Annotated in this window: 51 protein-coding genes and 1 tRNA gene (2 of these 52 running past the window's edge); 14 read left to right on the forward strand and 38 right to left on the reverse strand. The window is 62.7% G+C overall.

The window, feature by feature from the left end; translation table 11 throughout:
• Nucleotides 1-709, reverse strand: partial view of a DMT family transporter gene (locus ACSSV3_RS07360; protein ID WP_354323391.1) — the 5' portion only. The gene continues 218 nt to the left of window position 1, outside the view; only the first 709 of its 927 coding nucleotides appear in the window; the start codon lies at nucleotides 707-709; its stop codon lies off the left edge, out of view.
• Nucleotides 710-774: 65 nt separating this feature from the next.
• Between ACSSV3_RS07360 and ACSSV3_RS07365 the strand changes: the two genes are divergently transcribed.
• Complete coding sequence (locus tag ACSSV3_RS07365; protein ID WP_354323393.1) at nucleotides 775-1,017, forward strand: hypothetical protein; 243 nt, start codon at nucleotides 775-777, stop codon at nucleotides 1,015-1,017.
• Between the two features lie 171 nt (nucleotides 1,018-1,188).
• Here the strand turns inward: ACSSV3_RS07365 and ACSSV3_RS07370 are convergent, their stop codons facing one another.
• Entirely contained in the window at nucleotides 1,189-2,727 is a 1,539-nt protein-coding gene (locus ACSSV3_RS07370) for a CpaF family protein (RefSeq protein ID WP_354323395.1), read from the reverse strand.
• A 180-nt stretch (nucleotides 2,728-2,907) separates the two neighbouring features.
• On the opposite strand from ACSSV3_RS07370, the gene ACSSV3_RS07375 reads away from it, so the two are divergent.
• The 3 genes from ACSSV3_RS07375 (at nucleotide 2,908) to ACSSV3_RS07385 (ending at nucleotide 8,134) form a co-directional block, all read left to right on the forward strand.
• Entirely contained in the window at nucleotides 2,908-3,798 is an 891-nt protein-coding gene (locus ACSSV3_RS07375; RefSeq protein WP_354323397.1) for a DMT family transporter, read from the forward strand.
• A 69-nt stretch (nucleotides 3,799-3,867) separates the two neighbouring features.
• Entirely contained in the window at nucleotides 3,868-5,703 is a 1,836-nt protein-coding gene (gene glmS, locus ACSSV3_RS07380) for a glutamine--fructose-6-phosphate transaminase (isomerizing) (protein ID WP_354323399.1), read from the forward strand.
• 106 nt (nucleotides 5,704-5,809) lie between these two features.
• On the forward strand, nucleotides 5,810-8,134 hold the full coding sequence (locus ACSSV3_RS07385) for a putative bifunctional diguanylate cyclase/phosphodiesterase (RefSeq protein WP_354323596.1): 2,325 nt from the start codon (nucleotides 5,810-5,812) through the stop codon (nucleotides 8,132-8,134).
• A 13-nt stretch (nucleotides 8,135-8,147) separates the two neighbouring features.
• Here ACSSV3_RS07385 and purQ read toward each other — a convergent pair whose 3' ends face one another.
• Together purQ and purS are read right to left on the reverse strand one after the other, a co-directional pair.
• Nucleotides 8,148-8,837 (reverse strand): phosphoribosylformylglycinamidine synthase subunit PurQ, encoded by a 690-nt coding sequence (purQ, locus tag ACSSV3_RS07390; RefSeq protein WP_354323400.1) that lies wholly within the window; start codon nucleotides 8,835-8,837, stop codon nucleotides 8,148-8,150.
• Entirely contained in the window at nucleotides 8,837-9,088 is a 252-nt protein-coding gene (gene purS / locus ACSSV3_RS07395; protein WP_354323402.1) for a phosphoribosylformylglycinamidine synthase subunit PurS, read from the reverse strand. The genes purQ and purS overlap by 1 nt, the downstream gene beginning before the upstream one ends.
• A 306-nt stretch (nucleotides 9,089-9,394) precedes the next feature.
• On the opposite strand from purS, the gene ACSSV3_RS07400 reads away from it, so the two are divergent.
• Nucleotides 9,395-11,620, forward strand: a complete 2,226-nt coding sequence (locus ACSSV3_RS07400) for a TonB-dependent receptor (protein ID WP_354323403.1) — start codon at nucleotides 9,395-9,397, stop codon at nucleotides 11,618-11,620.
• Between the two features lie 75 nt (nucleotides 11,621-11,695).
• On the opposite strand, the gene ACSSV3_RS07405 is transcribed toward ACSSV3_RS07400, so the two are convergent.
• From ACSSV3_RS07405 to infA, 7 genes are all read right to left on the reverse strand, one after another.
• Nucleotides 11,696-14,569, reverse strand: a complete 2,874-nt coding sequence (locus tag ACSSV3_RS07405) for a M16 family metallopeptidase (RefSeq protein WP_354323405.1) — start codon at nucleotides 14,567-14,569, stop codon at nucleotides 11,696-11,698.
• Between the two features lie 84 nt (nucleotides 14,570-14,653).
• Nucleotides 14,654-15,457: a phosphoribosylaminoimidazolesuccinocarboxamide synthase gene (purC, locus tag ACSSV3_RS07410; RefSeq protein WP_354323407.1), complete on the reverse strand. Its 804-nt coding sequence runs from the start codon at nucleotides 15,455-15,457 to the stop codon at nucleotides 14,654-14,656.
• 39 nt (nucleotides 15,458-15,496) lie between these two features.
• A tRNA-Phe gene (locus ACSSV3_RS07415) sits at nucleotides 15,497-15,571 on the reverse strand.
• Between the two features lie 127 nt (nucleotides 15,572-15,698).
• On the reverse strand, nucleotides 15,699-15,923 hold the full coding sequence (locus ACSSV3_RS07420) for a DNA gyrase inhibitor YacG (protein WP_354323409.1): 225 nt from the start codon (nucleotides 15,921-15,923) through the stop codon (nucleotides 15,699-15,701).
• Nucleotides 15,920-16,897, reverse strand: a complete 978-nt coding sequence (locus ACSSV3_RS07425) for a ribonuclease E/G (protein ID WP_354323411.1) — start codon at nucleotides 16,895-16,897, stop codon at nucleotides 15,920-15,922. Before ACSSV3_RS07425 ends, ACSSV3_RS07420 begins: the two co-directional genes overlap by 4 nt.
• Nucleotides 16,890-17,462 carry a Maf family protein gene (locus tag ACSSV3_RS07430; protein WP_354323412.1) on the reverse strand — a complete coding sequence of 191 codons (573 nt, stop codon included), beginning with the start codon at nucleotides 17,460-17,462 and terminating at the stop codon, nucleotides 16,890-16,892. Before ACSSV3_RS07430 ends, ACSSV3_RS07425 begins: the two co-directional genes overlap by 8 nt.
• A gap of 15 nt (nucleotides 17,463-17,477) precedes the next feature.
• On the reverse strand, nucleotides 17,478-17,723 hold the full coding sequence (gene infA / locus ACSSV3_RS07435; RefSeq protein WP_007163491.1) for a translation initiation factor IF-1: 246 nt from the start codon (nucleotides 17,721-17,723) through the stop codon (nucleotides 17,478-17,480).
• Nucleotides 17,724-17,943: 220 nt separating this feature from the next.
• Between infA and ACSSV3_RS07440 the strand changes: the two genes are divergently transcribed.
• Nucleotides 17,944-20,868 carry a porin family protein gene (locus ACSSV3_RS07440; protein ID WP_354323414.1) on the forward strand — a complete coding sequence of 975 codons (2,925 nt, stop codon included), beginning with the start codon at nucleotides 17,944-17,946 and terminating at the stop codon, nucleotides 20,866-20,868.
• On the opposite strand, the gene ACSSV3_RS07445 is transcribed toward ACSSV3_RS07440, so the two are convergent.
• On the reverse strand, nucleotides 20,865-22,058 hold the full coding sequence (locus ACSSV3_RS07445) for a BaiN/RdsA family NAD(P)/FAD-dependent oxidoreductase (RefSeq protein ID WP_354323416.1): 1,194 nt from the start codon (nucleotides 22,056-22,058) through the stop codon (nucleotides 20,865-20,867). The two genes, ACSSV3_RS07440 and ACSSV3_RS07445, sit on opposite strands and share 4 nt — an antisense overlap.
• Before the next feature lie 65 nt (nucleotides 22,059-22,123).
• Here ACSSV3_RS07445 and uvrC point away from each other — a divergent pair, with 65 nt between their 5' ends.
• Entirely contained in the window at nucleotides 22,124-24,085 is a 1,962-nt protein-coding gene (uvrC, locus tag ACSSV3_RS07450) for an excinuclease ABC subunit UvrC (protein WP_354323417.1), read from the forward strand.
• Between the two features lie 38 nt (nucleotides 24,086-24,123).
• Here uvrC and ACSSV3_RS07455 read toward each other — a convergent pair whose 3' ends face one another.
• The 3 genes from ACSSV3_RS07455 to ACSSV3_RS07465 form a co-directional block, all read right to left on the reverse strand.
• The gene (locus tag ACSSV3_RS07455) at nucleotides 24,124-25,047 is read right to left on the reverse strand and encodes an OmpA family protein (protein WP_354323419.1); all 924 of its coding nucleotides are present in this window, start codon (nucleotides 25,045-25,047) and stop codon (nucleotides 24,124-24,126) included.
• 192 nt (nucleotides 25,048-25,239) lie between these two features.
• Nucleotides 25,240-27,060 carry a DUF885 domain-containing protein gene (locus ACSSV3_RS07460; protein ID WP_354323421.1) on the reverse strand — a complete coding sequence of 607 codons (1,821 nt, stop codon included), beginning with the start codon at nucleotides 27,058-27,060 and terminating at the stop codon, nucleotides 25,240-25,242.
• A 106-nt stretch (nucleotides 27,061-27,166) separates the two neighbouring features.
• Entirely contained in the window at nucleotides 27,167-28,702 is a 1,536-nt protein-coding gene (locus ACSSV3_RS07465; protein ID WP_354323423.1) for a carotenoid oxygenase family protein, read from the reverse strand.
• Nucleotides 28,703-28,848: 146 nt separating this feature from the next.
• Between ACSSV3_RS07465 and ACSSV3_RS07470 the strand changes: the two genes are divergently transcribed.
• Complete coding sequence (locus ACSSV3_RS07470) at nucleotides 28,849-29,658, forward strand: universal stress protein (protein WP_354323424.1); 810 nt, start codon at nucleotides 28,849-28,851, stop codon at nucleotides 29,656-29,658.
• A 139-nt stretch (nucleotides 29,659-29,797) separates the two neighbouring features.
• Here ACSSV3_RS07470 and ACSSV3_RS07475 read toward each other — a convergent pair whose 3' ends face one another.
• The 8 genes from ACSSV3_RS07475 to hisG form a co-directional block, all read right to left on the reverse strand.
• On the reverse strand, nucleotides 29,798-30,721 hold the full coding sequence (locus tag ACSSV3_RS07475; protein ID WP_354323426.1) for an acyl-CoA thioesterase: 924 nt from the start codon (nucleotides 30,719-30,721) through the stop codon (nucleotides 29,798-29,800).
• Nucleotides 30,722-30,743: 22 nt separating this feature from the next.
• The gene (locus ACSSV3_RS07480; RefSeq protein WP_354323427.1) at nucleotides 30,744-31,622 is read right to left on the reverse strand and encodes a cupin-like domain-containing protein; all 879 of its coding nucleotides are present in this window, start codon (nucleotides 31,620-31,622) and stop codon (nucleotides 30,744-30,746) included.
• Complete coding sequence (locus tag ACSSV3_RS07485; protein ID WP_354323428.1) at nucleotides 31,619-32,797, reverse strand: GNAT family N-acetyltransferase; 1,179 nt, start codon at nucleotides 32,795-32,797, stop codon at nucleotides 31,619-31,621. Before ACSSV3_RS07485 ends, ACSSV3_RS07480 begins: the two co-directional genes overlap by 4 nt.
• A 185-nt stretch (nucleotides 32,798-32,982) precedes the next feature.
• Complete coding sequence (locus ACSSV3_RS07490; RefSeq protein ID WP_354323430.1) at nucleotides 32,983-35,070, reverse strand: sodium-translocating pyrophosphatase; 2,088 nt, start codon at nucleotides 35,068-35,070, stop codon at nucleotides 32,983-32,985.
• 170 nt (nucleotides 35,071-35,240) lie between these two features.
• On the reverse strand, nucleotides 35,241-36,098 hold the full coding sequence (gene thiL / locus ACSSV3_RS07495) for a thiamine-phosphate kinase (protein WP_454184782.1): 858 nt from the start codon (nucleotides 36,096-36,098) through the stop codon (nucleotides 35,241-35,243).
• Between the two features lie 16 nt (nucleotides 36,099-36,114).
• Complete coding sequence (gene nusB / locus ACSSV3_RS07500; protein WP_354323434.1) at nucleotides 36,115-36,597, reverse strand: transcription antitermination factor NusB; 483 nt, start codon at nucleotides 36,595-36,597, stop codon at nucleotides 36,115-36,117.
• Nucleotides 36,594-37,889: a histidinol dehydrogenase gene (gene hisD, locus ACSSV3_RS07505; RefSeq protein ID WP_354323436.1), complete on the reverse strand. Its 1,296-nt coding sequence runs from the start codon at nucleotides 37,887-37,889 to the stop codon at nucleotides 36,594-36,596. The genes nusB and hisD overlap by 4 nt, the downstream gene beginning before the upstream one ends.
• Nucleotides 37,886-38,575: an ATP phosphoribosyltransferase gene (gene hisG, locus ACSSV3_RS07510; protein WP_354323438.1), complete on the reverse strand. Its 690-nt coding sequence runs from the start codon at nucleotides 38,573-38,575 to the stop codon at nucleotides 37,886-37,888. Before hisG ends, hisD begins: the two co-directional genes overlap by 4 nt.
• 39 nt (nucleotides 38,576-38,614) lie before the next feature.
• On the opposite strand from hisG, the gene ACSSV3_RS07515 reads away from it, so the two are divergent.
• The gene (locus ACSSV3_RS07515; protein WP_354323440.1) at nucleotides 38,615-39,721 is read left to right on the forward strand and encodes a DUF2332 domain-containing protein; all 1,107 of its coding nucleotides are present in this window, start codon (nucleotides 38,615-38,617) and stop codon (nucleotides 39,719-39,721) included.
• On the opposite strand, the gene ACSSV3_RS07520 is transcribed toward ACSSV3_RS07515, so the two are convergent.
• The 5 genes from ACSSV3_RS07520 to ACSSV3_RS07540 are packed head-to-tail and all read right to left on the reverse strand — an operon-like array spanning nucleotide 39,718 to nucleotide 43,041.
• Entirely contained in the window at nucleotides 39,718-40,611 is an 894-nt protein-coding gene (locus ACSSV3_RS07520) for an alpha/beta fold hydrolase (RefSeq protein WP_354323442.1), read from the reverse strand. The two genes, ACSSV3_RS07515 and ACSSV3_RS07520, sit on opposite strands and share 4 nt — an antisense overlap.
• Complete coding sequence (locus ACSSV3_RS07525) at nucleotides 40,611-41,420, reverse strand: SDR family NAD(P)-dependent oxidoreductase (RefSeq protein ID WP_354323444.1); 810 nt, start codon at nucleotides 41,418-41,420, stop codon at nucleotides 40,611-40,613. The genes ACSSV3_RS07520 and ACSSV3_RS07525 overlap by 1 nt, the downstream gene beginning before the upstream one ends.
• Before the next feature lie 24 nt (nucleotides 41,421-41,444).
• Nucleotides 41,445-42,323, reverse strand: a complete 879-nt coding sequence (locus ACSSV3_RS07530; protein WP_354323446.1) for a pirin family protein — start codon at nucleotides 42,321-42,323, stop codon at nucleotides 41,445-41,447.
• Nucleotides 42,320-42,772, reverse strand: coding sequence for an NUDIX hydrolase (locus ACSSV3_RS07535; RefSeq protein ID WP_354323448.1), 453 nt, complete (start codon nucleotides 42,770-42,772; stop codon nucleotides 42,320-42,322). Before ACSSV3_RS07535 ends, ACSSV3_RS07530 begins: the two co-directional genes overlap by 4 nt.
• Nucleotides 42,769-43,041 carry a BolA family protein gene (locus tag ACSSV3_RS07540; protein WP_354323449.1) on the reverse strand — a complete coding sequence of 91 codons (273 nt, stop codon included), beginning with the start codon at nucleotides 43,039-43,041 and terminating at the stop codon, nucleotides 42,769-42,771. The genes ACSSV3_RS07535 and ACSSV3_RS07540 overlap by 4 nt, the downstream gene beginning before the upstream one ends.
• Before the next feature lie 79 nt (nucleotides 43,042-43,120).
• Between ACSSV3_RS07540 and ACSSV3_RS07545 the strand changes: the two genes are divergently transcribed.
• Nucleotides 43,121-43,729, forward strand: a complete 609-nt coding sequence (locus tag ACSSV3_RS07545) for a DnaJ domain-containing protein (RefSeq protein ID WP_354323450.1) — start codon at nucleotides 43,121-43,123, stop codon at nucleotides 43,727-43,729.
• Here the strand turns inward: ACSSV3_RS07545 and ACSSV3_RS07550 are convergent.
• Nucleotides 43,726-44,580, reverse strand: a complete 855-nt coding sequence (locus ACSSV3_RS07550) for an oxygenase MpaB family protein (protein ID WP_354323452.1) — start codon at nucleotides 44,578-44,580, stop codon at nucleotides 43,726-43,728. The two genes, ACSSV3_RS07545 and ACSSV3_RS07550, sit on opposite strands and share 4 nt — an antisense overlap.
• Before the next feature lie 117 nt (nucleotides 44,581-44,697).
• On the opposite strand from ACSSV3_RS07550, the gene cobS reads away from it, so the two are divergent.
• Both cobS and ACSSV3_RS07560 read left to right on the forward strand, forming a co-directional pair.
• The gene (gene cobS / locus ACSSV3_RS07555; RefSeq protein WP_354323454.1) at nucleotides 44,698-45,687 is read left to right on the forward strand and encodes a cobaltochelatase subunit CobS; all 990 of its coding nucleotides are present in this window, start codon (nucleotides 44,698-44,700) and stop codon (nucleotides 45,685-45,687) included.
• 48 nt (nucleotides 45,688-45,735) lie between these two features.
• Complete coding sequence (locus tag ACSSV3_RS07560; protein WP_354323456.1) at nucleotides 45,736-47,916, forward strand: transglycosylase domain-containing protein; 2,181 nt, start codon at nucleotides 45,736-45,738, stop codon at nucleotides 47,914-47,916.
• Between the two features lie 112 nt (nucleotides 47,917-48,028).
• Here the strand turns inward: ACSSV3_RS07560 and ACSSV3_RS07565 are convergent, their stop codons facing one another.
• The 9 genes from ACSSV3_RS07565 to pyrE all read right to left on the reverse strand — a co-directional run bounded on the left by ACSSV3_RS07565 (nucleotide 48,029) and on the right by pyrE (nucleotide 53,535).
• A complete protein-coding gene (locus ACSSV3_RS07565) occupies nucleotides 48,029-48,433 on the reverse strand; it encodes a PaaI family thioesterase (RefSeq protein ID WP_354323458.1) in 405 nt (134 codons plus the stop codon).
• A complete protein-coding gene (locus ACSSV3_RS07570) occupies nucleotides 48,426-48,908 on the reverse strand; it encodes a PaaI family thioesterase (RefSeq protein ID WP_354323459.1) in 483 nt (160 codons plus the stop codon). The genes ACSSV3_RS07565 and ACSSV3_RS07570 overlap by 8 nt, the downstream gene beginning before the upstream one ends.
• Nucleotides 48,909-48,972: 64 nt before the next feature.
• A complete protein-coding gene (gene ruvX / locus ACSSV3_RS07575) occupies nucleotides 48,973-49,458 on the reverse strand; it encodes a Holliday junction resolvase RuvX (RefSeq protein ID WP_354323461.1) in 486 nt (161 codons plus the stop codon).
• Nucleotides 49,440-50,588: a DUF3089 domain-containing protein gene (locus ACSSV3_RS07580; protein ID WP_354323462.1), complete on the reverse strand. Its 1,149-nt coding sequence runs from the start codon at nucleotides 50,586-50,588 to the stop codon at nucleotides 49,440-49,442. Before ACSSV3_RS07580 ends, ruvX begins: the two co-directional genes overlap by 19 nt.
• A gap of 18 nt (nucleotides 50,589-50,606) precedes the next feature.
• On the reverse strand, nucleotides 50,607-51,506 hold the full coding sequence (gene lepB / locus ACSSV3_RS07585; RefSeq protein WP_354323463.1) for a signal peptidase I: 900 nt from the start codon (nucleotides 51,504-51,506) through the stop codon (nucleotides 50,607-50,609).
• A 14-nt stretch (nucleotides 51,507-51,520) separates the two neighbouring features.
• Nucleotides 51,521-51,922 carry a holo-ACP synthase gene (gene acpS, locus ACSSV3_RS07590; RefSeq protein WP_354323464.1) on the reverse strand — a complete coding sequence of 134 codons (402 nt, stop codon included), beginning with the start codon at nucleotides 51,920-51,922 and terminating at the stop codon, nucleotides 51,521-51,523.
• Nucleotides 51,919-52,218, reverse strand: coding sequence for a pyridoxal phosphate biosynthetic protein (locus ACSSV3_RS07595; RefSeq protein WP_354323466.1), 300 nt, complete (start codon nucleotides 52,216-52,218; stop codon nucleotides 51,919-51,921). Before ACSSV3_RS07595 ends, acpS begins: the two co-directional genes overlap by 4 nt.
• Complete coding sequence (locus ACSSV3_RS07600; protein ID WP_354323468.1) at nucleotides 52,205-52,957, reverse strand: pyridoxine 5'-phosphate synthase; 753 nt, start codon at nucleotides 52,955-52,957, stop codon at nucleotides 52,205-52,207. The genes ACSSV3_RS07595 and ACSSV3_RS07600 overlap by 14 nt, the downstream gene beginning before the upstream one ends.
• A complete protein-coding gene (pyrE, locus tag ACSSV3_RS07605) occupies nucleotides 52,954-53,535 on the reverse strand; it encodes an orotate phosphoribosyltransferase (RefSeq protein WP_354323469.1) in 582 nt (193 codons plus the stop codon). The genes ACSSV3_RS07600 and pyrE overlap by 4 nt, the downstream gene beginning before the upstream one ends.
• A 219-nt stretch (nucleotides 53,536-53,754) precedes the next feature.
• Between pyrE and coxB the strand changes: the two genes are divergently transcribed.
• Together coxB and ctaD are read left to right on the forward strand one after the other, a co-directional pair.
• The gene (gene coxB / locus ACSSV3_RS07610; protein ID WP_454184778.1) at nucleotides 53,755-54,783 is read left to right on the forward strand and encodes a cytochrome c oxidase subunit II; all 1,029 of its coding nucleotides are present in this window, start codon (nucleotides 53,755-53,757) and stop codon (nucleotides 54,781-54,783) included.
• Between the two features lie 35 nt (nucleotides 54,784-54,818).
• On the forward strand, nucleotides 54,819-56,404 hold the 5' portion of the coding sequence (gene ctaD / locus ACSSV3_RS07615) for a cytochrome c oxidase subunit I (RefSeq protein WP_354323472.1). The gene runs 121 nt beyond the window's last position; only the first 1,586 of its 1,707 coding nucleotides appear in the window; the start codon lies at nucleotides 54,819-54,821; the stop codon falls past the right edge of the window.

A 56,404-nucleotide genomic window follows, 5' to 3' on the forward strand; every position in this document is an offset into this window, starting at 1 on the left:
TGGTCAGCAGGATCTGCGCCAACACCCCCATCAACGCCATCGCCAGAATTATCCCCCAGGTTGCCGCATCGTGCGGGCCGATCACGAACGGCAGGCCAATTGCCGCGACCGGGATGCTGAGTGTGGCGAACCAGAATACGATGCTCCACGGGTTTTCGGTTTTGTTGAGATCCTGAATCTGGAAACTGATGAGTGACACCATCAATGGCGCCATCAGGCCAACGGCGATTCCGGCAAGCGTCACCCCCTCAGCCAATCCGCCGCCGCCCGGCTGCATCGCCACGATGACCCCGACAAACCCCATTGCCACCGCTGCCCAGCGGTAGCGGCCGATCTTTTCGCGGAACAATACCATCGCAATCAGCACGGCAAACACCGGCGCGGTAAAGCTGAGCGTGGTCGCCTCGGCCAGTGGCAGCAGCAGCACCGCGCCATAGGTAAAGATCATCCCGAACAATCCGGTGGCCGATCGCGCTGTGTGGGCGCGCAAACGGTCCGTCTTCAGTAGCGCCAGGCGGCCCGCCAGCGTCAGCCCTGCGCCCAGCAGCACTGCGGCGAGCACCTGCCGCCAGAATATCAGCTCGATCAGATGCACGCCGCGCTCTCCGGCGAGCTTCACCAGCATCGCCATCGTCGCCAGCGCAGCCGCTGCGAGCAGCCGGATTCCAAGCGCCAGCAGCGGGCGGGGGCGAGCGATCGAGCCATCCATCGCCTCCGCGCTTGGCCGAGCCGCAGGGATTGCGCAAGCGCGCCCGCGCCCCATATGCGTGAGCCATGAATATAATCGCCCAATTCGAGCTGCTGAGCGATGCTGGACAGCTCGCCATTATCGGCGGGTTGTTCTGGGTGTTTGCAGGCTTTGCTGCGGTGATGGAGCGGCGGCGGAGCAAGCGCCGTGATGTGGGGCGTCTGGAACAGGTCGGCTGGGTACCGTGGACGGGATTGTTCGTCGGAGCGGCGATGATCGGCGGCGGGTGCCTTGCGATGAGCCTGCCGGTGGTGATCGGGCGTCTTTGATTTTCGCACGCCCCTCCGGGCGCGCGATATCCTCGCTTATGCGACCTGAAGGTCGCAACGCTGCCGACGGCCGGTTGGGCTGCCCCGCCTGCCTTAAAGGCAGGCCTCCAAAACGAACCCGCAGGGTTCGCAAGGCCGAACGATCCGGGCCGGACGGCCCGGATCGGCGTGTCAGAGACACGCCTCCAAATAAGCCTGATCGAACCCGAATTGCCGCGCTTTTTCCAAGGTGTAGGGGCGCAGGCCGGACGCACGAAATTCGCCGAGGATCTTCCCGTCATCGGTCTCGTCAAGATATTCGAACTTGAACAATTCCTGCGTCACGATCACGTCGCCTTCCATCCCGATCACTTCGGTGATGTTGGTGGTGCGGCGCGAACCGTCGCGCAGACGCTTGACCTGCACGATCAGATCGACGGATTCGGCGATCTGGCGGCTGATCGCTTCCTTGGGGATCTTGATGTCGCCCATAAGGATCATGTTTTCCATACGGCCAAGGCATTCGCGCGGGCTATTGGCGTGGAGCGTACACATTGAACCGTCGTGACCGGTGTTCATCGCCGCGAGGAGATCGAAACACTCCGCGCCGCGGATTTCGCCGAGGATGATGCGGTCAGGGCGCATACGCAACGCGTTCTTAACAAGGTCGCCAATGGTGATCGCGCCTTGCCCTTCGAGGTTGGGCGGGCGGGTTTCCAGCGGTAGCCAGTGCGGCTGTTGCAGACGAAGTTCGGCCGCATCTTCGATCGTCAGCACGCGCTCGCCCGGATCGATCATCTTCGACAAGGCGTTAAGCATAGTGGTTTTACCCGAACCCGTGCCGCCCGAGATGACCACATTCATCCGGCACGCACCGGCAATTTTCAGCGCGGTGCACATCTTGTCCGACATCGAACCGAAATCGCGCAGCATATCCAGCGTGATCGGCTTTTCGGAAAACTTACGAATCGAGATCGCGGTTCCGCGCAGCGAAAGCGGCGGCACGATAACGTTGACGCGGCTGCCGTCTTTCAGGCGGGCGTCAGCGAGCGGGGTGGTCTGGTCGACGCGGCGGCCGACCTGGTTCACGATCCGCTGGGCGATCTGGAACAGGTGCTGTTCATCACGGAACCGGATCGGGGCGAGCACGAGCTTGCCCTTCTTTTCGATGTAGGTCTGATCCGGGCCGTTGACCATGATATCGGAAATATCCGGATCATTGAGCAATTCTTCGAGCGGGCCGAAACCGAGCAATTCGTCGATCAGCACCTTTTCCAACGCGAATTGTTCGCGCCGGTTCAGTGTGACCTTCAGTTCGGCCAGCACTTCCATGATGATCGGGCGGAATTCTTCGGAGAGTTCCTCCTTGGAAAGCGTCGCCGCTGCTTCCGGGTCGACGCGTTCGAGCAGGCGCGGCAGCACCTGTTCCTTGATCTTGTGGACGCTTGCTTCAAACCCGCCGACTTCGGAATTGCCGTCGTTGACCGAGGTCATGCGCTCGTTCAGGCGGTCCATCGCTTCGGCGGTGGTGGCCGGACGGCTTGGGTTGGGCGACTGGGCGGGCGCGGGGCTGGCACCGCCGCCTTCGCCCGGAATGGGAGGGAATTGCTCGCCGCCGCGCGGCGCCGCACTGGAGCCGCCAGAGCCCTTCATCGGGCGCGCCACACCAAAGGCAGGCCGTCCGCCGGGCGTTACTCCGCCCACATTGCCCTTTTTGCCGAATGCGCTCATTCTCAGCCCCCAAGGCTCGCTAATATTACGTGTCTCTCGCCTCGATCATGCGAAAGCGGCGTCTCGAAGCATGGTGAATAAAACGGAAAGGTTGTTTTTTCCCTAAGGATGCGCGCTTGAGTTTGAACGGTCACGGTGAGCGCTTGCCATTCCGCCGCCGCCGCCGCAAAGGCGCAGCCCATGAATGATAACCAACGCAGCGGGCTGATTTATGCCGTGGCCGGATTCGCGACCCTTTCGGTCGGCGATGCGGTGGTCAAATCGATGGCCGGAGCGTGGCCTGCCTTTGCAGTGGCGGCGCTGCGGTTTACCTTTGGCGCGGTGGGACTATCGCTGTTGCTGCTCCGCACTGAAGGGCCGCGCGCCTTCATCCCGACCCACCCGTGGTTGCAGGCGGCGCGCGGACTTTGCCTGTCGGTCGCCACGGTCAGCTTCTTTTCCGCAATCTATCTGATGCCGCTGGCCGAGGCGATGGCGATCAGCTTTCTCTCGCCGGTTCTGACCCAGCTTTTGGCGGGGGTGTTGCTGCGTGAAACAGTGCATCGCCGCGTGTGGTTTGCGTCACTGGCGGCGTTTGCGGGCGTGGTGATCGTGCTGCGCCCGAACCTGGCTGAACTGGGCGTGGCGGCGCTGTTGCCATTGAATTCGGCGCTGTTTTTCGCGCTTTTGATGATCGCCAATCGGGCCAGCGCAGGGCAGGGCAGTGCATTGTCGATGCAGGTGTTTGTGGCAGGCGTATGCGCGCCGATCCTGATAATCGGGGCGGCGGCGGCCAAGTTTTCGGGCGTTCCGGCGTTCGATTTTGGCTGGCCGACATGGGATATCGTGCTGCGCTGCGCGTTTGTTGCCGTCACGGCCAGCACCGCGCACTGGCTTGCCTATATCGGCGCATCAAGGGCGGGCGCAGCGGCGATTGCACCGGCGATCTATGTCCAGATTCTGGTGGCAATTACGCTTGGGTGGTGGTGGTTTGGCGACCGGCCCGACCTTGCGACACTGAGCGGGGCGGCGCTGATCGTCGGTTCGGGGTTATATTTGTGGCAAGCCGGAAAATCGCCTCGGGGCGCATGATCAGCGGACTTGCTGTTAAAGCACGAGCGGTTAGAGCGTAACGCAGCAAATATCGGGGACTTTCAGGCAATGTGCGGCATTATCGGGATCGTGGGAAAGGCAGCCGTTGCTGACCGGCTGGTTGATGGCCTCAAGCGGATGGAATATCGCGGCTATGACAGCGCGGGGATCTGCACGCTGCACGATGGCGCGCTGGTGCGCCGCCGTGCGGAAGGGCGGCTGGCCAATCTGGTCACGGTGCTGGCAGGCGATCCTGCGCCCGGCAATGTCGGCATTGCCCACACCCGCTGGGCTACCCACGGCGCGCCCAATGCCACCAACGCCCACCCGCACGCCACCGGCGAAGTCGCGATCGTCCACAATGGCATCATCGAAAATTTCAAGGAGCTGCGCGCCGAACTCGCGGCCAATGGCCGGGTGTTCGAAAGCGAGACCGATAGCGAGGTGGTCGCTCACCTAATTTCTGCCGAGATTGAGCGCGGGGCCGATCCGCAAGAGGCGGTGCGCGAAGTGTTGCCGCGCCTGCGCGGCGCGTTTGCGCTGGCGATTGCGTTCCGTTCGCATCCCGATCTGCTGATCGGCGCGCGGCTCGGTTCGCCGCTGGTGCTGGGCTATGGCCCCGAAGGCGCGGAAGCGGAGATGTATCTCGGCTCGGACGCGCTGGCGCTAGCCCCGCTAACCCAGCGCATCACCTATCTTGAAGAAGGCGACTGGGTGGTGCTGCGGCGTGAGGCTGCGCAAATCTACGATCTGGAGAACAATCCCGTCACCCGCGAAATCCGCGCATCGGGCGCATCGGCGGCGGCGGTGGAGAAGGGCAATTACCGCCACTTCATGCAGAAAGAGATTTACGAGCAGCCCACGGTGGTGGCGCAAACGCTCGCTTCCTATCTGCGCCGTTCGGACAATTCAGTGGCGCTGCCGCAGATCGATTTCGACCTGTCGAGCATCCGCCGCCTCACCATCGTTGCTTGCGGCACATCGTTTTACGCCGGGATGGTGGCGAAATACTGGTTCGAACAATTCGCCCGCGTGCCGGTCGATATCGATGTGGCGAGCGAGTTCCGCTATCGCCAGCCGGTGTTGGAGGAAGGCGGCCTCGCGCTGTTTATCTCGCAGAGCGGGGAAACCGCCGACACGCTTGCCGCGCTGCGTCATTGCAAGGCTGCCGGGCAGACCATCGCGGTGGTGGTCAACGTGCCGACCAGCACCATGGCGCGCGAGGCTGATCTGCTGTTGCCGACCCATGCCGGGCCGGAAATCGGGGTGGCTTCGACCAAGGCGTTTACCTGTCAGCTTGCCGTGCTGGCCGCGCTGGCGGCGCATATGGCGGTGAGGAAGGGGCGCTTGTCCCGCGACGAAGAAGCCGAGATCGTTCGCCACCTGCTTGAAGCCCCCGCTGCGCTCAACGCCGCGCTCGATCATGATGATGACATTGCATCAATGGCGCACCTGATCGCTCCGGCGCGGGACGTGCTCTATCTGGGGCGCGGGCAGGATTATCCACTGGCGCTGGAAGGCGCGCTGAAATTGAAGGAAATCAGCTATATCCACGCTGAAGGTTATGCCGCAGGCGAGATGAAGCATGGGCCGATCGCGCTGATCGACGATGCCGTGCCGGTGGTGGTGATCGCGCCATCGGGCCCGCTGTTCGAAAAGACCGTGTCGAACATGGAAGAAGTGCGCGCGCGCGGCGGGCAGGTGGTGCTGATTTCCGACGCGCAAGGCCTTGAAGCGGCGGGTGAGGGCTGCATCGCGACCATCGAAATGCCGGTGGTCCACCCGCTGATCGCGCCGCTGGTCTATGCCATTCCGGTGCAATTGCTGGCTTATCACGTCGCCGTGGTCAAAGGCACCGATGTCGATCAGCCGCGCAACCTCGCCAAATCGGTGACGGTCGAGTAAACGTCGCCCTCACCTTAATCATTAAGTTCCATCAGGCTTTACCGCACTCTAACCTTTGATGGTTATGGGCGGGGCTGTGATCGAACCTTCCCCATCTTCTGCCCCGATGCATCCGGCGCAAATGCCGATTTCGACCGTGCTCGGCCTGTCGGACAAGGGCGATGTGGATTGGGCGCGTCTGCGCGGTCTGCAATATTCGGCGCTGGCAAAGCTGGCCTTCTACCGGATCATTGCCCAAGGGGTGCTCGCCCTGTTCGTGTTCCAGATTTATGGGCGATCGGTTGGTGCGCTGAGCCTGTGCATCTGGATGATGATGCTCGCGGCGGTTCATTTCCGTGGATACAAGATCGATCTGACACTGGTCGACACCCAAAAGCGGCGGATTACCCGCTCCGAATTGTCGCGTCAGGCGACCACGCCGATCATGTCGGGTTTGCTCTGGGCGGTCGCTATGGTGGTCTTTCCGTTCTTCGGTTCCGAAGGCGACCGGATGGCGATGCTGATGGTGATCGCATTGATGATGGCGGTATCGGTGTTTTTCTACACCGCCGCGCCGATTGGTATCGTTGGCTTTATCGCGATTGTCGGCTTGGGGGCGGTGCTCCACCTCGGGATGGCCGGATACTGGCTGGCGATGGTGGCGGTGCTGTTGTTCACGGTGGCGGCAATCCTTGGCACCGTAGAGGTGGGCCGGACCTACCTTACCGCGCGCGTGGCCGAGGCGATGGTGGCTGAAAAGGAAGAAGTCGTTTCGCTGCTGCTGCGCGAGTTCGAAGAGAACGAGGCTGACTGGCTGTGGGAAATCGACCCCGCCAGGCGTCTGCGCTCGGTCAGTCCGCGCTTCGCCTTTGCCTTGGGTCGGCCGCAGGCTGATATCGAAGGGCGACCGTTGCTGGAAATGATCGCGGGCAACAAGTGGCAAAGCGGCCAGTTTCCTGCCAGCCTGCACGATCTTGCCGAACACCTGAAGAATCGCCAATATTTCTCGAATCTTATCGTTCAGGTTTCGATTATGGGCGAAGAGCGGTGGTGGGAACTTTCCGGCACGCCGATGCGTAACGAACATGGCCACTTCACCGGCTTTCGCGGGGTTGGCTCTGATGTGACCGAGCAGCGCAATTCGTCCGAGAAGATCGCCTATCTTGCGCGCTATGACACGCTGACGCAGCTCCCTAACCGCTTGCAACTGACCGAGGCGTTGGCCGAGGCACTGCGTTATTCCGATCAGTGGCGTTCGCGCTGCGCGCTACTGATGATCGACCTTGACCGGTTCAAGGCAGTCAATGATTCACTTGGCCACCTCATTGGCGACAAACTGCTGGCTCAGGTGTCCGCGCGGCTGCAATCGCTGATGAGCGAAAACGAGATGTGCGGGCGGCTGGGCGGTGATGAATTCGCAGTGGTGGTGCGCGATATCGCGGCTTCCGGCAATGCGCGCGACCTTGCCCGCCGTGTGATCGACAGGCTTAGCGAACCCTACCAGGTTGACCATCACACGCTTTATATTGGCGCCAGCATCGGTTCGGCTGAAGGGCCGCGCGATGGCCGCAGCGTCGAAGACCTGATGCGTAATGCTGACCTTGCGCTTTATCGTGCAAAGGACGTGGGTGGCGGTGAGCATTGCGGCTTCGAACCGATATTCCATGCGTCTGCGGAGGAACGCCGCCAATTGGAGGCTTCGCTGCGCGGCGCACTGGGCGGCAACGAACTGGAACTGCATTATCAACCCGTCGTCGACGCCCGCAGCGAAGGCATTGTGAGTTTCGAGGCGTTGGTGCGTTGGAACAGCGCCGATCACGGATTTGTCAGCCCAGGAAAATTTATCCCGCTGGCCGAAGACACCCGCCTGATCCTGCCGATCGGCAAATGGGTGATGCGCAAGGCCTGCGAAGAGGCGCGCAGCTGGCCCGATCATATCAAGGTCAATGTCAACGTTTCGCCTGAGCAGTTGCTGGAGCCCGGTTTCCACGCCGAGGTGGTCGAGGCGCTGGCGGCGAGCGGTCTCAGGCCCGAGCGGCTCGAGGTTGAAGTGACCGAGAGCATTTTCCTGCGCGATGCCAGCGTTGCGCGTAATGCGCTTGAACAGGTGATGGCGCTGGGCTGTTCGGTGGCGCTCGACGATTTCGGGACTGGCTATTCCTCGCTCGGCTACCTGCGCAAGTTGCGGTTTTCGACGATCAAGGTTGACCGGACATTTGTTCAAGGTGCAGCGCAGGGAAGCGCCGAAAGTCTGGCGATCATCAACGCCGTGGTGGCCATGGCGCGGAGCCTTGACATGACGACCACTGCCGAAGGGGTGGAGACTGCCGAAGAAGCGGAATTGATCCGCAACCTTGGTTGCGACAAGATTCAGGGATATTACTTCGGACGTCCCATGGCAGCCAATGACGCGCGCAAGTTGTTCGACCTCGCCCGCGCCGAACGCGCCTGAAACCGGCCCGCTATCAGGCGCTGGCTAGCGCTGCAAAAACACTTTCGAACAGCCGCCGACCATCTGATCCACCCAGCGCCGAAACCGCCGCTGGCTCAATCGCGCGTTCGGGATGCGGCATCATTCCCAGCACCCGGCCATTGGCGCTCAGCACCCCGGCGATGTCGCGCGCTGATCCGTTGCACGGTTCGGCATAGCGAAACGCGACGCGGCCTTCGCCTTCCAGCCGGTCAAGCGTTTCGGCATCGGCGAAGTAATTGCCATCATGATGGGCAACCGGGATGCGGATTTGCTCGTCCCGAACATAGGCTGAAGTGAACAGCGAATCGGTGTTCTCGACCGTCAACGCCACGCTGCGGCAGATAAACCGCTGACCGGCGTTGCGCAGCAGTGCACCGGGCAGCAGCCGCGCCTCGGTCAAGACCTGAAAGCCGTTGCACACGCCCAGCACCGGCACCCCGCGTGATGCAGCGGCGATCACCGCGCGCATGATCGGGCTGGTCGCGGCCATCGCGCCCGATCGCAGGTAATCGCCATAGGAAAAGCCGCCGGGCAAGGCGATCAGATCAAGCCGTTCGGGCAGTTCGGCGTCGCCATGCCAGACGCGAATGGCCGGCGCGCCCGATATCTGTTCCAGCGCCACTGCCATATCACGATCGCAGTTGGAGCCGGGGAAGGTGATTACGGCAGACCGGAACGTCATCAGCGCGTCCCTTCGGGCTCGCCCAGGCCCTCGATCGTGAAGTCTTCGATCACGGTGTTGGCGAGCAGTTTTTCGCATATCGCGGTCAGCGCGGCGTGGTCGGTGCCGTCTGCCACATCGAGTTCGATCAACCGGCCGATCCGCACATCCTCGACCCCGGCGAAGCCCAGTCCTTCAAGGGCATGATGCACCGCGCGGCCCTGCGGATCGAGGACGCCGGGTTTCAATCGGACGAGAACGCGCACTTGCATGGATGCTTACTCCATCTTCACGGGCGATGAGCCGGGGGAACGAGATGCCGCCGCTATAACGCGCCAGCCTGCGCGTGCAATCGCGCTGATCAGACTTCTGCACCACAGGAATTGCGGTCGCGTTTGTCATAAAGCGGTCGAGAAATCTGCATAATTGTAACTTTGATGCAACAACTGGTGAAAGATTGCTTTCAGATTGCTAGTTCTGCGCGGCGTTCTTCTTGCCCGACCTCGCGCGAATCGCCCGAAACTGTCACCTCGTCCGGCGCACCCAATATCCACCCAATCAAACATAGGGGTTGTTTGATGTCTCACCGTTTTTCCGCTTTCCGTGCCGCATGGGCCGGTTCGACCATCCTTGCTGCTGCTGCGTTTGGCTTTGCTGCTCCCGCGACCGCGCAGGATGGTGAGGCCGCTTCGGACATTGATGGCCAGCTTGCCACCATCATCGTGACTGCCAACCGCCGCGAACAAAACATGCAGGACGTGCCGGTTTCAGCCGACATTCTGGATCAGGAACGCCTTGGCGCGATCTTCAGCGGGGCGGGGGACATTACCGCGCTGGCTGGCACCTCGCCGGGGCTTAACGTTGAAAGTTCGAATGGCCGGATCGCGCCGCGGTTCTATATTCGCGGGCTTGGCAACACCGATTTCGATCTTGCCGCATCGCAGCCGGTTTCGGTGCTGCTTGATGACGTTGTGCTCGAAAACGTGACGCTGAAAAGCTTTCCGGTATTCGATGTTGAGCGGGTTGAGGTGCTGCGCGGGCCGCAGGGCACGCTGTTTGGTCGCAATACCCCGGCGGGGATCGTGAAGATCGATTCGATCAAGCCATCGTTCGAAAATGATGTCCGCGCATCGGCAAGTTATGGCCGCTATGACACGGTCTCGTTCAATGCTGCGCTGGGCGGGCCGTTGGTGGAAGACGTGCTGGCGTTCCGCGTTGCATTGCAATCGCAAAGCCGCAACGACTGGATCGACAACGGCTTTACCGGAGAGAACAACGCGCTGGGCGGCTATCACGATTTCGCGGTGCGCGGGCAGTTGCTGTTCACGCCCACTGAACGTGCGAGCGTGCTGGCGTCGATCAATGTCCGCGATCTGGATGGTTCGTCAACCATCTTCCGCGCCAACGTGCTTGGCCCCGGCAATAATGATCTCAATGAAAACTTCATTCGGGACACCGTGTTTTTCGATGCTGGCGGCGGCAATGTTGCCGAATATGAACAATTCGGCGCGACGGTCACCGCATCCTATGAATTTGATGGCGCAACGCTGACCTCGATCACCAGCCATTGGACCAGCGAAGGTTCCAGCCGGGGCGATGTTGATGGCGGGTTTGGCGCATCGTTCCTACCTGTCATGGGGCCGGGTTTTATCCCGTTCCCGTCAGACACGCAGGATTCGCTCGATCTTGATCAGACCACCCAGGAAATCCGCCTGGCTTCGAACGGCGGCGGGCCGCTCGACTGGCAGTTTGGCGGGTTCTATTTCGATAGTGATTTCGATGTCACCACCATCGGGTTTGATTTCCCGCCGCCGGTCACCGTCAACCATACCAACGAAGCCTGGGCGCTGTTCGGCCAACTGTCTTATCAGCTAACCGAAAACCTGCGCGTTACCGGCGGCCTGCGCTATACCGACGATGAAAAGGATTTCTTCGTGCGTGCAGGCGCTCCGCCGCAGCCGGTCAGCGTGGGGGATGAACAGCTTGACTGGGATATCAGCCTGTTTGCCGACGTGTCTGACGATGCCAGCGTCTATGCCAAGGTCGCCAATTCATTCCGGGGGCCGACCATTCAGGGCCGCGACGTCGCCTTCTTCGCTGCACCTTCGGTGGCACAATCGGAAAATATCACGTCTTACGAAGTCGGCTTCAAAAGCGAGCTGGCTGATCGCCGGGTGCGCCTCAACGGGGCGGCGTTTTACTACACTGTCGATGACCCGCAGTTCACCGCCGTGGGCGGGGCGGGGAACCTCGTCCAGCTGCTCAATGCCAACAAGGGCGAAGCTTGGGGCTTTGAATTCGACAGTGCGGTTCAGATCACCCCCGAATTTCTGGTGACGCTGGGGCTGGCTTACAACAATACCGAGATCAAGGATGAAAACCTAGCGGTTGGCATTTGCGCGCAGTGCACCGTGACGAACCCGACCGTGGTGATCGGAGGTGCGACCCGCGCGCTGATTGATGGCAACCCGTTCCCCAACGCGCCCGAATGGAGCGGCGATTTCACCGCGCGTTACAGCCTGCCGGTTGGCAACAGCGGAGAGTTCTTCATCTTCACCGACTGGGTATACCTTGGCGATACCAACTTCCTGCTTTTCGAAAGCCTCGAATTCAACGCCAAGAGCCGGATCGAAGGCGGTCTCAGGATTGGCTATTCGCATGGCAACGGTTTGTGGGAAGTGGCCGCGTTCGCGCGCAACATTACCGACGAGAAAAACGTTCAGGGCGTGATCGACTTCAACAACAACACCGCTTTCGTCAATGATCCGCGCATTATAGGCGTGTCGTTGGGGGTGAAGTACTGATCGCGCCAGTCTGAAAGGCCCAATGAATGGAAGAAACCGGCAGGGGCGACCTGTCGGTTTTTTCGTATCTGCCGCTTATTCGGCGGGAGCCAGAGCAGGAACCACCAGCAACTCCACCGCACCTTCGGGGGTGAGCCATTGGCGCGCTGCCTGATGCAGATCTTCCGGCGTGATCGCCGCAACCACCTGCGGCACCGCAAGATAGCGATCCAGCCGATCCGGCTCACTCTGCGCGCGCGCGGCAAGGTTGAGCCAGCCGTTCAGATCTTTCAGAACGTTGTTATAATCTTCAAGGAATGGTTTGCGGGCGCGTTCCAATATGTCCGCATCGAGGGGGCGATCCCTGAGGTCGGCGATGAGCTGCCGGAGCGCCGCGCGGCTCGGTTCAACCTGATCAGCGGCGACAGAGGCGCTGATTCCGAAAGTGCCGAACCCGGGATAAAAATGGCTGGGATTGGACCCGGCTGAGGGCGAATAGGCCTGCCCCAGTTCCTCACGCAGCCGGTCGGTCAGTTCCAGCCCCACAACCCGCGACAGCAGATCAAGCCGCAGGGTTTCGGCAAGGTCGCTGTCGTCCGTCGTGGGCCAGATCCATTGCAGCACCGCCTGATCGGCCTCACCCCTGTGGGTCAGGATGCGTTGGCCGCGCTGCGCAGTAAAGCCGCGGGTGCGGGCATCGGTGCGCGGGTTGAACGCAGGCTCGCGCACCGGCAGCGCGCCGAGCGTGGCGGCAACCGCTGCGATTGCCTGATCCTCGTCAAAATCGCCGACCAGTGCCAGCTCGATCGCGCCGTTGGCCAGCCGGTCGCCGATTGCGGCCTTCAACTGCGCGTAATCGAGCGCGAAGAATGCGTCTTTGGATTGGAGCGTGAAGCGCGGGTCATTATCCGACAATATCCCGCCAATCGCCGTGGAAAGCGCGCGGCCGGGAGTGGAATCGATTGTCGCGAAATAGTTCTCGATGCTTTTGCGAAAGCGCTCCTCGCCCTCGCGGCGATAGCCGGGGTCGGTTAACCCGGCCGCCAGCAATTGCAGTTGCAGCAGCAAATCTCGCGGGGTGGTGCCGCCGGATGCGGCAAAGACATCGGTTTCGCTCGACAGGTTGAACGACACGCTGCGCCCGGCCAGCACGCTGTTCATTTCGTCCTGGCTAAGCTTACCAAGCCCCCCCGATGCCAGCGAACCGGTTAGATAGGTGCGCAGCGGCGCATCCCTGGTATTCATCAGATCACCGCCATCAACCGCCAGCGCAAAGCCGATCCGGTCTTTGCGCACATCAGTGTGTTTGAGCGTCAGCCGCACGTCATTGGCAAAGCGGATGAAACGCAGGCCAAGCCGGGGTTCCAGCGTATCGGCCACTACCGTCCCCGGCGAGCCGAAATCGCTGTAATCAAACGCCAGCGGGCCGTTATCCGCAGGTGGCGCAATCGGCAACGTCATGGCGTCATCAAACGCGGCGCGCAGCGCTTGTTCACCGCCATCGGGCGCGGTGCGGCCTTCAAACCGGATCAGCGGCTGTTCCAGCGCCGCTGCATCGTCCAGCACGGCCTGCCACACGGCCTGCGGCGTGATGTCAGGCAGCAATCGCTCAAACTCAGTCAATTGCCATGCGGGCGTGGTTGGCACCTGCTCGTCACTCACCAATGCCAGCGCAGCACCTGCAAACGCATTGTGCCCGCGTGTCGAAGCGGCCTTCACCGCATTTTCCATCGCGGCGCGGTAATTGGCGGTCTGTTCGTCAACCTCGGCCTGGCTAAAGCCATAGGTCAGCGCCTGATTGATCTCACGCACCGCTGCCAGCACGCCCTTGCTCCATTCGCCGTCGACGCTGGACACCCTGAGGTTGGTGGCCCGCGCGGCTTCGAAAATGTCGCCGGTGCCAAAGCTGGCGCCGCGAAAAGGTGCATCCTCGCCCCGCGCCAGCCGCGCGAGGCGGCGGTTGATGATCGCGTAACCGACCGCGCGCAGGCTCCGTTCGCGGCGGTTGGCGATCGTATCGGGTTGATCGCGCCACGGGCCAATACGACTGATGGTGACGCTTTCGGACAGGGCAGGGTCAAGGTGAATATCGGTGAGGCCCGCGCGGGCCGGGTCAACCGGGCCTGCGGCTGGGGCGGTGGGAGCAGGCGCTGGCTGCCAATCGGCAAAGCGTGCTCTGATCGCAGCCTCGACGTCGGCGACCGCATAATCGCCGACCACCACCACGACGGTATTGGCAGGCGTGTAGGTGCGTTGATACAGCGCGCGAAGCTGGTCAGCGGCGGCGTTTTCCAGAACTGCACCCGTGCCAATCGGCAGGCGTTCGGCATAGCGCGCGCCGGGGGCGATGAAGGCGGTGTAGTCTTCGTAATTGCGTTCTTGAAACCCCGCCCGGTCGCGGCGCTCGGCGAGGATTACCCCGCGCTCGCGCTCGACCGCACCGGCCGCGATGGTGAGTTCGCTCGCGGTTTCCCGCATCAGCATCAATGCAGTGTCCAGCAGCGCCGCATCATTGCGCGGCAGGTTGAGCATATAGGTAATTTCTTCAAACCCGGTCGAGGCATTGGTATCCGCGCCGAACGCCAGACCTTCGCGTTCCAGCAGCTTGACCATCTCGCCTTCGGCAATGTTGGTTGATCCGTTGAAGGCCATGTGTTCGAGAAAATGCGAAAGCCCGCGCTCGCTATCGGTCTCCTCCAGCGAGCCCGAGGCAATCCGCATCCGCACCAGCGCGGTGCCTTCGGGCGTGGCATTGCGCCGGATGACGTAGCGCATCCCGTTATCCAGCCGCCCGAATGTATAGTCGGGATCGACCGGCACATCGCTTTGCTCGAATGCCCAGGTGGAGGTGGGTGTGGGGGTCTTGACGGCGGCTTCGGCGGTAATGGCATCTTGCGCCGCTGGCGCCGTGGTGAAGGCAAACGGCGACAGCGCCAGCATCGCGCTGGCAGCAAGGGTGCGAATTCGCATCAATTTCAGGTGTCTCTCGCGTCGATCATAAGGGGTATCGAGAGACTAGGGCCTGAAACGCTTCTGTCAGCTTATTTCTGCGACCTATTTCTTCAGGGGCGGCGTGCCGCGCAACCGGCTGCGGGCGTGTGAGAGGTCGAACACCTCGCCCGGCCCGGCGTCTTCACCGTTCAGCAAGCCGAGCCGGCGCGCAACTTCGCGGTAGGCCTCTTCCTCGCCTCCCAGGTCGCGGCGGAAGCGATCCTTGTCGAGCTTTTCCCCGGTCGCCATGTCCCACAAGCGGCAACCATCGGGGCTGATTTCATCCGCCAGTATGACGCGGCTATAATCGCCATCATAAAGCCGTCCGAACTCGAGCTTGAAATCGACCAGACGAATGTCGATCGCGGCAAACATCCCGCACATGAAATCATTGACGCGGATTGCCATCGACGAAATGTCGTGCATTTCTTCAATGCTGGCCCAGTTGAAGCAGGCAATGTGTTCTTCGGCGATCAATGGGTCGCCAAGTGCATCGTCCTTGTAATAATACTCGATCAGCGTGTGCGGCAGCGGCTCGCCTTCTTCAATCCCGAGCCGTTTGCAGATCGATCCTGCGGCGACATTGCGCACCACCACTTCGATCGGGATGATGTCGACCTGCCGGATCAACTGTTCGCGCATGTTGAGGCGGCGGATGAAGTGGGTAGGAATGCCGATATGCGCCAGCCGCGTAAACACGTGTTCGCTGATGCGGTTGTTGATCACGCCCTTGCCGTTGATCGTGCCTTTTTTCTCGGCATTGAAGGCGGTCGCATCATCCTTGAAATACTGGATCAGCGTGCCAGGCTCTGGCCCTTCGTAAAGGATTTTGGCCTTGCCTTCGTAGATTTTGGTGCGGCGGGACATGATATTGTAACTCCCAGCTCGGCTCTTGCAGCCAGCGAATGGTGCCCGGGGGCGGATTTGAACCACCGACACGCGGATTTTCAATCCGCTGCTCTACCCCTGAGCTACCCGGGCATTCGCTGCAGCGACGGGTTTTGCAAGCATTGCTTACCCGGCGAGCAAATGAGAGCGGCCCTATGACGAAGGCTGGCTGGCTTGGCAAGAGGGATTTCTCCCCAGCCTGCGGGATTATCCCCTCGCATCAATCCTGTTCGCGCCAGTCGTTGGACGCAACCGCTTCAGGGTCGGCTGGCGGGCCAGCGACGGTATAGGAATCGGAGAACCAGCGCGCCAGATCGCGATCCTTGCAGCGCTGCGAGCAGAAGGGGTGGAATGGGTTTTCTTGTGCGCTACCGCTTCGCTGCTTGAGCGCGTGGTTGCGCGGCTTGCGACAGATCGGGCAGGGTTTGGATGCGGACGTGCTCATGCGTTCAGTAATTGGGCATGGGCGGCCTCGATGGCAAGCCCGGGATCGGTCGCGATCCGCACTTCGCGCCCGGTGCGCCGAGCCAGCTCGTCGAGCCATTCGTCTTTCAGCTTGGCCTTGAGCGCCGGGTGAACCGTCAGCAGCACCGCGCGCCCTGTGCCGCCTTCCGCCGCCAATTCTGCGTGGCGCAGCGCAATGCGCGCCGATGCGCCAAGACGCGCCGTGGCGAATCGGTGCAGCAGCGATGGCCCTTCGAGCCGGGCGACCAGTTGGACGAACCCGAACCCGTTCATCGCCGTGCGTTCATGCGGCCAATCGGCCAGCGCGGTTTCCAGCGCTTCGTCCACCAAGCGGCGTTCCGCCTTGGCGGCCAGCGTGGGAAAATCGATCCCGATATTGCCGCCAAGATCGAACCAGCGAAGCGCGCGGGCAATCGCTGGCACCGCCGCCAGCGCCACATCGCGCGCAGATCCGATGCCGTCCACGTCGATCACGGTCATCGCCGGGGTCACGCTGACGAGGATTTCGCCGCCCGGAAAATCGAGGCTGGCCGATGATGCGGCGTGCCACACATCCTCCCACAACCCGGCGGGAAAGCGGTGCACCACGCGGCCTTCGGTGTGCGACGCAGGCGCGGGCGGCATTTCTTCGGCCACCACGCGTGCCTGCGCGCGTTTCAACCGTCCACGCTCGGCCAAGGCGGCGCGGGTGATGATGACCTCCAGCGTTTGCCCTTCGGTCACGCGCGGGGGCAGGTGATCGACCAATGCCTCGCCGCCATTGCTCAGCAACGCCACCCCGCGCCGTGTTCCGGCAAGTTTGGTGATCAGTTTGGCAGTGGGGCGGTCGCCAGCGCGAAGTTCGCCCGGCCATTCCACCCGCGCCGCCAACACGCGCTCGCCTGCGATCAGCAGCGCGCGCCGTTCACCAATGCCGTCTTCGATCAGCCATTCTGGCGCTGTTCGTTCAGCCAATGGAAAATCCTGCCGCTTTCAGCAGCGCGCGCGTTTCATACAGCGGCAGGCCCATCACGCCCGAATGGCTGCCCCTGATCCATTCGATCAGTCCCTCGGCTGCGCCCTGAATGGCGTATCCGCCAGCCTTGCCGCGCCATTCGTCGCTGGCGAGATAGGCGGCGATTTCCTCGTGCGAGAGCCGCTTAAAATGCACCACGGTTTCCGAAAGCCTTGTCCGCAAGCTACCATCAGGCGCGCGCAGCACCACGCTGGAGAGCACCTGATGCCGCCGCCCGCTCATAAGCGCGAGACAGGCGCGCGCTTGCGCTTCGGTTTCGGTCTTGGGCAGGATCCGCCGCCCGACCGCGACCACGGTATCGCCCGCCAGCACATGGCCGGGCGCGTCCACAGCCAAAGCCTTTTCGCGCCCCATGCGCAAGGCATAGGCGCGCGGGAGTTCGCCGGGAAGCGGCGTTTCGTCGATGTCGGCAGGCGATACTGCGTCCGGCGTAAGGCCAAGCCGCCCGAGCAGCTCGCGCCGCCGGGGTGACGCGGACGCCAAGGTGAGATGAGGCGAGCCCATCCGGGCTGCCAGCCCTTACTGCGGGCCGGGGCCGCCGCGACCCGGCATGAAACGATAAGTGATGCGCGCCTTGGTAAGGTCATACGGCGTCAGCTCGCACAGCACTTCGTCACCCACCAGCACACGGATGCGGTTCTTGCGCATCTTGCCCGCCGTGTGGCCGAGCACCTCATGGCCGTTTTCAAGCTCCACCCGGAACATCGCATTGGGCAGCAATTCAACCACGCGCCCGCGCATTTCGAGGAGTTCTTCCTTGGCCATGTAATTCCTTCTTTGGTGTTGCGGCGCACAATACGCCCGTCGATGCGGTAGCGCGCTTTAGCGATGCAGAAGCCAAAAGGGAAGGCTCCTGCGTTAAGCGATCGCACAGGTTTGTTCAGGCAGGGCAACGCATCCACAAACCGGCGGGAATCGTAACAAAGCAGCATACCGAAGCCCGTCGTAGGGCAAATCGCAAAAACCATTGACGTAAAGGGACATAATGAACCTCTCCCGGCTTTCTCGTGCTCTGCTTCGCGCTGGCACGTGTGCTGCCAGTCTTGCTGTGGCGATGCCGCTGCTGGCGAACAGCACTACTGTTGCCCAGCCGCAGCCTGCCGCCGTTCCGCAGGCCGATGATGACGAGATCGAAAGCGCCAGCGGTAATGCTGTTTCAAGCGGAGAGATCATTGTCAGCGGACAGCGTTTGCGCGGGCAGCTGGTGGTCGATCAGGCGCCGCTGCTGCAATTGGATGAGCAGGCGATTGCGGCTGAAGGCGTGACGTCGATCACCGATCTTATCGCGCAGATTAGCGCGCAGACCGGGTCAGCACGCGGTCGCGGAGGCGGACAACCGGTTATTCTCGTCAACGGCATCCGCATCGGCTCTTTCCGCGAATTCGCCAATTACCCGCCCGAAGCGCTCGCGCGGGTTGAGGTGTTTCCCGAAGAAGTCGCCCAGCGGTTCGGCTTTCCGCCTGATCGCCGCGTGATCAACCTGATCCTCAAGGAAAATTATTCCAACCGTCGGGCCGATCTGGAGTTCGAGACACCCTCGCGCGGCGGCTATACCCGCAACGAACAGCAGTTCGGCGTGCTGAAGATTGCCGATGGCGGACGGATCAACGCCAATATCGAGGTGGAGGATACCTCGCTGCTGACCGAGGACGAGCGTGATATTCGCCAGACCGAAGGCTCGGTTTCCGATATTTCGGGCGATCCTGATCAGGCGCGGTTTCGCAGCCTGTTGGCGGATACTTTTGACCTTGAAGCCAACCTGTCGTGGGCCAAGGCTATCATTGATAGCGGCACATCGCTGAGCGCGAACGTCAATTACGAGCGCAATGAAAGCCGCAGTCTTGACGGGCTGAATACCGTGGTGCTGACCGATGATCCCAATCAGGCCGGGATCGTGCGCACGTTTGGGGCGGATACCCCTTTGACGCGGCGCTCATCGACTGACACGATTTCGGCTGCCGGTTCGGTGACCCGGCCAGTCAACAGGTTCCGCCTGACCAGCACTTTTGACGGCTCGCTAGCAGAGACCGAGACTGAAATTGACAAGCGGTTTGACACTCAACCGCTGCGCGATGCGGCGCTGGCGGGAACATTGGCGCTTGATGGGCCGTTGCCCACCAATGCTGCCGCCGGGTTCGACGTTGCCCGCAACCGCGTGATCAACGGCCAGTCGCTAACCACGCTCGAAGGCCCGCTGGGAGAGCTTCCCGCTGGTGAAGTGCTGGCAACCTTCGATGTCGGGCTGGACTGGCGGCGAATTGAAAGCGCGGATACCCGATCAGCTGTTGATGTTGGCCTGACCCGGCGGCAATTGTCGAGCGGGGCGAATGTGGTGATCCCGATCACCAACCGCCGCACCGGCGTTGCCGATGCGCTCGGCACCTTCACGCTCAACGTGCAGGTCGGGGTTGAGGACTTGAGCGATTTCGGCACGCTGGGTGATTGGAACGCGGGGCTGAACTGGGAGCCATTTGATGGGCTGGCGCTGTCGGCGACCTATATCTGGCGCGAGGTCGCGCCCAGCCTTGGTGCGCTGGGCAATCCCACCATCGTCAATTTCAACGTGCCGGTGTTTGATTTCACCCGCGGCGAATCGGTGCTCGCCGATGTCACCACCGGCGGCAACCCTGATCTTCCGGCGGAAACGCAGCGTGACTGGAAGTTTGCGGCCAACTGGCAATTGCCGTTCTGGGACAGCACCCGCCTGACGGTGGAATATATCCGCAACCGTTCGGACGATGTCGTCAGCGGTTTCCCGCAGATCACACCTGAGATCGAGGCGGCCTTCCCCGGACGGGTGACGCGCGACGTCGATGGGCGTCTGATCGCGGTTGACCGGCGTTCGGTCAGCTTTTCCGAAACGCGGGCTGATCGATTGCAGTTCACGTTTTCTACCAGTGGCAGCATCGGCGCGCCTGCGCGTGGAGAGGGAGGCCGAGGCGGCTTCGGCGGCGGCGGTCGCAGCGGCGGCGCGCCTGCGGGCGCAGCACAACCGGCACCGCCGCAATCGGGTGCAGGCGCGCCGCCTGCGGGTGCGGCACGTTTTGGCAGCGGCGCTGCGCCGTCGCCCGAACAGCGCGAACAGTTCATGGCATTCCGCGCGCGGTTGTGCGCTGAGGACGGGCTGGCCTTTCTGGAAAAGCTGGCCGCCGCGATTGATAGCGGCGCGGATATTTCGGCGGAGTTTCCGGGGATTGACCCGGCACGGCTTCAACCGATGCTGGCGCGGCTGCGCGGGGCGGATGGCGCGGTTGATCCGGCGCGATTGGCCGAATTCCGCACTCGTATTTGCAGCATTGACCCGGCGATGATGGGTGGCGGAGCGCCGGGCGGCGCTTCGGGCGGTGCTCCACAGCAGGCGGCGGCGGGCGGTGGTGCGCCTTCTGGCGGCGGGGCTCCGGCGTTCAATCCGCTGGCGGGGCGGAACTTCGCTGGCTGGCGGTATTTCTTCAACCTCAACCACACCCTCGAACTCGATAACGAAATCCTGATCGCGCCCGGCCTTGACCCGCTCAATCAGTTGGATGGTGAGGCGACCGGTGCCTTCGGCTTCCCGCGCCATTCCAGCCGGTTGGAAGCAGGCCTGTTCGGCAAGGGCTTGGGGTTCCGCCTCTCGGGGATTTACACCGGTAAAACCCGGCTGGACGGATCGGGCCTGCCGGGCAGCAATGATCTGTTCTTTGACGACATCGCCACTTTCAACCTACGGGTGTTTGCCAACATGGGCGAAATCACGGGCAAGAATGACGGGGTGTTCAAAGACTTCCGGGTATCGCTGGTCGCCGACAATGTTTTCGATACACAGCGCAAGGTGCGCGATGCCAATGGTGATACGCCGATCAATTATCAGCCCTTTGTGATCGATCCGCTGGGCCTGTATCTGGGGATTGATCTGCGGAAGTTGTTCTAACCACGTGCTTGGGTGAGCGCCTCGGCGCAGGCATAGGCGCTCGCCCAAGCCCATTGGAAGTTATACCCGCCAAGCCAGCCGGTGACGTCCACCGCTTCGCCAATGGCATAAAGGCCAGGGGCTTTGGCGGCCTCCATCGTGCGGCTGGAAAGTTCGGCGGTGGCGATGCCGCCTGCGGTGACTTCGGCCTTGGCGAGACCCTCGGTGCCGTTAGGGGCAAAGCGCCAGTCGGCCAGCTGCGCCTGCGCGCTGCGCAAGGTCTTGTCGGTGATGTTGCCCAATTCACCATCCAACCCCAGCCGGTCAGCCAGCGCATCGGCCAGCCGCGCGGGCAGGGCTTCGCGCAGGACGGTGCGCAGATGCGTGCGCGGGCGGTCACGCTTGGCCGCGATCAGCCAGTCGGCATCGGCATCGGGCAGGAAGGTGATCGCCACCTGCTCGCCATGCCGCCAATAGCTGGAGACTTGCAGGATCGCCGGGCCGGACAGGCCCTTGTGGGTGAACAGCGCGGCCTCGGCAAATTCGGCCTTTCCTGCGCGCGCCCGCACCGGGGCGGCGACGCCTGACAATTCGCGGAACAAGGCATCCTCTCCCCCCAGCGTCAGCGGAACGAGCGCAGGGCGCAGTTCCACCACCTTCAGCCCGAATTGCCGCGCCAATCGATAGGCAAAATCGCTCGCGCCCATTTTGGGGATCGAAGGCCCGCCGGTGGCGATCACCAGCGTGGGCGCTTGCCATACGCGACCATCGGCGGCGGTGACGGTGAAGGTGCCGTCATCCCCGCGCGCCACCGCCGCCACCTCCACGCCGCAGGTCAGCATCACGCGGTCATCCGGGCATTCGTCCAGCAGCATCGCCACGATCTGCTTGGCCGAACCATCACAGAACAATTGCCCCAGCGTCTTTTCATGCCACGCGATCCCGTGCCGATCGACCAGTGCGATGAAATCGGCGGGGGTGTAGCGGGCGAGGGCGCTCTTGGCGAAATGCGGGTTGGCCGAGAGGTAATTGGTTGGCCCTGCGCCCAGATTGGTGAAATTGCAGCGCCCGCCGCCCGAAATCAGGATCTTCTTGCCGGGAGCTTCGGCCTTTTCGAGCAGCGCGACGCGCAATCCCCGCTGCCCCGCCTGCGCTGCGCAGAACAGCCCGGCAGCGCCCGCGCCGAGGATGATGACATCATGTTGATCCATTGCGGCGCGGATAGGCGCGCTTGCGGGAATTGCCAATCGCCCCCAGCAGTCCCTATCTGCACAACATGGCCCATACACCCGCAGGCACCCCCCATGACCCACGCGGAGCGGAGCGTTTCAACGAGGAACGCGCCGCCTACACTGTCGCCAGCGCCCAGCCCGATCTGGAAGGCGGGGTGCAGGCGATCCGCGATATGGTGAAGGTGTTGAAGCCGGTGCCCGGCGTGTACCGGATGTGTGACGCGCGCGGCGATGTGCTGTATGTCGGCAAGGCGCGCAGTCTGAAGGCGCGGGTGGCGAATTACACCCAGATCGCGGGGCTATCCGGGCGGCTTCAGCGCATGGTCAGCCAGACGCGCGCCATGGAGATCATCACCACCAATTCCGAAGCCGAGGCGCTGCTTTTGGAAGCGCAGTTGATCAAGCGCTTCCGCCCGCCGTTCAACGTGCTGCTGCGCGATGACAAGAGCTTCCCCTTCATCCTGCTGCGCGCCGATCACGCCTTTCCGCGCATCCAGAAACATCGCGGTGCGCGGCGGGCGAAGGGCAATTATTACGGCCCGTTTGCCAGTGCGGGCAGCGTCAACGCCACGCTCAACGCGCTGCAAAAGCTGTTCCTGCTGCGAAGCTGCACAGACAGTTTCTTCAACAACCGTGACCGGCCCTGCCTGCTCTATCAGATCAAGCGGTGTTCTGCGCCCTGCGTCGGGCGGATCAATGAAACTGATTACGACGCGCTGGTGCGGCAGGCGAAGGATTTTCTTTCGGGCAAATCGGGCGCGGTGCAGGCTGATCTGGAACGGCAAATGGCCGAGGCAGCCGAGAACCTGCAATTCGAAACTGCGGCGATGCTGCGCGACCGTCTGCGCGCGGCGACCTTTATCCAAGGGTCGCAGGCGATCAACGCGGCTGGGCTAGGCGATGCCGATGTGTTTGCGCTCGCGGCCAAGGGTGGGGTGATGGGGGTGCAGGCCTTCTTCATTCGCGGCGGGCAGAACTGGGGCCACCGCGCCTTTTTTCCGCGCCACACCAATGATGTGGACGAAGCGCAGGTGCTCGCCAGCGTGATGCTGCAATTCTACGAGGAAGTGCCGCCGCCGCCGAACATCCTTGTCGATCGCGATCTGCCCGAACGCGAGCTGATCGAAGCGGCTTTGTCCGAAGTCGCAGACCGCAAAGTGCGCATCACCATTCCCGAACGCGGCGACCGGCGCAAGCTGATGGCGCAGGCGCAGCGCAATGCGGTCGAAGCGCTCGAACGGCGGCTGGCAGAGACGGGCACCAAGGCGAAGATCAACCGCGAGCTGGCCGAGTTTCTGGAACTTGACGCCCCACCGCAGCGGATCGAGGTTTACGACAACAGCCATATTCAGGGCGCAAAGGCGGTCGGCGCGATGGTGGTGGCCGGGCCAGAAGGCTTTGAGAAAGGCCAATACCGCAAGTTCAACATCCGCGAGGCGCAGACCAATGATGACTTTGCGATGATGCGCGAAGTGATGGCGCGGCGGTTCCGCAGCTTTGGTGAGGGCGAGGCGGAGGCGGGGCAAAAGCCGGGGGGGCACGAGGCGACTCTCCCCGACCTGATCCTGATCGATGGCGGCAAGGGGCAACTGTCCAGCGTGATGCGGGTGCTGGAGGAGATTGGTATCGCTGATGACATCGCGGTGATCGGCGTCGCCAAGGGGCCGCACCACGGGCGCGAGGGGCGCGAAGTGTTCCACTTCCCCGACGGGCGCGAGAAAATGCTTCCCGTGAATTCGCCGCTGCTATTCCATTTGCAGAACCTGCGCGATGAAGTGCACCGCTATGTCATCGGCGCGCACCGGGCCAAGCGGTCAAAGGCGATCACGGCGTCACCGCTCGACGAAATCGCCGGTATCGGCCCAGCGCGAAAGCGAGCGTTGCTGCTGCATTTCGGCACGGCGAGCAAGGTGCGCGCCGCCGCATTGGAAGACCTGCAACGCGCCCCCGGCGTCAGCGCGGCGGTGGCGCGCAAGGTCTATGATTTTTACCACGCGGGCGGGTAGGGCAGGCCCCGGAAGACCCGCCCCAGCCCTGTTTGTGCTTACTGCTCGTCGAGCGCCTTGCTCACCAGCACATTGACCGAAACGCGGCGGTTCTGCGCACGTCCGGCGGCGGTGGTGTTGTCCGCTGCCGGGTCTGCGGTCGCCATCCCGGTCGGGGTTAGCATCCGGTAAGGCTTCCACTTGCACACCTGTTGCAGGTGATTGACCACGGCGGAAGCGCGCTTTTCACTGAGCGTCTGATTGACCTCCTGCGAGCCGGTGGAATCGGTGTAGCCCAGCACCAGCATCAGCGAATTTTCGTTCGCGTTGGCCTCTTGCGCCGCGGCGCAAAGTTCGGCCCGCGCGCCGGGGGTCAGCGCTGATTTGCCGGTGTCGAAATAGACATTGGTGGTGCTTTTGAGGTTGTATTTGTCGATATCGCCGAGCCGCCCGCGCAGGGCCTCGGTCGCGGCGGCGTTTTGGGTGACCCCAGCGGTGTTCTGCTCGATCGCGGCACCGTGCTCTGCGAAACGTTGCGATGTGCCGCCACGGATCATCGCGGCGATCTGGCGATCATCGCTGTTGAAGCGCACTTCGCTCGCGACCAGACCATCGCCATATTGCGCGGTCTTCACGATCACGGGCAGCCCGTTGATCAGCGCGCTGTGGTCGAAGGTCTTGTTGCCGATCCCCAGGAACCCGCCGCGTGTGCGGATTTCGGTTTCGGGATGGAGTGTCACGATGGTGTTGCTGCCATCATCGGCTGTAACCTGCAGGCGCTGGCCTTGGCGCGCGGAAATGATCCCGGTGATCCGGGGGCCTTCGTTCATTGCGGCCATGGGCGGCAGATTGCCGTAAACCGTGGTCAGCACTTCGCTGCCGTCAGCCGGTTGCGTGGATTGAGCGGAAAGACTGGTTGCGGCGGTGGCGCCAAGCAGGGCGATGATCGCAAAGGTGCGCGGGGCACGGAATTTGGTTGTCACGGCGGGGTTGCTCCTGTGGTTTGGGCTGGCGATCCCTATGGGTCAGCCCTTATGGTGAATATGCGCCCGCGCTCCGTGTTCAGCAATACCTTGCTGCCAGATGAACAGCTTTACCCCGGTTGCCACAGGAGCGGGCAACCGGGGCAAGTTACGCGATGAGTTGAGAGTCAGAGCCGCAATGGCTTGGGCGAATTACCGGCTCGCTTCGCCTTCGATCCACCGGTCAATCTTGGTTTCAAGCACCGCCAGCGGCAGGCCGCCGGTGTTCAGAACCTGTTCGTGAAACGCCTTGATATCGAACCGCGCGCCCAGCCGGGTTTCGGCCCGTTTGCGCAGTTCCTGGATCTTGAGCGCGCCGATCTTGTAGGCCAGCGCCTGACTGGGGATGGCGATATAGCGTTCGACTTCGGCCACCACTTCGGTGTTGGTCATGCCCGAATTCTGCATCATGAAATCAATCGCCTGTTCACGGCTCCAACCCTTGGCGTGGATGCCGGTATCGACCACCAACCGCATTGCGCGCAGTTGTTCGTCCTGCAGCGTGCCATAGCGGTTCCACGGATCTTCGTAGAAACCCATCTCGTAACCGAGCGTTTCGGCATAGAGCGCCCAACCTTCGACATAGGCGGTGGTGCCGCCAAAGCGCATGAAGGCGGGCAGGTCTTCATTTTCCTGTGCAAGGCTGATCTGGAAGTGGTGCCCCGGTGCGCCTTCGTGCAGATACAGCGTGACATTGCCGGTCGTCAGGCGGCTGGGCAGGTCATAGGCGTTGAAATAGAACACCCCAGCGCGTTCCCCATCGGGCGAACCCGATTGGTAGGAACCGCCTGCCTGAAACTGCTCGATCGAAGGGTCGTAGGGTTCGATCTTCAATGCCGACTTGGGCAGCAGCGAGAAATAATCGCCGATCTTTTCGTCTACCGCGCGCCCGATGTCATAATAGGATTCGGTCAGCGCCTCACGGCTTTCTGGGTGGAAACGCGTATCGTTGCGGACATGATCGAAAAATTCGTTGAGCGTGCCGGTAAAGCCGACCTCGGCCTTGACCTTTTCAAGGTCAGCCTTGACCCGCGCAACTTCAGACAGCCCCAATTGGTGGATGGTTTCGGGATCAAGCGGCAGCGTGGTCGAATTTTCCACCAGCAATGCGTAAAGCTGCGCCCCGCCCTTCATCTGCGACAGGCCCACGCTGTCGCGCGCGGCGGGCAGGTATTCATCGCGCAGGAAATCGCGCAGGCGGGTGTTGGCGGCGTAGATTTCGCGGGTTTTGGCTTCGTATGCGGCAACAAGGCGCGCTTTGTCGGTGTCTGTGAACCCTTCCGGGAATGTCTTGGTCGGTGCCATGAAAGGCGAATCCGCCAGCGGGGTGTTGATCTGCGTATCAAGCTGGGTGACGGTGATGCCGATGGTCAATTTCGTCTCGAGCACGCCGCTTTCCATGCCTTCGCGGGACCGCTCGATCGCACGGTCGATGAAGGCGATGTAGTCATTGTGGCGCGACAGGTTGTCTTCGTAATTCGCCAACGTCTTGAACGGGGCGACCCCCTTGCCGCTGGCGAAGGTGGGGTAGAAAGTGTGGAGCCCGAAGAAGTGGTTGACCGGGCGCGCTTCGGTAAGGCTGCGCATTTCGTCACTCACACCGGCCAACGCCCGTTCCTGCGTATATTGGAACACGTCATAGGCAAGCGCATCGGTCTCAGACAATTGCGCGCGGTCAATCTGCGCCAGCAGCGCGAGGTTCAGTTTGATATCGGTGCGGCTGGCAAGAAAGCTGGAATCCGTCAGCAAGTCGCCCAGTCGGTCAACGCCTTCATCCTCTCCGCGAAACAGGCGATTGAGTGGATTGAGCGCCAGTTCGCGTGCGTCGGCATCCTCGAACAATGCGAACAGCTTGTCATGCTCGCTCTGCACGGCTGCGGTCGCTGCGGCAGGATCGGCAGCGGTTTCCGCAAGTGCCGGTGTGGCGGCCAGCAGCACTGCGGTGGAAGCGGCAAGAGCAAGGCGAAATTTCATAGAAGAAGCCCCCAAAAGGTCAAAGTTCAGTTGGGGCCCCGCTACGATGCGGCATCAATCGCGGCAAGCGCGCCTGCGACCAGCGACGCAGGCGCTTCGACCGGTGTCATGACGCGATAGTAAGACGCTCCGCATGAAACGCCGCATCGGCCCGCAATTGGTCATGTTCAACCCACACCGAATGCGTTCCCGAACAAATCTTGTGCGGCAGCGCCAGACGGCAGATCGGGCCTTTGGTGATGTCGCTCGCATCCATGATCGCACATTCGGAGGTGCCGGTGTTTTCGTCGATCAGGAAGGTGACCAGATAGCCATCCTCCTCACGTTCTTGTTGGCCTACCGCTTCGCTACTTGAGGCCGGGGTCGCCCCCTTTTTGGGGATCATCGGGCTTTCGCTAGCATAGACCCCTTCAGGCAGGCGATAGACCTGTTCTTGACCCGTTTCGGTATTGTGGCGGACATAGCCATTGAACAGGAACCAGCCGGGCCGCGTCGTGGTTGACCAGACATAGCGGCTTTTGTGCATGGCATAGCGCGGATTGATCATCCCGAATTCGACGATCCGGTCGGTCAGACGTTCTTCGCGTGTCTCGCCGGTTTTCAGGTTGAACCGCCAGCGGTGCAAGCGGCTTTGGAACGAATGTTCGTCGACATAGGCCATCATGTGGCTGTAACGGCCCATTTCCTCCAGCGGATCGGGCATGGGTTTGGCCTGATGATAGCCTTCGAGGATCACTTCATCGCCATCTTCATAGGCGTTGGTCCAGTGCAGCACATAGGTTGGCGCGGCTTCGAACCAGCGAATGTCTTCGGGCTGGCCGCGGCGCGGGATCAGCGCGAAGCGGGTGGGGATGCCTTCGTGCAGGCGCGCCGCGTGAATATCGCGGCGCAGCAGGTCTTCGTCCCAGAACAGCGGCATATCGTTGAGGATCGACCAGTTCGGGGTGATCGCCATATCATGCGGCAGGCGCGGGCCGGGCAGCGGGATCGGCACATAATGCACCAGCTGCCCGGTGCGGTCGACCACGCCGTAATGCATGAAGGGCGCGTATTTCGAATAGTTGAAGAACATCATCTCGCCGGTCGCCTCGTCCACCTTGGGATGGGCTGAAATCCCGTCGAGCGGCACCCACGGAGCCTTGCCCCGGTTGGCCAGCGTCACGGGATCGAGCATCCATGCCTCCCCGCATTGATATAGCGTGGCATAGGCGATCCCGGCGTGGACGATAATATCGGTGCTGCCAGTATCCTTCAGCCCGCCATGCGCGCCAAAACCGGGGCGTTTGGATGTGCCCGCCGGGTCCATCAACCCGCCCCACAGCGATTGGCCCGCGATCTGTTCTGCGTCAAAACAATGGGTGCGCACGAAGCGGTTGCGGTAACTTGCCTTTCCGCCGGAGATATTGACCTGATGGATCATCGAATCGCCATCAAACGGGTGATGGCGGCCCAGCGGTTGATGCACCTGATTTTCGGTGTTGCGCAGGTAAATCCCGTCAATATCCGGCGGAATCGCGCCCGAAATCACAGGCAGTTGCGCCACGTCGACCACTTCGTGCAGCGGTGTCCACGGCCCTGTCAGATAGGGGTGGTTCGACGGTTCCAGCGACGTTTTTACCGGCGGGTGGCGCGTGATCTGCATGGCAATTCTCCCTATGCCAAGACTAACGATGGGCGGTGCGCTGGCAAGCTGGTATGATACATTTTCATGCTGCCCCAAATTTGATTCCGATCAATGTCAGGAACGCGCATCGGGGCGATAGTGAACGCATCAGTGGGAGATACGCCATGAAATCGATTTTGCTGCACATCGATCACGACAGCGCGATGCAGGCGCGGTTGCAAGTGGCACTCGACATCGCGCGGGCGATCAACGCCCACATCACCTGTCTGCAAGCGGTCAGCTATGAAGTGTTCGCGCCCGGCGACTTTTACGGGTCAGCAATCGCGGCGGCGATGCCGGTGATCAGGGAAAACGCCGAAAAGCTGAGAAAGCAAATTGAGTCGGAGCTCGAAAATGAAGGCGTGGCGTGGGATTGGCGGTTCCTTTACGGCATTGCCCAGCACCGCTTGCTTGAACATTCGCCGCTGGCCGATCTGGTGATTGTCGGCCCGTCCGATGGGGGTGACCATGGCCCGTCGGCATTGATCGGAGACCTGGTGCTCAAGGCATCGTTACCAGTTCTGGTGGTTCCCGAAGGCACCAAAAACTTCGATGTAACCGCGCCCGTGCTGGTCGCGTGGAACGGTTCGTCCGAAGCCTGCCACGCGCTGCGTGCGGCGGTGCCGCTGCTTGCCTGTTCGTCCAAAGTAACGCTCGCCAGCGTTGCCGAACCTTCGGAAAAGACGCGGTTTGATTTCCCTTCGACTGAAGGCGCGAAATATCTCAGCCGCCACGGGATCGATTGCGAGATCGTGGAAATCCCGCGTGGGGACGCGAAGATTTCCGACACGCTGTTTTCGGCGGCGCAACTGCGCGAATGCGGGCTGATGGTGATGGGCGCCTATGGCCATTCGCGGCTGGCGGAAATGCTGCTGGGCGGGGTGACGCGGCGGATGATCAGCGAACCGCAGATGCCGATTTTGTTGGCGCATTAGGTTAGGGACGGCAACTTTTCGACAAACTCCGTTCGCCCTGAGCTTGTCGAAGGGCCGTCCTTCTCTTCGAATGCAGCGCGATCCTCGCAAAGAAAAAGCAGCCCTTCGACAAGCTCAGGGCGAACGGGTCGTTGTCAGGTCAGCCCTTCACTCTCCGCCGCATCATGCCTTCCTGCGCGACGCTGGCCACCAATTCCCCCGCGAGGTTGAATATCCGCCCGCGGTTGAACCCGCGCCCGCTGCCTGACCACGGCGCGTCGGTGGCGTAGAGCAGCCATTCGTCGGCGCGCGCATCGCGGTGAAACCAGATCGCATGGTCAAGGCTCGCGCCGACCAGCTCATCTCGCATCCAGCTTAACCCATGCGGCAGCGCGCTGGTGCCGAGCAGGGTGTAATCGCTGGCATAGGTGATGATCGCGCGGTGCAGTTCGGGCGTGTCATCGGCCCCGGTGATCGGCGCGGCGACCCGGAACCAGCTGTGGGCGCGGGGCGCGCGGGGTTCGCTGCTCATCCAGTGGAGGCGGTCAATCGTGCGCATTTCGATGGCACGCGGGCGCAGCATCAGGCGGCGCTGAACCTCGTTCAGATTGTCACCCCAACTTTCCGCGATTTCGCGGCGCATTTCGATGTCGGGGCGCAGATCATCGGGCAGGGCGACATCGGGCATCGGCGAATCGATGTGCTCCAACCCGTCTTCGGGCAGTTGAAAACTGGCGGTGAGGTTGAGGATCGGCGACGAGGTGCCGTCATCGTTCTGCTGCGATGCCACCACCCGGCGATTGGCAAAGCTGCGCCCGTCAAAATCGCGTTCGATCCGGTATTCGATTGCCGAACCCTCACGCCCGCCGCGCAGGAAATAGGCGTGCAACGAATGGGCAGCCTTGCCATCGGTGATGCTCGCTTGCGCCGCCTGCAACGCCTGTGCGAGCACCTGCCCGCCGAACACCCGGCCAATCCCGTCGGTCTGCGGCGGCCCGGTGTAGATATCGGCAGCGCGCTGTTCGACGGTAAGCAGGCGGATCAGGTCAGCGACAAGGTCGGCGTTGGTTGGCGTGTCAGTCATGACACGGGGCCATGCGTGGCGCTTACGTGCCGGTCAACCCCAGCTTGCGCATGATCCGGAACGTATAGGCGCGCGCATAGTTTTGCTGCGGCCAGCGACCCGGCGCTTGCGGGGCAAACCCGCGCGCGCGCAACATCGCGTTGAGGATGCGCGCGTCGCTTTCACGGTAACTCCATTCGCTGCGCCAGGTGATCGACAGCGAGACCGACGGGGCGGGGCCGTTCTTGACGAAATGCGGTGCCATCACCGGCACGAACAGCGCATCGCCGGGGCTAAGCGGGAATTCGCGCCCGTGGCCAAGAAAGCTGTCATCCCATTTCAATTCGCGCGGGCCGCCTGCGTGATAGGTTTCGTGCGCTTCATCCGGCACGAACCGCGTGTCACCCGCCGGGAACTGCGTCATCACCTTGCTGCCACGGATTTGCAGCAGGATGTTGTGTTCCGGATCAAAGTGATAGGGCGTGACCGAATTGGGGCTGGAAACAAAGATGAACCCCTGCGGGGTCAGCATCGCGCCGGTCGCAGCCTCGATTTCGGGACGGATTTCATCGAGCAGGCCGATCAGCAGGTCGCGGTAGGTGGGCACCTGTTCGATATTCTTGAGCACCGCCCAGCTTTCCGCCTCGGCCACCCGGCGGATGGTTTCGGCGATGGTGAGGCCGTTGGAACCCGGCTTGCCATCCACCCCGATCGGCAGATCGCCGCGATTATATTCAACCGATGCGATCGGCAGGCGCTCTGCCAGCTGCGCCAGCGCCTCGATTTCCAGCAGCGGGTGGGCGGTGAGCGCGTGGCGCAGGACATGCGGGGTTTCGGGATAATGCGCAGCGAACCGCTGGCGCGCGGCATCGTCAAACACCGGGGCAGTGGCTGCGTCGGTGAAGTGGGCAGGGGCGTTCATCGGGTGCTCGTCTGGTTGGCGGTTCGGGTGCGGGTTTCGTAGGCCATCAGCAGGCGGAACAGCGCGCGGCGCAGCGGCCCGCCGATGGCGATATTGCGGCTGACCATGCGGCGTTTATCGCGCCACAGGCGTTCGATCATCGGGTGGCCCTCCACCGCGCAGCTATCGGCCCAGTGAATATCGGGACGTTCGATCAGCGTGAGGTTTTCCAGTTGCACCAGCATTCCGGGCGAGAAGCGCGCGTAATCTTCATCGAACGCGGTCTTGAAGCTGTAGGCACCCGGCGGGGTGACGAGGTTCACCAGCATCGCAATCGCCCGCCCATCAAGCCTGAGCGCCAGTCGTTCAAGTCGGCCCGACGCAGCCGCGCCTTCCAATGCCTGCGTGAAGAAGTCGCGGGTTTCGGGTGCGCTGGCGAGGGCTGATCCGGCGGCGCCCTTCCACCCGGCGGCTTCGAGCGTCAGGAATTCTGCAATCCATTCGGCAAGGCCATCTGCATCCGCGCACCGATCAAACGTCAGCGCGCCTTCTTCAGCCAGCCGATTGTGCTGGCGGCGCAATTCCTTGCGTTTCTTCGCGCTCATGGCCTGCGCGAGATAGGCTTCGGCATTGGTGTCACCGCTCAGCAAGGCGCGGCTTTCCTCGGCGACGATGTAATGCGCGCGCCCGCTGGCAGATAAAACCCGATCAAGCGCGGCGTGGGCGGGGCCATCGGCAGGCAATTTGGGCAGATGCAGAAACAGCGTTCGGCGCGGCGAGCGGTCAAAATGCGTGAGCAAGGCGTGCCAGAATGCGTCTTCGTGGCCTGCTGCGATCAGCGGCGTTCCGCAAAAGGCGTTGGCGTGCAGCCAGCCAGCCGCATGAGGAGTTCGGTGGCTGTAATAATTCGCGCTACGCATGATCGGCAGCAACCCACGCAGCTCTCCATCGCGATACCACGCCTTGATCACGACCTGCCCCGCCGTTGCCCATTGCCGCAGCGAAGGCAGCAGGAACCACGGTTCAAAAAACGGGTTTGGTTCGCACGCCTGCGCCACCAATTGTTCCCACTCTGCGAGAAAGGCGGGCAGTGCGATGTCGTTGACGGTCAGCAGGCGCAATTCGCCATCGCGCGGGGGCGCGGAGATGCCGCTTGGCGAAGGGATACGAAAATCGCTCGCCAGTGCCATGTCCATTGCCGTTAACCCCGTATGCGCGCGCCGATCCGTGCTTTGGGCAGGGATATGTCACAAGGCGATTAACAAAGCCTCAGCGGCGCAGGGGGCTGTCCGATGCGGGGACAGGGGCGGGGCAAAAATAAACCCCGCCGGAATTGCTCCCGGCGGGGTATTAAGTTCTAATTTTAATCAGTGTGTGACGATCAGCCCGCCGCCAGCGCCGCGAGCAACAGCAGCGCTACGATGTTGGTGATCTTGATCATCGGGTTGACCGCCGGGCCAGCCGTGTCCTTGTAAGGATCGCCCACCGTATCGCCGGTCACCGCAGCCTTGTGGGCTTCGGAACCCTTTCCGCCGTGGTTGCCGTCTTCGATGTATTTCTTGGCATTGTCCCACGCGCCGCCGCCTGAGGTCATCGAGATGGCAACAAACAGCCCGCCCACGATCACGCCGAGAAGCAGTGCGCCCAACGCGGCAAAGCCATTGGCCTGTCCGGCCACCGCAGTGATCACGAAATAGACCACAATCGGTGCCGCCACAGGCAGCAACGACGGGATGATCATTTCCTTGATCGCCGCCTTGGTGACAAGATCGACCGTGCGGGCGTAGTCGGGTTTGGTTTCGAAGGTCATGATGCCGGGGTTCTTGGCGAACTGGTCGCGCACGTCCTTCACCACTTCGCCCGCCGCGCGGCCCACTGCCGTCATGCCCATTGCGCCGAACAGATATGGCAGCAACGCGCCGAGCAGCAGCCCGACGATGACGTAGGGGTTTTCGAGGCTGAAATCGACCGTCACACCTTCGAACAGCTCTCGCAGGTCGGCGGTGTAGGTGGCGAACAGCACAAGTGCGGCAAGTCCGGCCGAACCGATGGCATAGCCCTTGGTCACGGCCTTGGTGGTGTTGCCCACCGCGTCAAGCGCATCGGTCTTTTCGCGCACGCTATCGTCCAGCCCGGCCATTTCGGCGATCCCGCCGGCATTGTCGGTCACGGGGCCATAGGCGTCCAGCGCAACGACCATGCCCGCCAGCGCCAGCATCGATGTGGCAGCATAGGCGATCCCCATCAGGCCAGCGAGTTGATAGGCGATGACGATCCCTGCGCAGATAACCAGTGTCGGCAGCGCGGTCGATTCCATGCTGATCGCCAGACCCTGGATCACGTTGGTGCCGTGGCCCGTTTCCGAAGCCTTGGCGATGGATCGCACCGGGCGGTAATTGGTGCCGGTGTAATACTCGGTGATCCAGATGATCAGGCCGGTGATGACCAGACCCAGGAACCCGCAATAGAACAGCGTGCGGCCATTAAAGGCCTGCCCTGCAATCGCGCCTTCCATGTCGCCCAGCGAATAGCTGATCGCCCACCAGATTGCCGGAACCGACAAGACGGCAGTGACCAGAAAGCCCTTGTACATCGCGCCCATGATGTTCGTCCCGCCGCCAAGGCGGACGAAGTAGGTGCCGATGATCGAGGTGACGATGCACACGCCGCCAATCAGCAGCGGCAGCGCCATCAACGTGGCGAGGTTTTCTGCGCCGCTCATCAGCAGCGCCGTCAGCACCATGGTGGCGCCCACAGTCACCACGTAGGTTTCGAACAGGTCAGCCGCCATCCCGGCGCAGTCACCCACGTTGTCGCCCACGTTATCGGCGATCACGGCAGGGTTGCGTGGGTCATCTTCGGGGATGCCCGCTTCGACCTTGCCGACCAGATCGGCGCCGACGTCAGCTGCCTTGGTGAAGATGCCCCCGCCAAGCCGTGCGAAGATCGATACCAGCGATGCGCCCAGCGCCAATGCGGTGAGGCCGATCACGACCGGACGGCTATCGGCCGCCAGACCCGCCGGGCCGGTGAGATACCAGAAGAACACCGCAATCGCGAGCAGCGCCAAACCCGCCACCAGCATCCCGGTGATAGCGCCCGCGCGGAACGCCAGCGTCAGGCCCTGTTGCAGCCCGGTCATCGCCGCCGCAGCGGTGCGCACGTTGGAACGCACCGACACGTTCATACCGATGAAGCCCGCCACGCCCGACAACACCGCGCCGATGATAAAGCCGACCGCCGGGATCGTCCCCAGCGTAACAGCGACGATCACCGCCACGATCACGCCGACCACCGCAATCGCGGTATATTGGCGTTTCAGGTAAGCTTGCGCGCCTTCCTGAATGGCGGCGGCGATTTCCTGCATTTTGGCGTTGCCGGCATCTGCGCCGAGCACCTGACGGCTGGTGATGAAGCCATAGACAATGGCAAGCAGCCCCAGCCCAATTGAAATGAGCAATAAATTCACGAGTAATCCCCTCTCGTTTTATTATTTCCGCGCGGGAAACGTGCGCCGCGATTGATCCCGTGGGCGCAGCGCCGGTATTCATAGGCACTCAGCGATGGGTGGCAAGCCTCCACGCCGCCGGGTGCACGGTTTTACGCCGCTTTCAGCATAGTTGCGCGGCAGAACTGGCGCTAACCGTGCCAGTAACCAAGGTTATCGGCGGTGGGGAATGCGTTTTCTCCCAGCACCAAAGGCGCAAGACCAGCGGCAACCACGTTTCCGATGCGGCTCGCGGCGACCGGAATCGCGGCATCGGGCGCGGCGGTGAACAGCAGTTCGTAATCATCGCCCCAGCGCATACATTCATCACGGCGGGCGTAATCGGCCACCGGCACCGCGTCAGGATCAATCGCGAAGGTGACGCCATTAAGGCTCGCCATTCGCCAGCAATCGAGCAGCAGCCCGTCGGACACATCCATCATCGCACTGACCAGCGGGGCGAGCGCCAGACCCTCGGCAAGGCGCGGTTCTGGCCGGTCAAACGCAGCGCGGTGATAGGCCGCGCCTTCAAACCCCAGCATCGCGCGCCCGATGGTGCCAGTGACGTAGACGGCATCGCCCAGCTTTGCGCCGCGGCGCGCAGGCACAGGATGGTGGGTCGCACGGCCAATCGCGGTCATGGCAAAAGTGCTGGCCCCGGTCGCTGCCACCGTATCGCCGCCCAGCAGCGGCACGTTAAAAGCCTGCAATGCTTCCTTGAGGCCTTGCAGAAACCGCACATCATCGCGCCCAAGCGAGTGGCCGAGCAGCACGCCCACAGGCTCTGCGCCTTTGGCCGCGAGGTCGGAGAGGTTGGTGGCGACCAGTTTCCACGCGACATCGGCCATATCGGCATCGGGCCGGAAATGGGTGCCCTCGGCCATCATCTCGTGATTGATGACCAGCGTTTCATCGCCAATGGTGATCAACGCGCAATCATCTTCCAGATTGCGCGCGCCGGGGTGCAGCGGCAGCCTGCGCAAGGCGGCGATGAATTCGGGTTCGTTCATGGCCATGAACGGCGGATTAGCCTGCGCGCGCATCCTTGGCCACGGCATCGAGCACGCCGTTCACAAATTTCGCCTGCCCATCATCGAAGAACGCCTTGGCGACATCGACATATTCGCTGATTGCCACCGCAGTCGGCACATCCTGGCGGGCGAGCAGTTCATAGGTGCCTGCGCGCAGCACTTGCAGCATGGCCTTGTCGAGCCGCGTGAGGCTCCACCCGGCGGCGAGTTTGCCGCTCAGCACGGTGTCGATTTCGTCGCGCCGTGCGTCCACGCCGCGCACCACATCGTCGAAGAACGGCACTTCGGCATCGGCATATTCCGCATCGTCGAAGGCGTCATCGTCAATCGTGCGGCCCAGCCGGTGCTGGTGAAATTCATCGAGCAGCTTGGCGAGCGCGGTGCCTTCCATGTGCTGCTGATACAGCGCCTGCACGGCGGCGAGCCGCGCGGCGGAGCGGGCGCGAGAACGTTGGGGGTCTCGGGCGGGACTGTTCATTTGATCCTCAATTCCACCGACTTGGCATGGGCGGGCAACCCTTCGGCATGGGCAAGCGTGGCAGCGGCGGGGGCGATGGCGGCAAAGGAGGCATCATCCAGTCCGAGAAAGCTGGTGCGCTTCATGAAATCGAGCACCGAAAGCCCGCTGGAAAAACGCGCGCGCCGCCCGGTGGGCAATACGTGGTTCGGCCCGGCGACATAATCGCCGACCGCTTCGGGGGTCATCCGGCCAAGGAAGATGCTGCCCGCGTGGTGGATCTGGCGCATCAACGCCTCTGGATTATCAACCGCGAGTTCGACGTGTTCGGCGGCCAGCCGGTTGGCGAGCGCGGGGGCTTCGGCCAGCAGATCATTGACGACGATGATCACTCCATGCGCGTCCCAGCTGGCGCGCGCGGTTTTGCCGGTGGCGAGTCCAGCAATCTGCACGTCAATGCGGTCTTCGACCTGCCGCGCGTATCCGGCATCATCGGTGATCAGGATCGATTGCGAAGTCGGATCGTGTTCGGCCTGACTCAACAGGTCGGCCGCGATCCAGTCGGGATCGTTCTTGGCATCGGCAATGACGAGGATTTCCGACGGGCCAGCGACCATATCGATCCCGACCACGCCGAACAGTTGACGCTTTGCTTCGGCCACCCAGGCATTGCCGGGGCCGGTGATGACATCGACCGGGCGAATCCGGTCGGTGCCATAGGCCAGCGCGCCCACGCCTTGCGCCCCGCCGATACGCCAGATTTCGTCCACGCCTGCGATATGCGCCGCAGCAAGCACCAGAGGGTTGGCATTGCCTTTGGGCGTGGGCGTGACCACCACCAGCCGTTCCACCCCGGCAACGCGGGCGGGAATCGCATTCATCAGCAGCGACGAAGGATAGGCCGCGCGCCCGCCTGGAACATATAAGCCTGCCGCATCCACCGGCCGCCAGATCGCCCCCAGCCGGACACCGGCTGCGTCCACATAATCGCGGTCTTCCGGCAGCTGAGCCTCGTGATAGCTGCGGATGCGTGCCGCAGCGAGTTCGAGCGCATCGCGCAGATCAGGTGCCAGATCACTATAGGCCTGCTCGCACTGATCACGCGAAATCGACCAATCGGCATCCTCAGCCAGCGCATAGCCATCAAAGCGCTGGGTAAATTCAGCCACCGCCGCATCGCCGCGCTGCTTCACGGTGCGCAGGATGTCGGTGACTTGCCCCGCAACCGCACTATCGGATTCCCGCCGGGCATCGACGATACGGTCGAACCTCGCGGTGAAATCAGGCTGGAGGGAGGAAAGAAGCGCGGTCATGCTGCGGCCTTCGCACTGCGCTGTTCCGCGTCACGGCGAAACGCGGCGACCAGTTCGGCAACGCGCGGATCGGTTTTCAAGGCGGTGCGGTTGACGATCAGGCGGGCCGAAATTTCGATAATCACGTCGGTTTCCACCAACCCGTTTTCCTTCAGCGTCTTGCCGGTTGAGACAAGATCGACAATCTGCCGCGCCAGCCCGAGCGAAGGGGCCAGTTCCATCGCGCCGTTCAGCTTGACGCATTCAGCCTGCACGCCCGCAGCCTCAAAATGGCGGCGGGTAAGGTTGGGGTATTTGGTGGCGACGCGCAGGTGGCTGACGCTGCCCGGTTCATCCATGTCGCTGGCCAGCCGCGCCACCGACAGGCGGCACAGACCGATGCCAAGATCGACCGGCGCGTAAAGATCGGCGTAGTCGAATTCTTCGATCACGTCCGACCCGACAATCCCGACCTGCGCCGCGCCGTGCGCCACAAAGGTCGCGACATCGAACGCGCGCACCCGGATTAACCGCATATCCGCGCGGTTGGTGGCAAACGCCAGCGCACGGTTTTTGGGATCGTGGAAGTCCGCAGCAGGCTCCACCCCGGCGCGCGCCATCACGGGCAGCGCTTCATCAAGAATGCGGCCCTTGGGGACAGCGAAGGTGAGCTGTCCGGGATTGTCGTGGATGTCATTCGTGTTCATGATCGTGGGCGCACTTAAGGGCGAGGCGGCGAAAGGGCAATGGGAATGGGCAATTCGGCGGATCGTCCGGCGTATGAATTCGTCGATATGAACACCGCCGGGCCGGGCGCGGTGGCGACCGCGTTTTCGAATCAGGTCGCCTATTGCCAGCACGCGGGCGCGCCGATCACTGCGCGGGTGGTGGCGGGGATCGCAGCCGTTCTGGAAACTGACGCGGCAAGCGTGCTGTTGGCGCGCATCCGGGGTTGGCAGGGTGCGCCGCTGGCTGATGCGCTGTCATTGCGGGTAGCAGGGGGCATCCACGCGCTCCACCTGTCCGGCGCTGCACCCGAACTGGCCCCGATCTATCGCGGCGAAAATGCCGATGACGCGGCGATTATCGGCGCGGTTATACGGGCGCACGAAGCCGCGTTGCTTCCGTGGCTCGATGGCCCACCGCAGACCAATGAGGCCGGGCGATCAGCCAATTTTATCGCCGCGATGCTGTGGCTCGCCGATCAAGGCCTGCCGCCGCGCTTCCAATGCCTTGAAATCGGGTCGAGCGCCGGGATCAACCTGATGCTGGATCGCTATTCCTATGATCTGGGCGGGGTGATGGTGGGGCCGGATGATGCGGTGATCCACTTCGCCCCGCAATGGCATGGCTCGCCGCCGCCGCAACGCAACATCGCCATTGTCTCCACCAAAGGCTGCGATGTCGCTCCGGTCGATCTGACCGATCCCGCGCAGGCGCTGCGATTAAAGGCCTATATCTGGCCGGAACACACCATCCGGTTTGAACGGATGGATGCCGCGATCCAGGCCGCCCACCAGCGCAAGCCCGATCTGGTGCCAATGAATGCCGCCGATTTCGTCGAGGCCGAACTGGCCAAGCCGCAAGCCAGCGGCGAAACGCGGGTGCTGATGCATTCGATTGTCTGGCAATATGTCCCAGCCGATCAACAGGTGCGGGTAACGGCGGCGATGGCGGCAGCGGGTGCGCGCGCGACCAGCGAGCGCCCGCTGGCGTGGATCATGGTTGAGGCTGATCGCTCCGTTCACCGCCACAAGCTGACGGTGCAATATTGGCCCGGCGGGGGTGAGGAAACGCAGCTGACGTGGTCGCATCCACACGGCGCGGATGTGGAGTGGCTGGTGGGCGCTTAACCCGCCAGAAACGCCTCAATCGCCGCATTCACTGCCTCTGGCGCTTCCCAAGGAACGAAATGCCCGCAATCAGGAACCTGCACGATGGTCAGCGGGTCGATGATATCCTCCAACCCATCAAGGTTTTCCGGCGGCAGAGCGAGGTCATCGAGCGCCCAGATCACCAGAGTCGGGATTGTGAGTTTGGGCAAGGCGGGCGGGGTGTAGCCTGCGGGAACTTCAAACGGCGCATCCATCAGTGGCACGTCAATCGGGCTGGCACGGTAGTAATTGAGCATCCCGAAGGCGGCATCGCGGTTCTGCCAATCCAGCAACAAAGCTTCGCGTTCCTCTGGCTCCATGGCGGATGGGCGATCCCATTTGACCTCCTTCAGCAGCAATCCGGTGAGGCCGTGCTCCTCGACCAGCGCATCATTGGCGAGATCGCGAAACCCGCGGATATACTGGCTCGCCGCGCGCTGGCCGGGGTGGGTGTAGAGCAGGCGCTGAAAGATCGAGGGGTGCGGGGCGTTGGCGATCACCGCCTTGTTCACCCGCGCGTGCTGCCCGCCCAGCGCCACACCCCAGGCAATCGCACCGCCCCAATCGTGGCCAACGATGGTAAAGCTGCCGATCCCCAGCGCGTCCGCCAACAGGAACACATCGCCGATCAGCTTGTCCGGCGTATAGGCGGCCACATCCTGCGGCTTTGACGATCCGCGATAGCCGCGCTGATCGGGGGCGATGCAGCGGAACCGATCCTTGAAATGCGCGATCTGATGTCGCCAGGTGCGGTGGCTTTCGGGAAAGCCGTGGAGGAAGATCAGCACCGGTGCATCGACTGGGCCTTCGTCCACCACGTTAAGGTGAATGCCGTTGGGCAGGGCCACGCGCTTGAGATCAAAATGCATCAGCCTTGCTCCATCTTGTCCATGTAGCCAGCCGCGACCATCCCTGCGACAGAATCGAACAAAGTATCGGGCGTGCGGCGCAATTCGCCCATCGCCTGTTCCGCGCCCTCGGCGATGATGATTTCGCGCTGCCCAGCCGCGATCCCGTCGAGCATTTGGCGCGCGGCGACCTCAGCAGGGATGCCTTCGTCGATCGCCTTGTCGCTGCGCCCACGCGCCTCGCCCGCGCCAGTCAGCGCATTGCGCGAGACATTGGTGGCGACCGATCCGGGGTAGATCGTGTGAACGGAGACGCCCGACTGCGACAGTTCGGCCCGCAGCGCATCGGCATAGCCCGCAAGCCCGAACTTCGCCGCGCAATAGGCGGTGCGCATCGGCACACCGACCTTGCCCGCGATGGATGAGATGAACCCCAGCGCGCCAGAGCCGCGCTCTGCCATGTGGCCGATCAACCCTTGGGAAAAGGCAATCTGTGCGGTCAGATCAATCGCGATGATGTCACGATAAACCTGCATATCGGTGTTCAATGCGCGGCTGCGTTGGGAAACCCCGGCATTGGCAAAGGCGATGTCGACCCCGCCTTTCCACGCGATGGCTTTTGCGGTGGCATCTGCCAGCGCGGCATCGTCGCGCACATCGAAGGGCAGCAGCAGGCTTTCTCCGCAGTCCGCCGCAACCTCGGCCAGCCGTGCTTCATCGCGGCCTGACAGCACCACATGCGCGCCGCGCGCCGCCAATTCGCGCGCCAGCGCCGCGCCGATCCCCGATGATGCCCCGGTGATCCACGCCACCTTGCCCGAATAATCCATGCCAGCTCTCTCCCGAATATGCGTTCAGGGATAGCTGGCGGTGTTGGGCTTTTCGGGCAAGGGGATAAATTCGTCTTCGTCGCCCGGCACCTTTGGAAAACGGCCCGCGCGCCAATCGTCCTTGGCCTGATTGATCCGTTCGCGATCAGAGCTGACGAAGTTCCAGAAGACGTGACGCTTGGTAGCGAAAGCCTCACCGCCGAGCAGCATCACCCGCCCGCCGTTATCGCTGGCCAACCGCATCGCCGCGCTCGGTGCGAGCACGGCCAGCTGGTATCGTTCAAGCGCGACGCCATCGACACTGGCGTCGCCGCTCACCAACATCACCGCGCGTTCGTCGGCATCGGCATCCAGCGGGATCGATCCGCCGGGCTCCAGCACAATCTCGGCATAGATCGTCGCGGCGTGGGTAGTGGTGGGGGCACGCGCGCCCCACAATTTGCCCATGATGACCCATGCCTTGGCGCCGTTATCGGCAACCACGGGGAGATCGGTCACGGCCTCGAACGCCGGGTCGATCTCCTCGCGCCCGTCAGGCAGGGCGAGCCATGTCTGCATTCCGAACATCCCCGGATTGGTCGCCAATTCCGCCTTGGGGCTGCGTTCGGAATGCACGATCCCGCGCCCTGCGGTCATCAGGTTGACCTGTCCGGGGCGGATCGTGGCAAAACTGCCAAGGCTGTCACGGTGGTCAATCGCGCCGTCGAACAGCCATGTCACTGTGGCAAGGTTGATATGCGGATGCGGGCGGACATTCATGCCGTCGCCGGTCAGATTGGCCGGGCCGAACTGATCGACAAAGATGAACGGCCCCACCATCGATCGCGCGCGCGAAGGCAGCACGCGCCGCACCTCAAACGCGCCCAGATCATGGGTGACGGGGGTGATGGTCTGCGTGATCATGGGTGTTGTTCCTGCTCGATCATGGCGATGATATTGGCAGGAAACACCGCTTCGGGCCAGTGGGCAAGCTCTTCGCGGGTGAACCAGCGGTGCTGGGTCATCATCGCCTGTTCGGTGGCAGTGTGGCGGCTGGTGTCGATCCGCGCTTCGGCCACGCGGACGAGATAGAAGCGTTCGTCGGCCTGCACCGGTTCGCCCTGAACCGTGATGAATTGCGGTGTCATCTGCGCGATTTGCGGCCCCGGATCGGCAATGATGCCGGTTTCCTCGAACAATTCGCGCCGCGCTGCATCGTCGAACGTTTCATCCGCTTCGCATTCACCGCCTGCTGTCACCCAGAACGGCGGCCTGCCCGGCACGTCGTAACGGAACATTAGCGCGCGGCCTTGTGCGTCGAGCACGATCAGCCGCGCCGCGCGGCGCAGGCGCAATACCGGGCCCGCGCTCATTCGGCAGGCACGCCCGCCTTGATCGCCACCGCATGAACCCGCCCGCCGACGATATCGCCCAACGCCGCAATCACCGCGCGCTGGCGGGCAAGGCGGTTCATCGGGGCAAACGCCGCCGCTTCGATTTCGATGGTGAAATGCGATTCGCCCGACCCGTCATCGCCGCTATGGCCGTGATGCTTGGCGCTATCATTGATGATGGCAAGCCGTGTCGGGGCAAATGCCTCGGTCAGCAGGGAGTGCATTTCGGCGGCAACGGTTCCGGTCATCAAGGCTTTCCTTTTTCGCAGGCATGGCGGCGCGATTATGGCTTGGAACTTGGGGGCAGGATCGCCATTCTCAAGCCCTATGTCGTCACGCCCCAAACCTTCATCGCGGTTTCATGGCCGCGTCGAGCGCGCGCAGGAACAATGTGAAGCGCCGGGTTGCCACGAGGCGGGCGAATTTCGCGCACCCGGTCGCCGCCCCAATGGCTTTGACGGGCCGGGCGAATGGCGCTGGTTCTGCCTTGATCATGTGCGCGAATTCAATGCGGGATATGACTGGTTTGACGGCATGAGCGCCGAGGAAATCATCGCCGCCCAATCACCGATTGCCGGGTGGCGCACTGAATCGCGCACCTTTCGCCCCGATGCGGGGGTGGACGGTGTGCCGCGCTGGGCGGATTATGCCGATCCGCTGGACGCCATCGCGGCGCGCGCACGCGGCATCCGCAGCCGTGCTGAACGCGAGGGTCAGATGGCCGCGTCGGGCAGGTTTTCGCGTGAGGAAGCGCAGGCGCTGGAAACCATGGGGCTGGGTTCAGATACTGACCGCACCCGGCTCAGGCGGCGCTATTCCGAACTGGTGCGGCGCTATCACCCCGATCGCAACGGTGGCGACCGGCGGCACGAAGCGCGGCTGAACGCGGTGGTGGACGCCTATCAACTGCTCAGGAAAAGCGCGGCGTTGACTTAGGGCTGCGACGGCGCATTCTGCCGGAACGCCCAGCGCAATGTCCGGCCCATGCCCCATGTTGCGGCGCGTGCCGGAATTGCGGTCAGCAGCGGGCGTTGCAGCCGCAACATGGTGCGCGCCCAATCGGGCAGCATCGCCACAGCATCCGCAGTCATCACCGTCTGCACGGCGAGCGGCGTGCCTTTAGGGCGCTGGGTCAGGACAAGCTGCGCCACCTCGCGCGCGGCGGGTGAAGCGTTCAGATCATGGCGCAACTCACGGAAAATCGCCTCGGCCTCGGCGCGGGTTTCGGGCACCGGATCGGCCCCCAATGCGCGGGCGATCACCGCAAACTGACGGTAATATTCGTCCTGCTGCGCGCCCTGCATATCGGGGCGGACATGGCGCAGATAGCCGGCAAGGAAGCTCTGCGCCTCGGTCACGTGCACCCACGCCAGCGTGCGCGGGTTGGTCGCTTCATAAGGCGAGCCATCGGGAAGGGTGCCGCCGACCTTCGCATGAATACGGTTCACCCGGTCAATCGCCGCCATCGCATCATCACGGTGGCCGAAGGTCGTCACCGCAATAAACCGCGCGGTGCGTTGCAACCGCCCGTGCATATCTTCGCGAAAATTGGAATGATCCAGCACCCCTTGCAGCGCGTGCGGGTGGAGCATTTGCAACAGCAGCGCGCGCACTCCGCCGGTCATCATCCCGACGATATCGGCGTGCACCAGCCGGATCGGGGTATCGCGCGCGAACAGCGCATCGTCCGAAGGCGGGGTCGGCGTCTGCCCCTTGCTCACATCGTGGAACACCCCGCGCACTTGCGACACCAGTTTCAAACGCAGCGATTCGACCGGATCGAGCATGGCGTCCGCTATAGGCGTGAAGCGTTGCGGAGGGAAACGCGCTTGCCCAGATTGCCAGCCCTTATTGGCAAACCACCGCTTGCAGGCCGCGCCCATGCGTTCTAACCGGACGGCACGATGACTGCACATTCCAAGAACAATGTCACCGGCGATACCGCCCTTCCGGCTCAGCCCGATACCACCGTCAACGTCCGCGAGACGTTCGGTATCGATGTCGATTGGCAGGTGCCCGCCTTCTCGCATCTGAGCGAGCACGTGCCCGAGATTGACGATTCCTATGTGTTCGATCCGGACACCACGCTGGCGATTCTTGCGGGCTTTGCGCATAACCGGCGGGTGATGGTGCAGGGCTATCACGGCACCGGCAAATCGACCCATATCGAACAGGTCGCAGCCCGGCTCGGCTGGCCGAGCATCCGGGTGAACCTTGATGCGCATATCAGCCGCATCGACCTGATCGGGCGCGATGCGATCGTGTTGAAGGATGGGCTGCAAGTCACTGAATTCAAGGAAGGTATCCTGCCGTGGGCGTTGCAGCACCCGGTGGCGCTGACCTTTGACGAATATGACGCCGGGCGGCCCGATGTGATGTTCGTGATCCAGCGGATTCTGGAATTCGATGGCCGGTTGACGCTGCTCGATCAGAACCGCGTGATCACGCCCAACCCGTGGTTCCGGCTGTTCGCCACCACCAATACCGTGGGCCTTGGCGATACCAGCGGGCTGTATCACGGCACGCAGGCGATCAATCAGGCGCAGATGGACCGCTGGAACATCGTGGTGGCGTTGAATTACCTCGCGCCCGAGGTGGAACAGCAAATCGTCAAAACCAAAACGCCTGAGGCGGATGACAAGCTGATCGCCGACATGGTCAAGGTGGCCGAACTAACCCGCCAAGGCTTTATCAACGGCGACATTTCGACCGTCATGAGCCCGCGCACGGTCATCACCTGGGCGCAGAACGCAGAAATCTTCGGGTCGGTGGGTTTCTCGTTCCGGCTCAGCTTCCTCAACAAATGTGACGAGGCGGAACGCACGCTGGTGGCCGAATATTACCAGCGCGTGTTCGGCGAAGACCTGCCCGAAGGCGCGGCGAAGAAGCGTTAAGCAAGCCGCTTGCCCCGCAGTGTCATAGGCTGATAATACAGCGACAACATGGAGCTGTTCGACCGATTCTGGAAAGGCCCGCGGGCCAGGGCTGATCGCGGTCGGGACGATGCGCCTGCCGGGTTCTACCCGCTGTACGAATCGATGCGCCCGATTGATGATGATGACGACGATGCACCGCGCCCGCGCGTCTCGGCCAAGCCTGATTTCGATGCGTGGGATGCGCGGCTGGATCACATCGATGCGGCGGTTGAGGTTGAGGAGCGCCGCCGTCGGCGCTGGTGGCAGCGCGATTACTGGCGCGCGCGCTCCAAACTGTGGTGGACGGGGCGCGGCATTCTGGCCAGCCTCGCGCTGTTCGTGCTGCTGATCGGCTGGCTTGCCACCACCGCGCCGCTATCCAAAAGCCTTGAACCCATCGCCCCGCCGCAGGTTACGTTGCTCGCCAGCGATGGCACGCCGATTGCGCGTAGCGGCGCAGTGGTTGAAGCCCCGGTCAAGGTCGCCGACCTGCCGCCGCACGTCACACAGGCCTTCATCGCCATCGAAGACCGCCGGTTCTACACCCACTGGGGCATCGACCCGCGCAGTATCGCGCGGGCGGTGTGGACGGGATATGGCGGCGGATCGACCATCACCCAGCAGCTGGCGAAATTCACCTTCCTCACGCCTGAACAAAGCCTCAGCCGCAAGGCGCGCGAGGCGTTGATCGCGTTCTGGCTGGAAGGGTGGCTGACCAAGGACGAAATCCTCGAACGCTATCTGTCGAACGCCTATTTCGGTGACAATCAATATGGCCTGCGCGCCGCCTCCTTGCACTATTTCTACCGCCAGCCCGAAAAGCTGCGCCCCGAACAGGCGGCGATGCTGGCGGGATTGTTGCAGGCACCGTCGCGCTATGCCCCGACGCGGCATTACGACAAGGCGCGCGCGCGGATGGATCTGGTGGTCGGCGCGATGGTCGAGGAAGGCTATCTGACGGCGGCTGAGGCCAAGGCGCTACCCGATCCCCGCATCGATGTGCGCACCCGTGACGATAACCTGCCGACCGGCACCTATTTTGCCGATTGGGCGCTGCCGCTGGCGCGTGAGGGGATGGAGGCGAGCTATTCAAGGCAGGTGCTGACCACCACGCTCGATGCGCGGCTTCAGGCGCTTGCCAACCGCGTGGTAGCGCGTGCGCCGCTTGGCGGAGCGCAGGTTGGCTTGGTGGCGATGCGCCGCAATGGCGAAGTCGTGGCGATGGTGGGCGGGCGCGACTACGGCAAATCATCATTCAACCGGGTCACGCAGGCGCGCCGCCAGCCGGGATCAACCTTCAAGACCTTCGTCTATCTCGCCGCGCTCGAAGCCGGGTGGGAGCCTGATGACACCATCCCCAACACCGAAATCACCCAAGGCAGCTACCGCCCCAAAAACGCTGCCGGGCGCTATTCCGATCAGATCACGCTTGAAGATGCCTTTGCACGGTCGAGCAATGTCGCAGCGTTCCGGCTGTTTCAGGCGGTGGGCAGCGACAAGGTGATCGCCCAGGCCCGCGCGCTCGGCATCACCGCGCCGATGGCAGAGGGAGATCCCAGCCTCGCGCTCGGCACTTCGGTGATGACGCTGATGGAGCTGACTGCCGCCTATGCCGGGATCGCCGCGAATGAATTTCCGGTCGAACCCCACGCCTTCCCGCGCGGGACACGCACGTGGTGGGAATGGCTGACCACGCGCAAGGACAGCCTTTCATCGCGCACCCACAAAGACCTTGAGACGATGCTGCGCGCGGCGATCAATCGCGGGACGGGGCGCAATGCCGTGCTGCCGATTGCCAACTACGGCAAGACCGGCACCTCGCAGGATTACCGCGATGCGTTGTTCGTGGGCTATGCGGGCGATCTGGTGGTCGGCGTGTGGATCGGCAATGATGACAACACCCCGATGAAGGGCGTAACCGGCGGCAGCACCCCCGCGCGGATCTGGCGCGATTTCATGCGCGGTGCCTTGAAAATCGAAGCCGCGCCGCAGCCCGAACCATCCGAATCGCCCGATCCCGAAGGCCCAATCCAGCAGTTTGATATTGAGGGCGGCGAAATTCCATTGGGCGAGAACGGCACCACGCTGCGAATTGATGGCGGAGGGGTGGTGATTGCGAAGGACGGCGTGCCGGTCGAAGTGCGGGTGGGCGAGGGCGGGGTGGTGGTGCAACCCGCGCCAACGCCTGCCGCGCCGCCGCCGCCCTAGCGCAGCAATGCGTATCCCTTTTCCGTTCGCCCTGAGCTTGTCGAAGGGTCGCATTTCCCTTTTGTGCCGGGCGAAGAAAGGACAGTCCTTCGACAAGCTCAGGACGAACCGGTTACACCATCAATATATTCATAACGGCTGTCGCAATCGGGCGGGAGCGGTCATCCTGCCATGCTTCCACCGTGACATTGGCATTGCGCCGCCCCAACCGGGTGATGCGGCCGATTGCGAAGCTCGGCTTGCTCTTGCCAGCGGCGAGATATTGCACGGTGATGTTGATCGGCTTCAACTGCGGATCGCGCCCGGTTGCCAGCAAGGCGGTGCGTAGCGCGGCATAGCCTGCCGTTTCCAGCAATCCGGCGGTCGCGCCGCCGTGGAAGTGGGCTGGGCGGCCTTCGACCATCGGGCCGAAATCGACTGTCAGTACCGGCATTCCGGCATCCTCGCTGTGCACCGTGATGCCGAGCGAGCGGGCATAGGCGGGAAGCTCCCCCAAACCTTCTCGCCCCTCAGTCATTTGCTTCGCCTCCACCAAGTGCCGGATTCGCCTCACGCGGATCGGCCCCGATGGTCATGAACACACCTGCAACATGAGCGACCGGATCGTCAGGGTCGCCATCATGGGCGATACCGCGCACGAAGGCTGCCGAACGCGTGCGGCGATAGCATTCCACCCGCCCGCGCACACTGGCCCGTTCGCGCGCCGGGCGCTGGTAATCGACGCGCAAATCGAGCGTCGCCACTGGCTTGAACGTTCCGCTCGCCTGCCAGATCGCCATGCCGCTGGCCATGTCCATCAGGCTGATGATCGGGCCGGAGGCGAGCACCGGGCGGCTGCGATCCCCCAGCAAATCTTCGCGCCACGGCAGTTCCAGTTCAACCCAGTTGTCGCCCTGATCGGCAAACCGCAATCCCAGCCAGCCGGTATGGCCGTGCTGGAAAAACCATTTGGATGCTTCGCGCGCATCGAACCGGGCGGGGGGCGTCGTCATGGCAGGCGCAATAGGGGCGCGGATGCACCGGGTGCAAGTCTTGTTAAAGCTACCAGTCGCGGGTTCACAAAACGCCCCCCGCCAGCCGATCAATCGCGCCTTGCAGGATGACGGCTGCGGCATGGCTATCAATCGCGGCGGCGCGCTTGGCGCGGCTCATGTCCTGCCCGATCATCGCGGCTTCGGCGGCCTGGGTTGACCAGCGTTCGTCCCACAGCAGGATCGGGAGCGCAAAGGCTTCGGCGCAGTTGCGGGCATAGGCGCGGCTGGCCTGTGCGCGCGGGCCTTCACTGCCGTCCATGTTGCGCGGCAGGCCGAGCACGATGCCGCGCACGCCGCGCATCTGGATCAGCGCGGCCAAGGTTTCGCGGTCGCGCCCCCACTTGCCGCGCGCGATGGTGGCGTTGTTGGTGGCAAAGCGCCAACCCGCATCGCAGGTCGCGGTGCCAATCGTTTTGGTGCCGAGATCGAGGCCGAGCAACACGCCGGCTTCTCCCAGCGCGTCGGCAAAGCCGTGCGCGTCTTCGAAGATCAACCCGCCTTCTGCCATGCCTCAGCCCGCCGGATCACGTCCGCCTTGGTGTTCGCCCAGAACAGCGGCAGATCATAGACGTGGTAATTGTTGCCCGGCAGCACGTAAGATCCCATTGCGGGCGGCGGGCCGATTAGTAGCAATCCGCGCGCATCGCACCGCGCCGGGACAAGGCCGGGGACAATTTCGCCCTTTTCCATGCTGTCTTCGGGCACCAGCGTGCCGAAGTTGGCGCTGGCTGGGGCGTTGCCGCCATAAACGCCGGTCAGCGGATTGGTGCACAGGATTGGGCTGTCGCCCGCCAGTTCACCATCCATCGCCTTGGAGGTGGAATAGATCTTGAGGACACTCGCCGGGTCAGCCGGTTCGGCAAAGCTTGACCAGCTCATGATGCAGCCTGACTGTTCAGCAGTGGCGCAGGCGGGAAAGCCCATTGCGGGCAGATCATGCTGCACCGAAATCGGCCAGCCGATGATATAGGCCGCTACCAGCCGCGTCGCCGTGGGCGATCCGCGCACTTCCTCGGCCAGCAGGCGCTTCAGATGCAGCGCGCCTTGGCTGTGCCCGGCGAGCACAATCGGGGTGTCGGGCGCGACCGAGGACAGGAAATAGCGGTAAGCCTCCAGCACATCGGCATAGGCGGCTTCGATCGCCTGCCCGGCTTCGGGTGCGTCGGTCAGGAAAGCGCCCATCGTCGCCTGCCGGTAACGCGGCGCCCAGATTTCGCTCGCCGCGTTAAACGGGCTGGCCATGCCGCGCAGGTAAATGCGGGCGATGCGTTCGGCGTCGGCATCGCCGCCATTGTCGAGCGGGGCGTTCCAGCTTGAACGGTTGAGGTAGCTGGTGGGATGGACGAAGAAGACGGCGAACGGCGCCGCTTTGGGTTCGGCTGGGGCTGGCAGCAGGCCGCGGTCGCTGGCGTAGGCGGGCTGCCAGCGTGCCGGATCGTTTACCCCGATGCCCGGGCGCGAATACCACAGGGCGGGGTCTTCGTAAGCGTTCGCTTCCAGCGGAGCGACAGGGGCAAACTCTGCCGATGGCACCAGCGCAATGGCCGTCAACTTGTCCGCAAATAGCGAAAGCAGGATCCCTGCGCTGATTACCAGAACAATGCAGAATGCGATGAAATAGAGAAACTTGCGGGCCATGTTTCAGTATGCCTCGAACTACTCGGCGGCGGGCGCTTGGACGACGCCCTCGGCCAGCGGCGGGCGCAGTGTCGTCCATGCGCGGTCGCCGCGCAGGCTGGTGAACCAGCTCATCGGGTTCCAGGTGGTCGACCCGTCGAGGCTGAAGGTGATAAACTCCGCCCGTCCGCCGATATTCGCCAGCGGCACCCCGTCGCCAAGCCCGTTTTCTTCCGCTGCTGCGCGGCTATCGGCGGATTGATCGCGGTTGTCGCCCATAACGAACACGTGGTCGGCAGGCACGGTATAAGGGCCGTAATCATCGAGCGGCTGATCGCGGTAATCGATGGTGAGATAGGTCGCGCCGTTGGGCAGAGTTTCGCGCCATGTGGGCGGGGCGAAGTATTCGCGCCCGTCCGGCCCAGTTTCCCGAAACTGCTCAAACCCGACAAGGCACGGCCCGTCCTTGCACATCAGCGCAGGTTCAAACGGGATTCGCACGGCTGGCACCACTTCGCGTTTGATCGGGGTGCCGTTAAGGATGATCTGCCCGCCGCGCACTTCGATGGTATCGCCGGGCAGGGCGACCACGCGTTTGATGTAATCCTCGTCCCGCAAAGGGTGCACGGGGATGACGATATCGCCATATTCGGGCGTTGCCGCCCACACCCGCCAATCAGAGCGCGGCAGCAGGTGAAAGCTGGCTGAGGCCCACGACCAGCCATAGGGATATTTGCTCACCACCAGCCGATCACCGACCCACAGGCTCGGCATCATCGAGGTTGATGGGATGTAGAACGGCTTGGCCACCAGGCTGTGGAACGCCAGCACCGCCAGCAGCATCAGCGCAAGGCCGCGGATTTCCGCCAGCCAGTTGACCTTCTCAGAGGCTTCATGCGCAGTTTTGTCAGTCACTTGCGGGCTTTCAGTGGTTGCCATGGGCGATGGGCCGATCACAGAGGGATAGCTTCGATGATCACAAAGGCCTGCGCCCAGGGGTGATCATCGGTGAGGGTCAGATGAATGCGCGCCTCATGGCCTGCCGGGATCATTTCTTCAAGCCGCAAAGCCGCGCCGCCAGTCAGCGCCAGCGTCGGCGCGCCTGACGGTGCGTTGACCACGCCGATGTCCTTCATGAACACCCCGCGCTTGAACCCGGTGCCGACCGCCTTGGAAAACGCCTCCTTCGCGGCGAAGCGTTTGGCGTAGGTGCCCGCGATGGTGAAGGGACGGCGGCGGGCCTTGGCGATTTCCACTTCGGTGAACACGCGGTTTTCGAACCGCTCACCAAAACGGGCGAGCGAATTGCCGATCCGCTCGATATTGCAGAGGTCTGATCCGAGGCCGATGATCATTTGAACGCTCGCAGAAATACGGCAACCAGCAACGCCAACGCGATCACGTGGAGCATGACCTGCGATTTGAACAATGGGTGCGCGAAATCGCCCTTGGCCACCCGCAGCGCGCCGACATAGCCGAAAATCTGCAAGGCCACCCAACCAGCCGCGAATACCACCATCACCTGCGCGTTGAGCGCAAAGCCGAGGAAGCCGATGGCGATCAGGAACAGCGCAGCAGCGGCAAAGGCCCAGCGTTTCTGCGCAGCGGCAAGCGGGGGGAGATCGGCGTCCGACACCTTATCGCGCCTCATCCATCAATTCACGCATCCGCCGGATCGCGTTTTCGAGGCCGACAAACACCGCCTCACCGATCAGGTAATGGCCGATGTTGAGTTCGGCGATCTGCGGAATCGCGGCGATGGGTTGCACATTCTCAAAGGTCAGCCCGTGGCCCGCGTGCGGTTCAATCCCGTTCTTGGCGGCGAGCGCGGCCATGTCGGTGATGCGGCGCAATTCGCGTTCCACCTGCGCGCGGTCGCCATCGGCAAAGGCGTGGGCGTATTGGCCGGTGTGAAATTCCACCACCGGCGCGCCCAGCCGCAGTGCGGTGTCGAGCTGGCGTTCTTCGGCCTCGATAAACAGCGAAACGCGGATGCCCGCGGCGCGCAGTTCCTCAACAATCGGCACCAACGTGTTGTGCAGCCCCGCCGCGTCCAGCCCGCCTTCGGTGGTGCGTTCCTCGCGCTTTTCGGGGACGATGCAGGCGGCGTGGGGCTTGTGACGCAGCGCGATGGCGAGCATTTCGCGCGTCGCCGCCATTTCGAGGTTGAGCGGAAGGTTGGTCGCCGCCTGAATCCGCGCCAAGTCTTCGTCGCGGATATGGCGGCGATCTTCGCGCAGGTGTGCGGTAATCCCGTCGCCGCCGACCGCTGCGACAATCTCCGCCGCGCGCACTGGATCGGGATGATCGCCGCCGCGCGCGTTGCGGATCGTCGCGACGTGATCGATATTCACGCCGAGACGCAGAGGGGGGTGGAGGGCCGCGTTCATGCTTTTCTGCTTCCGGGCTTGGTCACGTCGATGCGCGCCAGGCTTTCGGGGATGTCGCCTTCATCATAGGTCGGAAAATCAATGGCGAGCAGCGGGTAGAACGGCACGCCGAGATCGACAGAACCGCAAGACCGGTCGATGATCGCGCATTCGGCGATCACCTCGCCCCCCTCGCGCGCGACGGCGGCGATGGCTTCGCGGCTGGAAAGTCCGGTGGTGACGACATCTTCGACCATCAGCACCTTTGCGCCCTTCTCCAGCGCAAAGCCGCGCCGCAGGTTGAATACCCCGTCGGGCCGTTCGAGGAACAGCGCATCCTTGCCCAGCGCCCGGCCCACTTCATGCCCGATGATGATCCCGCCCATCGCGGGGGAGACCACCACGTCGATCCGTTCGCGCACATCTGCCGGGACGCCAGCCACCACCGCTGCGGCCAGTCGCGCGGCGCGGGCGGGGTTCATCAGCACGCGGGCGCATTGCAGATAATGCCCGCTATGCTTGCCCGAAGACAGCTTGAAATGCCCTTCGAGCAAAGCGCCCGATGCGCGAAACTCTGCCAATACGTCGTCTTCGGTCATGATTGTGCTCTGAAAAACTGTTGGGAAGCGCCGACTTGCGCGGCAATCATGGAGGCTTGCATAATTTTCTCCCTAGAAGCGCTTGAGGCCCTCGGCAAGCGCGGCTAAGGGCGAGGATGAGGCTGGCATATCTGCTGGCGGAACGCTGTTTTTCAACGCTTGCTGACGCAATGCGCCGATTTGCAGTATGGGGTCATAACTTAGATATTGTTTGGGCACATGATGATGGGTCAGATGCATACCCGTATGAAGTTGGCTACTCTCGCGGCGCTGGCCGCTGGCATGGCGCTGTTCGCGCCGGTTGGTGCAGGCGCGCAAGACGCGGCGATTGGTGCTCCGGCATTGCAGGCAACTGCGCCGGATGCTGGCCTGATCGAATCGGTCACGGAGGCTTCGACCGTGACGGCGGGCGATTACACCCCGATGGCCCCGACCAAGGGCAAGGGCATGCCAACGTCCTATCAGGACGACCCGATCAAAAGCCTGACGTTTCAGGATCAGTACTCCGACAATGGCGATTACGCGCTGTGGATGCACGATGCGATTCTGATGCCGGTGATCACGATCATCAGCCTGTTGGTGCTTGGCCTGCTGCTGTATGTGGTGGTGCGGTTCAACCGCAAGGCGAACCCGGTGGCGTCCAAGACGACGCACAACACCATGATCGAAGTGGTGTGGACGATTGTTCCGGTGATCATTCTGGTGGTAATCGCGGTGCCTTCGATCACGCTGCTGGCGCGCCAATATGAAACGCCGCCCGCTGACGCGGTGACGATCAAGGCGACGGGCTATCAGTGGTACTGGGGCTACACCTATCCCGATCACGGCGAAATCGAAGTGATTTCCAATATGTTGCCCGATGACGAAGCGTTGAAGCGCGGCGAACCGGCGCAATTGGCGGTGGATAACCGCATGGTGGTGCCTGCTGGAGTGCCGCTGCGCATCCAGACCACCGCAAGCGACGTGATCCACGCCTTTGCCGTGCCGTCGCTGTGGTTCAAGATGGACGCGGTGCCGGGGCGGCTGAATGAAAAGCTGCTGACCATCAAGGAACCGGGCGTTTATTACGGCCAGTGTTCCGAACTGTGCGGTTCACGCCACGCCTATATGCCGATCGCGGTTGAGGCGCTGGCGCCTGAACAATTCGCGGCATGGGTAAAGGCGCAAGGCGGCACAATGCCGGGTGATGAGGCGGGCGAAGACGCCGCTGCCGCGCCTGAAAAGGTTGCCGCGCTGACCGCGCGCTAAGACATAAACGAATATCATCGGAAGAGTATCTGACAATGGCTACCACCGCAGAAGGTTTTGACATCCACGGCGATGATCACGCGCATGATCACGCGGACCACAAGCCGGGCTTTTTCGCCCGCTGGTTCATGTCGACCAACCACAAGGACATCGGCACGATGTACCTCGTCTTTGCGATCATCGCAGGGATCGTGGGCGGGGCCATGTCGGGGATCATGCGGGTTGAGCTGGCTGAACCCGGCATTCAATACCTGACCTGGTGGGCGCAGTTCATGGGCGGCGCCAATGATATGAACACCGCGCTGCATATGTGGAACGTGTTCATCACCGCGCATGGTCTCATCATGGTGTTCTTCATGGTGATGCCGGCGATGATCGGCGGCTTTGGCAACTGGTTCGTGCCGCTGATGATCGGCGCGCCGGATATGGCCTTCCCGCGGATGAACAACATTTCGTTCTGGCTGACGGTGGCGGGCTTCCTCAGTCTGGTGTTCTCGCTGTTCGTTCCCGGCGGTTCCGGCCCCGGCGCGGGCACGGGCTGGACGGTCTATGCGCCGCTGTCGACCAGCGGTTCGGTTGGTCCTGCTGTCGATTTCGCGATCTTCTCGCTCCACCTGGCGGGTGCGGGTTCGATTCTGGGGGCGACCAACTTCATCACCACCATCTTCAACATGCGCGCGCCGGGGATGACCCTGCACAAGATGCCGCTGTTCGTGTGGTCGGTGCTGGTGACTGCCTTCCTGCTGCTGCTGGCGCTGCCGGTGCTGGCTGCGGCGATTACCATGCTGTTGACCGATCGCAATTTCGGCACGACCTTCTTCGATTCGGCGGGCGGCGGCGATCCGGTGTTGTATCAGCACCTGTTCTGGTTCTTCGGCCACCCGGAGGTTTACATCATGATCCTGCCGGGCTTCGGCATGATCAGCCAAATCGTGGCGACATTCTCGAAGAAGCCGGTGTTCGGTTATCTCGGCATGGCCTACGCGATGGTTGCCATCGGCGTGGTCGGCTTCATCGTCTGGGCGCACCACATGTACACCGTGGGTCTCGACGTGAACACCAAGATGTATTTCACCGCCGCCACCATGGTGATCGCGGTGCCAACCGGCGTGAAGATCTTCAGCTGGATCGCCACCATGTGGGGCGGCAGCATCAGCTTCAAATCGCCGATGGTGTGGTCGATGGGCTTCATTTTCCTGTTCACTGTCGGCGGTGTGACCGGGGTGGTGCTGGCCAATGGCGGGATCGATGATAACCTGCACGATACCTATTATGTGGTCGCGCATTTCCACTACGTGCTGTCGATGGGCGCAGTGTTCTCGCTGTTCGCGGGCTTCTACTACTGGTTCCCGAAGATGAGCGGTCGGATGCATTCCGAACTGCTCAGCCACCTGCACTTCTGGACGTTCTTCATCGGCGTGAACGTGATCTTCTTCCCGCAGCATTTCCTCGGGATGCAGGGGATGCCGCGCCGTTATCCCGATTACCCTGAGGCCTTCACCTTCTGGCACGAAGTCAGCACCTACGGCTATTACATCATGGCCGGGTCGATGATCTTCTTCTTCGTCAACATCGGCTATGCGCTGCTGGCAGGCCGCAAGGCGGGGGCCAATCCGTGGGG

The sequence above is a fragment of the Porphyrobacter sp. MBR-49 genome (assembly GCF_053628655.1).

Bases quoted from the DNA above. Each gene is read 5' to 3' on its own strand.
- ACSSV3_RS07365 (WP_354323393.1), top strand. From the start codon at position 775: ATGAATATAATCGCCCAATTCGAGCTGCTGAGCGATGCTGGACAGCTC.
- ACSSV3_RS07420 (WP_354323409.1), bottom strand. From the start codon at position 15,923: ATGAGCACGTCCGCATCCAAACCCTGCCCGATCTGTCGCAAGCCGCGC.
- ACSSV3_RS07520 (WP_354323442.1), bottom strand. From the start codon at position 40,611: ATGCATTTTGATCTCAAGCGCGTGGCCCTGCCCAACGGCATTCACCTT.
- ACSSV3_RS07440 (WP_354323414.1), top strand. From the start codon at position 17,944: ATGAACCTCTCCCGGCTTTCTCGTGCTCTGCTTCGCGCTGGCACGTGT.
- ACSSV3_RS07460 (WP_354323421.1), bottom strand. From the start codon at position 27,060: ATGAAATTTCGCCTTGCTCTTGCCGCTTCCACCGCAGTGCTGCTGGCC.
- ACSSV3_RS07600 (WP_354323468.1), bottom strand. From the start codon at position 52,957: ATGAACGCGGCCCTCCACCCCCCTCTGCGTCTCGGCGTGAATATCGAT.
- ACSSV3_RS07540 (WP_354323449.1), bottom strand. From the start codon at position 43,041: ATGACCGGAACCGTTGCCGCCGAAATGCACTCCCTGCTGACCGAGGCA.
- ACSSV3_RS07370 (WP_354323395.1), bottom strand. From the start codon at position 2,727: ATGAGCGCATTCGGCAAAAAGGGCAATGTGGGCGGAGTAACGCCCGGC.
- purQ (WP_354323400.1), bottom strand. From the start codon at position 8,837: ATGACGTTCCGGTCTGCCGTAATCACCTTCCCCGGCTCCAACTGCGAT.
- ACSSV3_RS07385 (WP_354323596.1), top strand. From the start codon at position 5,810: ATGCATCCGGCGCAAATGCCGATTTCGACCGTGCTCGGCCTGTCGGAC.
- pyrE (WP_354323469.1), bottom strand. From the start codon at position 53,535: ATGACCGAAGACGACGTATTGGCAGAGTTTCGCGCATCGGGCGCTTTG.
- ACSSV3_RS07485 (WP_354323428.1), bottom strand. From the start codon at position 32,797: ATGGACATGGCACTGGCGAGCGATTTTCGTATCCCTTCGCCAAGCGGC.
- coxB (WP_454184778.1), top strand. From the start codon at position 53,755: ATGATGATGGGTCAGATGCATACCCGTATGAAGTTGGCTACTCTCGCG.
- hisG (WP_354323438.1), bottom strand. From the start codon at position 38,575: ATGAACACGAATGACATCCACGACAATCCCGGACAGCTCACCTTCGCT.
- purS (WP_354323402.1), bottom strand. From the start codon at position 9,088: ATGCAAGTGCGCGTTCTCGTCCGATTGAAACCCGGCGTCCTCGATCCG.
- ACSSV3_RS07480 (WP_354323427.1), bottom strand. From the start codon at position 31,622: ATGAACGCCCCTGCCCACTTCACCGACGCAGCCACTGCCCCGGTGTTT.
- ACSSV3_RS07580 (WP_354323462.1), bottom strand. From the start codon at position 50,588: ATGGCCCGCAAGTTTCTCTATTTCATCGCATTCTGCATTGTTCTGGTA.
- ACSSV3_RS07535 (WP_354323448.1), bottom strand. From the start codon at position 42,772: ATGAGCGCGGGCCCGGTATTGCGCCTGCGCCGCGCGGCGCGGCTGATC.
- ruvX (WP_354323461.1), bottom strand. From the start codon at position 49,458: ATGGCAGAAGGCGGGTTGATCTTCGAAGACGCGCACGGCTTTGCCGAC.
- thiL (WP_454184782.1), bottom strand. From the start codon at position 36,098: ATGAACGAACCCGAATTCATCGCCGCCTTGCGCAGGCTGCCGCTGCAC.
- glmS (WP_354323399.1), top strand. From the start codon at position 3,868: ATGTGCGGCATTATCGGGATCGTGGGAAAGGCAGCCGTTGCTGACCGG.
- ACSSV3_RS07595 (WP_354323466.1), bottom strand. From the start codon at position 52,218: ATGAGGCGCGATAAGGTGTCGGACGCCGATCTCCCCCCGCTTGCCGCT.
- ACSSV3_RS07475 (WP_354323426.1), bottom strand. From the start codon at position 30,721: ATGACTGACACGCCAACCAACGCCGACCTTGTCGCTGACCTGATCCGC.
- ACSSV3_RS07470 (WP_354323424.1), top strand. From the start codon at position 28,849: ATGAAATCGATTTTGCTGCACATCGATCACGACAGCGCGATGCAGGCG.
- uvrC (WP_354323417.1), top strand. From the start codon at position 22,124: ATGGCCCATACACCCGCAGGCACCCCCCATGACCCACGCGGAGCGGAG.
- ACSSV3_RS07550 (WP_354323452.1), bottom strand. From the start codon at position 44,580: ATGCTCGATCCGGTCGAATCGCTGCGTTTGAAACTGGTGTCGCAAGTG.
- cobS (WP_354323454.1), top strand. From the start codon at position 44,698: ATGACTGCACATTCCAAGAACAATGTCACCGGCGATACCGCCCTTCCG.
- acpS (WP_354323464.1), bottom strand. From the start codon at position 51,922: ATGATCATCGGCCTCGGATCAGACCTCTGCAATATCGAGCGGATCGGC.
- nusB (WP_354323434.1), bottom strand. From the start codon at position 36,597: ATGAACAGTCCCGCCCGAGACCCCCAACGTTCTCGCGCCCGCTCCGCC.
- ACSSV3_RS07565 (WP_354323458.1), bottom strand. From the start codon at position 48,433: ATGACTGAGGGGCGAGAAGGTTTGGGGGAGCTTCCCGCCTATGCCCGC.
- lepB (WP_354323463.1), bottom strand. From the start codon at position 51,506: ATGGCAACCACTGAAAGCCCGCAAGTGACTGACAAAACTGCGCATGAA.
- ACSSV3_RS07530 (WP_354323446.1), bottom strand. From the start codon at position 42,323: ATGATCACGCAGACCATCACCCCCGTCACCCATGATCTGGGCGCGTTT.
- ACSSV3_RS07545 (WP_354323450.1), top strand. From the start codon at position 43,121: ATGTCGTCACGCCCCAAACCTTCATCGCGGTTTCATGGCCGCGTCGAG.
- ACSSV3_RS07525 (WP_354323444.1), bottom strand. From the start codon at position 41,420: ATGGATTATTCGGGCAAGGTGGCGTGGATCACCGGGGCATCATCGGGG.
- ACSSV3_RS07375 (WP_354323397.1), top strand. From the start codon at position 2,908: ATGAATGATAACCAACGCAGCGGGCTGATTTATGCCGTGGCCGGATTC.
- ACSSV3_RS07560 (WP_354323456.1), top strand. From the start codon at position 45,736: ATGGAGCTGTTCGACCGATTCTGGAAAGGCCCGCGGGCCAGGGCTGAT.
- ACSSV3_RS07430 (WP_354323412.1), bottom strand. From the start codon at position 17,462: ATGGGCTCGCCTCATCTCACCTTGGCGTCCGCGTCACCCCGGCGGCGC.
- hisD (WP_354323436.1), bottom strand. From the start codon at position 37,889: ATGACCGCGCTTCTTTCCTCCCTCCAGCCTGATTTCACCGCGAGGTTC.
- ACSSV3_RS07405 (WP_354323405.1), bottom strand. From the start codon at position 14,569: ATGCGAATTCGCACCCTTGCTGCCAGCGCGATGCTGGCGCTGTCGCCG.
- ACSSV3_RS07570 (WP_354323459.1), bottom strand. From the start codon at position 48,908: ATGACGACGCCCCCCGCCCGGTTCGATGCGCGCGAAGCATCCAAATGG.
- ACSSV3_RS07445 (WP_354323416.1), bottom strand. From the start codon at position 22,058: ATGGATCAACATGATGTCATCATCCTCGGCGCGGGCGCTGCCGGGCTG.
- ACSSV3_RS07465 (WP_354323423.1), bottom strand. From the start codon at position 28,702: ATGCAGATCACGCGCCACCCGCCGGTAAAAACGTCGCTGGAACCGTCG.
- ACSSV3_RS07400 (WP_354323403.1), top strand. From the start codon at position 9,395: ATGTCTCACCGTTTTTCCGCTTTCCGTGCCGCATGGGCCGGTTCGACC.
- ACSSV3_RS07515 (WP_354323440.1), top strand. From the start codon at position 38,615: ATGGGAATGGGCAATTCGGCGGATCGTCCGGCGTATGAATTCGTCGAT.
- infA (WP_007163491.1), bottom strand. From the start codon at position 17,723: ATGGCCAAGGAAGAACTCCTCGAAATGCGCGGGCGCGTGGTTGAATTG.
- purC (WP_354323407.1), bottom strand. From the start codon at position 15,457: ATGTCCCGCCGCACCAAAATCTACGAAGGCAAGGCCAAAATCCTTTAC.